Source organism: Paenibacillus sp. SJS-P3 (assembly GCF_056711585.1).
Map to the genome: position 1 here is coordinate 496,750 of NZ_CM160043.1, position 57,671 is coordinate 554,420.

The window sequence follows — 57,671 nt, forward strand, 5'->3', positions numbered from 1 at the left end:
GCGAATCGTTTTGCGGGCGAACTGTTTTGCTGGCGAATTGCTTTGCCGGCATATCGCTCCGCGTGCGGATCATGCCTCCAATCGCTGTTAAAGACCAGATTTCTTGAATCTATCCCCTGAGAGGAAAAATCCGGTCTTTAAAGGCGAGCGCTGATTTCCGGCATGATTCCGCCCGCTCCGCTTGCCGCGCATCCAGCGGTTCGACGGCTTCGCCTCCATGCTTGAAGGAGGGTGGCTTCGGCCGGCGCGGCCTGCGCTCAATCAAATACAAAGTAGGCCTCGAATCTCCGAGGCCAGACAAGCCCCGCCCGTGAATAGTTTTCGCGGACGGGGATTTGTCATGATAGGAGAAAGGAGCTGTGCCGGCATGAAAAAGGGGAGCAACTCGTTCCAAACCTGGTTGTTCATCGTTCTCCTGGGCTGCATGACCGGCATGGTGCTGATCGTCAGCCTGCTGTTCTACAACCGGACGACGGAGCAGCTGAGGACCAAGATCCAGGATCTATCGTCCCGAAATGTCTCCCAGACGATCGGCCTGTTCGACCTGCTGGACAAGGGCTATGACAGCCTCTCCCGAGCCATCGGCAACAACTTCGAGATGGCGCGCCTGCTGAAGGCCAATCCCGTCACATCCAAGCAGCAGTATGCGCTGGAGCAGGCGATCAACAACATCATCGGAACGAACTTCTTTTCCCGGGAAGATCTCATCGGCATCCATGTCATGACAAAGAAGGGGAAGGTGTACAACTACAGCAATTATGTCAATGACACCGTTCCCGGCTTCGCCGAGACCGACTGGCAGCGCCGCATCATGGACGCCTCGGGAAGGATCGTCTGGCTCGGCATCTACCCTTCATCGATCATCGACCGCAACGAGACCCGGCCGGTGCTGGCCTTCGGACGGGAGCTGTTCGACCTCGACGAGCGCAAGCACATCGGCATCGTGTTGTACGAGAGCAGTCCAGCTCCCATCCTCGAGGCGCTCCAGAATCTTAAGCTCAGTCCCAACAGCCAGGTCTACTTGCTGGATGAGCATGGCAGGCTGGTCAGCGCCACGGACGGCGCCGAGACGCTGCCGGCTATCGCTTCGGTGCCGCGTCCCGAGACAGTAGGCCAATCGCAGGTCTATACCCGCAGCAGCCGGCTGGTGACGTCCTCCCGACTTCCGTTTGCCGACTGGACCGCCGTCACCGTCACCCCGCAGAAGGATCTCAATGTCGAGCTGGTGCAGATGCGGCGTTATCTCATCGTCGTGGGGCTTATACTCATCCTGGTGTCCATCGTCGTCGCCTCTATCCTCTCCAACACCATCTCCTCCCCGCTCAAGCGGGTAATCAGGGAAATGAAGCGGGTCGAGCTCGGCAATTTCCAAGGACAGGTCCAAGTCCGGAGCTACCGGGAAATCAATTCGCTGGCCGGCTCCTTCAATGAAATGGTGCGGAAGATCGATCAGCTCGTCGAGCGGGTCAAGATCAGCTCGATGAGCGAGAAAAACGCGGAGCTGCTGGCGCTTCAGTCCCAGGTCAATCCCCATTTCCTGTACAATACGCTCGACATGATCTATTGGATGCTCGACGAGAAGGAAGAGGATCATCTCGGCGAGGTCGTGCTGTCCCTCTCCCGCATGTTCCGCTACAGCAGCCATTGGGAGCAGGGTGCGCTGGTGACGCTGGGCGAGGAGCTGGAGCAGATCCGCGATTATCTGACCATCATTACGATCCGGTTCGAAGGCAGGGTCTCGGTGAAAATGGAGGTTCTGCCCGAATATCTTTCGGTTCCGCTGCCGAAAATGACGCTGCAGCCGATTATCGAGAATGCCGTCAAGCACGGACTGGAGCCGCTTGGCGGCGAAGGATGCCTGGTCATCACCGCCGGCAGCCAGGAGGGGCGTCTGACGATTACGGTGAAGGATAACGGAGCCGGGATGGATGCTGCCGCGCTGGCCATGCTCAGAGCCTCTCTCGACAGCGAGATCAACGCTCCGGGAAGCGTCTTGGAGCCGGGGATCAAGCGCAAGGGCGGCATAGGCCTTCCGAACGTGCACCGCCGCCTGATCCACACATTCGGACCGGAATATGGACTGCGCCTTAGCAGCGAGAGAGACGGGGAAACGACAGCTTCCATCACGCTCCCGCTTCCGCCGCGCCAGGCGCCAGTTATCCCGTTACCCATGAAGGAGGAGTGACTCATGCATATTCTGGTCGCCGACGATGAGAGCATCATCCGGACAGGGGTGAGACGGACGCTGGAGCAGGCCCGGCCCGGATATACGATCCATTTGGCCGATTCCGCTGATCAAGCGGCGAAGCTGCTTACGGAGCATCCCATCGATATCGTGCTGACGGACATCCTGATGCCCGGCATGAACGGTCTGGAGTTCATGCAGCTGTCGAGAGCGAAGCATCCCGGAATCAAATGGGTCGTCATTTCGGCTCATTCGGAATTCTCCTATGCGCAGAAGGCGGTGCAGCTGGGGGCGAAGGACTATCTGTTGAAGCCGATCGGAAAAAAGCGGCTCGTCGAGCTCCTGGAAGAGCTGGAGGCGGAGCTGGGCCGGGAGCGGTCGGAGGTCAAGCAAAGCGAGCTGTTGCGGACGAATTTGAAATATTTGCGGGAAGGCATGTTCCAAAGGCTGGCTGCAGGCCATGATATCGGAAACCTGGACATCGGGCCGCTCATGGACCGGTATCCGGAATTCTATCTCGTCGTCGTCCGTTTGGAAGCGGGCAGCCGCGATGCGGGGCTGGAGCATTTCATCGTGGACAATGTGTTCTCCGAGCTGATCGGCCGTTACGGCGAAGGTTTCGTCGTCAGCTACGACCGGCTGACGCTGATCGGACTCGCTTCCGTAGAGACCGAAGACGCGTTTGCCCAGCTGATCGCTTCGCTGCGGGGATATTTGGGCCATTACCTGAAGCTTCCCTTCCGCATAGCAAGCAGCGGCCTCATGAAAGAGATCCGCTCCGTTCCGGATACGATCATGAAGCTGGCTCGCCAGACGTCCGATATCGCAGCCGGACAGGAGGAGGCGGTCCGGATCAAGGGAGGCAGCGACAACAAGGCGATTGAAGTCGCGCTCCAGTATATTGAGGCGCATTATAAGGAAGAAACTCTTTCGCTCGAGAGGATCGCTTCCGTCGTTTACCTCAATCCGGTCTACTTCAGCCAGTTGTTCAAGCAGAAGACCGGGCAGGGCTTCAAGGATTACATCATCGGGCTGAGGCTGGAAGAAGCCAAGCTGCTGCTCCGGGAATCGGATCTGAAGCTCGCGGATATCGCGGAGCGGATCGGGTACCAGGACATGAGGCATTTCACGCAAGTATTCCGCAAGAGATTCATGCAGACGCCTACGGAATATCGGACCCGCAAGAAGCTGGAACAACGGTAACTGTTCATAGCTGACATGGACGTGGCACCTAATTAGGCTTCCCGCCTCTCCAAGAGGTCCGGGGTGCCTATTTATGTCAAAGGCGAATCGGGATCTGGAAGGAAGTGTGGGAAACGGCAATCCTCCAGGGGAACCATGTATATAGAAGGAAGGGCAGGTGAGAATAGGACTGCGGCGGGATTGGAAACGGCCGAAGGGCTCTATCGGGACTACTTGCCGGCTGGTTAGGAAGAGGTCGTTTGCCGGCTGCACAAGCCTGGGACATACAAGAAGAATTCTAAATAAAGATGAGACAATATAAATAAAAATGCAAATTGATTTGCTTAGAGATTGTAAAGAATAGGGCAAGTTTTCCGATAAATCATTTAATCCTTTGCCGCTCCTGTGAATAATACTTTATCAACTAATTGCGTTAATTGAATGAAGCGTCAGTGCGGTGAAATTAACATTGAATAATTATAAGTGTAAAAAATTGAGAATTCTCAATGAGGCCGAATAAATTTATCAGCCGAAAGAAAATAATGCAAGTTGTTATTCTTACTATGTAATAGTATAATTCATTTATGCTATTCAACCATTAATGTGAGGGGCGTGTAAGGTTAGTGTACAAAAAGACAGGATTGACACTGGCAGCACTGATGATCGCAGGCAGCGTGCTTGCAGCATGCGGCGACGGCAACAATAACAGCAACTCCGGCAACACCGGCGGAGATGCGGCCGGCAACACGGCAACGAACAACGCCGCCAACACCGGCGGAGACGCAGCCGGCAACCTGGCCGCAGATCAAGTCTTCCGCATGAACCTCACTTCCGAGCCTCCTACTTTGGACCCGGCTCTGATGCAGGACAACGTGTCCGGCACGGTTGCGGGCGGCCTGTTCGAAGGCCTGACGAAAACCGACAAGAACGGCGAGATCGTTGGAGGCATGGCCGAGAAGTGGGACGTTTCCGAAGACGGCAAAACGTACACGTTCCACATTCGCCAAGGATCCAAATGGTCCACAGGCAACCCGGTTACAGCGCATGACTTCGAGTTCTCCTGGAAGCGCACCCTGGATCCGAAGGCCGCTACTCCGGCTCCTTACGCTTACCAGCTCTACTACCTGGCCGGCGCTGAAGAGTACAACACGGGCAAAGGCAGCGTAGATGCTGTTGGCGTCAAGGCGATCGACGACAACACGCTGGAAGTCAAGCTGAAAAACCCGACGACTTACTTCCTCAGCCTGCAGACGTTCTACACGTACTTCCCTGTAGATAAAGTCGCAGCCGAGAAGGATCCGAACTGGGCCAACGAAGCGGCAACCTTCTCCAGCAACGGACCGTTCAAACTCGCTGCCTGGAAGCACAACGATTCCGTTGAGCTCGCTCCAAACGACGGCTACTACGGCAAAGCCGACGTGAAGCTGCAAAAAATCCAGTTCTCCATGATCGCGGACTCCAACACCGAGTTCAACAGCTTCAATACGGGCAAGCTCGACTGGGCTGGAGCGCCGACCGGCACGATTCCGCTGCCGCAACTGGCCAAACTCCGTAAAGAGAACGACCCAAGCCTTCAAATCAAGGACACGGCGAACACGTACTTCTACATCTTCAACCAGTCGAAGAAGCCGTTCAACAACGCTAAAGTCCGCAAAGCCCTCTCGATGGCGATCGATCGCCAGCTGCTGATCGACCGCGTCGTATCCGGCGGCCAAAAACCGGCATTCGGCTTCGTACCGCCAAGCATCACCGGCGAATCGAAGAGCTTCCGCGAGGAAACGCAGGACGCTTACTTCAAGGAAGACGTCGCTCAAGCGAAAACGCTGCTTGCCGAAGGTCTGAAAGAAGAAGGCATGGCTTCCTTCCCTGCGACGACGCTGCTCTTCAACACATCCGATGCGCATAAGCAAATCGCTGAAGCTGTAGTCGACATGTGGAAAACGAACCTCGGCATCGAAGTGAAGCCGGAAGTTCAAGAGTGGAAAGTCTTCCTGAAAAACCGTACCGCTCTGAACTACGACATCGCCCGCGCAGGCTGGGGCGCCGACTACAACGATGCCATGACGTTCCTCGACCTGTACGTAACGGGCGGCGGCAACAACGACATCGGCCACAAAAATCCAGAGTTCGACAAGCTGATCAAGGACGCTTATGCTTCCCCGGTTCAAGCGGATCGCGTGAAGATGATGGCGCAAGCTGAAAAAATCCTCATCGAGGACGAAATGGCTGTAATGCCGATCTACTACTACACGAGCTCCGAGCTAGTTAATCCAAAAGTCAAAGACGTTATCATGGATTATGCCGGCAACATCAACTACAACAACGGTTACATCGAGAAATAAGCCATACCGCTGAACAGCTGACAGAGAGAAGAAGGGATCGCGGCTGGAGCCGCCGTCCGGTGCTGGACACCGGACCGTCTCCGGCCGTCCCTTCTTTCTTTGCGGTTGGGCTGGGTAACGAAAAGAGGTGCTGGAATGTTTCGATTCATCGTTCGGAGGCTCATCAATATCGTCATCTCGCTCGTCGTGCTAGCGTCAGCGACGTTTTTCCTGATGAAAGCCGTTCCGGGCAACCCTTTCCTTAACGAAAAAAACTCGCAGGCCACCATTGATGCGATGATGAAATATTACGGTCTGGACAAGCCGTTGTGGCAGCAATACCTGACCTATATGAAAAATCTGTTCCAGGGTGAATTGGGCGAATCGCTCAAAACTCCGGGCCGGATGGTAACCGACATCATCTCCCAATCCTTCGGCAATTCCCTCAAGCTAGGTCTCGTGGCCGTTGTTGTATCCGTCGTCGTCGGCGTGGCGCTCGGCATGATCGCCGCGATGTACAACCGCAAGCTCATCGACAAGGTTGCCGTTTTCATCGCGATTCTCGGAATTTCCATTCCGAACTTCGTCGTCGGTTCTGTCATGCAGTACCTGCTCGGCGTCAAGGTAACCTGGTTCAACGTCGCCGGCCTTGCCGGACCGATGGATTACGTCCTGCCTACGATCGCGCTCTCCGCGCTGCCGATCGCCTTCATCACCCGCTTGACACGCTCCTCCATGCTCGAAGTGCTGACCGCGGACTATATCCGCACAGCCAAGGCAAAGGGACTGTCCCCAGCTCGAATCGTCCTGCGCCACGGCTTGCGCAATGCGATCCTGCCGGTCGTCACCTATCTCGGCCCGATGAGCGCCAACGTCATCACCGGTTCCGTCGTCGTCGAGAAAATCTATGCCATCGCAGGCTTGGGCAAATTCTTCACGGATAGCATCGCGAACCGCGACTACCCGCTGATTATGGGCATCACGCTGTTTTATGCGGTCATTCTCATGGTGGCAAGGTTCCTGGCCGATATCGGCTACGCGCTGGTGGATCCGCGCATGAAGAAGAGCAAAGGAGGCTGATTCCAACATGGATAACACTACTGACCAACGCCGGCCTTTGCCGGATCCGAAAAAGTTCATTCCGCTGAAGAAGCGGGAGAACATCCAGCAGCAGATGGCGCCAAGTTATACGACCTGGAAGCTCGCGATGATGAAGCTGACTTCCAACAAATTCGCCATGGCTGGCGGCGTCGTTCTGGTTCTGCTCATTCTGATGGCCATCTTCGGCCCAAAGATGACCCAATACGACTTCCGCACGACGAGCCTGCTCAATTCTTTCCTGCCTCCTGGAGGCGACCATTACTTCGGCACCGACGACCTCGGACGCGATATATTCGCGCGCAGCTGGAAAGGCGCGCAAATCTCTCTGACCGTGGGCATCATCGCCGCGCTTGCCGACGTCATACTCGGCATCATCATCGGCGGCATCATGGGCTTCTTCGGCGGCAAAGTCGATGAAGTGCTCAACAAGATCACCGAAATCCTTTATTCGATTCCTTACCTGCTCGTCGTTATCCTGCTCGGCGTCGTGCTCGGACAAGGCATGCTCACCATCATCATCGCCCTTAGCGCGACGGGATGGATCAACATGGCCTGGATCGTGCGAGGCCAGATCAAGCAGCTCAAAAATCAGGAATACGTCCTGGCGGCTCAAGCTGTCGGCTCCGGCGGATTCCGCATCCTGTTCAAGCATCTGATTCCGAACACGATGGGTCCTATCATCGTCACGATGACGCTGACCGTTCCAAGCGCGATTTTCGCCGAAGCTTTCCTGAGCTTCCTCGGTCTAGGCGTGCAATCCCCGGCAGCATCATGGGGAACGATGATCAACGATTCGATCGTAAGTTATCAGCTGTATCCTTGGACGCTTCTATTCCCGGCCGGACTTCTCTGTATCGCCATGCTGGCTTTCAACATTTTCGGCGATGGCCTGCGCGATGCATTCGATCCGAAAACCAAGGTGGAATAGGAAGACCCGACTATCGAAAGCTCTGTCTCCGCTGCTGCTGAGACGGGCAGCCGGATGATTTCTATACCCAACAAGAATTTGAATGCCTACTGAGCTCAAGCGCAGAAAGCAGATGAATTCCGCAGAAGCGCAAGCGCTCGCCTTTGAAGACCGGATTTCTACCCTATCAGGGGTTGGAAATTAAAGAAATCCGGGGTTCAACAGCGATCGGAGGAACCATCTGTTTTTGTAGCCGGTTTTCAGCAGACATTCAAACTACTAGCTACCACCGACATGAGGAAGGTGAAACTCTTATGGAACCGATTCTTAAAGTCGACGACCTGCGTGTCTCTTTCCGCGTCCGCGGCGGCGAAGTGCAGGCCGTACGGGGCGTCTCCTTCTCGATGGACAAAGGAGAGGCGCTGGCAATCGTCGGCGAGTCCGGATCAGGCAAGAGCGTCACGGCCCAATCCATTATGCGTCTGATTCCTACGCCTCCGGGCGTTTTCAAGGACGGCTCGATCGTTTTCGAAGGCAGCGACCTGCTGAAGAAGACCGAGAAGCAAATGGAATCCGTACGCGGCCGCGATATCGGCATGATATTCCAGGATCCTATGACATCGCTCAATCCGACGATGACCATCGGCGGACAGATTATCGAAGTGCTGGTCCGCCATCAGAATTTGTCCCGCGGCGACGCCGAGAAGCGCGCCGTCGAAATGCTGCGGATCGTCGGCATTCCGAATCCGGAAGCCCGCGTCAAGCAATATCCGCATGAATTCTCCGGCGGCATGCGCCAGCGCGCGATGATCGCCATCGCGCTGAGCTGCGACCCTACGCTGCTCATCGCCGATGAGCCGACGACCGCTCTCGACGTTACGATTCAGGCTCAGATCCTTCAGGTCATGAAGGACATGCAGGAGAAGCTCGGCACGTCGATCATTCTTATCACTCATGACCTTGGCATCGTAGCCGATATGTGTGATAAAGTGATTGTCATGTATGCCGGACAGGTTGTGGAGCGAGGCGACAAGTTCGAGATCTTTAAAAACCCTCAGCATCCATACACCCAAGGACTCCTGAAATCCTTGCCGCGCATGGATCAGAGAAAAGACGAGCCGCTGATTCCGATCGAAGGCACGCCTCCGGATATGGCCAACCCGCCTCACGGCTGTCCGTTCGCAGCGCGCTGCCCGCACGCGATGGAAGTATGCGTCGAAGTCGATCCGTATATGTTCACGCACAGCCCGACCCATGAATCCAAGTGCTGGCTTCACGCCAAGCCGGAGTAAGGAGGACGAACAGTATGAGCAACAGCAATCATGCGATGCTGGATGTAAACGACCTCAGCAAGTTCTTCGATGTCGGCAAGAACAAGACGCTGAAAGCCGTGAACGGACTGAATCTGTCCATCCGCAAGGGCGAAACGCTCGGCATGGTCGGAGAATCCGGCTGCGGCAAGTCGACGGCCGGACGCACGATCATGCGTCTGTACGAGCCGACCTCCGGATCGGTTAATTTCAACGGCGAGAACATCTACTCGATGAAGGGCGCCAAGCTCAAGGCTCTGCGCCGCGAGATGCAGATGGTGTTCCAGGATCCTTACGCCTCCCTCAATCCACGCTGGACGGTCGAGAACATCATCGCCGAGCCGCTGGATGTGCACGGCCTCACGCCGAGCAAGAAGGAGCGCAAGCTGGCCGTCGAGAGGCTTCTCGACAAGGTCGGCCTGAACCCATCCCATCTGACGCGTTACCCGCATGAATTCTCCGGCGGCCAGCGCCAGCGGATCGGCATCGCCCGCTCGCTCGCGGTGGATCCGAAGTTCATCGTAGCGGACGAGCCGATCTCGGCGCTCGACGTGTCCATCCAGGCTCAGGTCGTCAACCTTCTGCAGAACCTGCAGAAGACGGAAGGCCTGACCTACCTGTTCATCGCGCATGACCTGGCGATGGTCAAGCATATCAGCGACCGGATCGCGGTCATGTATCTCGGCAAGCTGGTGGAAATCGCGGAGAGCGACGATCTGTACGCCGATCCGCGCCATCCGTATACCCAGGCGCTGCTGTCTTCCATTCCGGTGCCGGATCCGGACTTCGAGGCGACCAAGGAGCGCATCGTGCTTCGCGGCGATCTGCCGAGCCCGATCAGCCCTCCGAGCGGCTGCCCGTTCCGTACACGCTGCCCGGCAGCTACGGAGCGCTGCGCGGCCGAAGTTCCGGAGCTGCGCCAAGTCGGTTCTAACCCTGGCCATCTGGCTGCTTGCCATTATGCTTAATGCTTTTTAGATCGATCGAGAACCTCTGGTGTCCTATGCGGATGCCGGAGGTTTTTTATGCTTTGATTCGAAAAGCGAATAGGAGATGGAGGGGAATCCATGGCTTGCGGAATGGGGCTGCCATATATTCGGAATGGTTGAACTCGGCTCTGCCTCGCGTCATTAACGGGAGCAAGCCCCGGCTGGAGCGTTGGTGGAATTCCTTGATCTCCATTTCAAAAAGGTGGATTTGTTCGTAGGTCATGACTGCTCTCTCCTTTATTCGGGTTATATGGTGGTCGCTCTCCCGCTCTGTACTTCCTTATCTTAGGAGCTTCAAGTGACAACAGTCTGTCAGCAATGATAATTGACAGGAACAAATGTTCCGAGTCGAATGTGGCTTTAGTAAATTAGGAGCTGAGAACTCCTTCGGAGACAAGAGTTCATTGCGTGAAGCCATGCAAAAGAGCCCCTGGACATGCAAACAAGTCCATAGGCATGCAAAAGAGCCCCTCGGCAGATAAGCGGCTCGAAGGGCTCAAGGTTTTTACTCGTTACTCGCTTTTCATCTTGCGGCGGAGTTCGGCGAGCTGCTCGTCGATGACGGAGGCGCGGCCGGAATCCGGGGCTGGCGCAGACGGCTCATAGGAAGAAGCTGCTGTGCCGGAGCCGGGCTTGTAGTCTCTGGAGAGACCAAGCTGAGCTTCCCATTGCAGAATCTTCTCCTCGATCCGGTCAAATCCGCGTGAAGCGATTCCCGGCTCGAAGCCATGCGAGAAGCTTGGCGTCTTGCGCTCTGCGGCAGCTTCCGCTTTTTGCAGGCGCTCGCTCAGATCAGAGCGCTTCTGGACAAGGCGGGCCAGCTCTTCCTGGGCGCCTTCGAGGCGGATATCCAGCTCGGCAGAAGCATGCTTGGCTTGATCGTACAGGCGGCCGTATTCAGCTGCCTGCTCCGAATAACGGAGCTTGGTTTCGAGGGCAAGGCGCGCTTCCGACTCGCGGCCTTCGGCCAAAGCCTCCTCGGCTTTGAGCTGGTTGTGCTGCGACAGCTGCTCGCATTCATCGAGGCGCTGCTTATAGGCGCGGGAAGCGGATTGCTGGCGGCTGAGCTCGCTTTTCATGCCGTCGATTTCCTCTTCCATATTGCGGATATACTGATTCATCATCAAAACGGGATTTTCAAGCTTGCTGATGACTTCGTTGGCGGTAGCTTTGGTCAGGTTCATGATTCGGTCGAATACGCTCATGGGATGCACTCCTTTATATTGGGTATGGCAGGCTTTATCGGTGCGGAATGGAGGACGGTTTCGCCTTAACGATAGGTGTAGGAATCAGGGGGAGGCGGTGCCGCGAAGCCGGACTCCTTGGGCAGGATAACGGCGGCAGCGGCATAGATCAGGAGGGCCGTACCGCAGCTGAATACGGCTGCGGCGATGAAGCCGATCCGGAGCAATCCGGGATCAATGCCGTATGTGCGGCCGATTCCTCCGCATACCCCCGCAAGCTTGCGATCTGTGCGCGAACGATACAAGGTTCTCATACTCATGCATTCTCCTCTTGGCGCGGCGCCCTGCGGCGCTGCTTGATGTCCTTATTGTACCTCCTTGCCGAGAACGGCGACACGGACTCCCGAATGTAATTGCACCTGGACCCGAGACCGGGCTTTCCTCCGCCCCCGGCACGTGAGCGCCGCCGAGGGGACATGCGATGAATGAAATGGCCGGCGGCTTCACAAGCTAACATCGCTTCACATTTCGATATCCGGGAGGTCCACTCATGGACAAGAAAAAAGCTTCCAAAGCAGAGGTCCAATCCACGAAGCTGAACACGTTTTCTGAAAATGACACCGAGTTTTCCAATGAACTGACTTCGGACGCCAAAGCGGCTTTCGGCGTCAAAACGACTAAAGCAAACCGCAAAAAAAGCTAAGCAAAAATCCCCCGCTGGATGCGGGGGACTTTACATAGAACGAGTCGGCCGGTATTCGCGACGATGTGGATTTGAGTTTGAACGCTCAGTTGGGGAAGCCTGCTTGTAATGCTGCGGCAAGCCCGGAAGTCTGACTGAGTGGAATGGCTGCGCAAGCCCAGAAGGTCTGACCGAGTGGAATGGCTGCGCAAGCCCAGAAGGTCTGACCGAGTGGAATGGCTGTGCAAGCTCGAAAAGCCTGTTTGAAATGGGTGCAGCCCGGAAAGTTTGCTTGGACCTGAAGCGGCGCATCCTGGAAGCTTGTTCAAGAGTTGTATGCTTTGCGTCTGCAAAGCTTGTGAAGCTTACTTGCTTTTAAACGCTTTGGCAGCGGCAGCCCGGGAAGCAAGCACTCCGGCTGCGGCGGGTTTCTCCGCAGCCCGCGCTGCCGGCTTGGAAGCGGCTGAGGGAGCTTGCTTCTCTGCCACGCCGGAAGGCTGGCTGGAGGATATCGGAGGAGCCTGAAAAGCTGACAGCAGGAATCGGGATACGTCGATCTTGCGGCCGCGGTAGGTGGCGGGGGAGCTGATCAGCAGCTCTTCCTTGGCCCGCGTGATCGCCACGTAAGCAAGCCGGCGCTCTTCCTCCAGCGCGGCTTCCTTGCGGGCAGCCGGGTCGGAATCGCCGCCGCCGGCCAGCTTGTCCGCCTCCAGCGCAAGGCTGTGAGGCAGGATGCCTTCCGAAGCCCCGATAATGGCGACCGCGGGGAATTCAAGGCCCTTGGACTTATGGATCGTCATGAGCTTGACGGCGTCCTTGGCCGAATCCGGCGGCAAGGACTTCATCTGCGCATGGCGCTCCGCCATTTTCGATACAAAGGTCAGAAAGGCCGGGACGTCGGCGAAACGCGCAGCGGAGGATTCAAGCTCGTCCAGCGACTCCCGCAGCGTCTCCTTGTGGGCCGTCGCCCCCGCTGCGATGTAGCCTCCTGAAGCGGCTCCTGCCTGCTCCGCATCGAGGTAGGCGTCGTAGAACTCCTTGCGCATGCGCCGCACGGCATCGGCCGGCTTGAACGCCTTGAGCCCTTTGACGAATGTAATGCGGGATTGGATCTGTTCCTTCTGGAAATCCTTGAGCCCTTCCATCGTGAGCAGATGGATGAGCGGGCCTTTCTTCGGACGGGGATCGTCCTTGGCCCGGATATGGGCCATGCCCTTATGCCGGTTGACATACATGGAGGGCAGGACGCCTTCCATAGCGGTGAAATCTCGCCTCTTGACCGACAGCCTCATATAATCCACGAGCGGCTTGACGGCGGATTGGTCGTAGAACAGGTCGCCGGTATCCTGGATCTGGAACGGGATTTCCGAGAGGACGAGCTGCTCGAACATGGCGCGGCTGTTGCTCGCGGTACGGTACAGGATGGCGAAGTCGCCATAGGCCCGCGCGCCTTCCTCTACGCGTTCCCGGATATGGGCGGTGACGGCTAGCGCCTCCTGGTCGGTCGTGAAGGGGCGGATGTACAGCGGCACGTCCCGGCTTGTGGCCACGGCCTTCAGCGTCTTCGGAAAGCGGGCCTTGTTATGCCTGATCACCTCGTTGCCGAGGCCGACGATGCTGGCCGTAGAGCGGTAATTCGTATCCAGCGTAATCATCTTTGCTCGGGGAAATGCATCTTTGAAGCCAAGAATATATTCGCTTCGGGCTCCGTTGAATCCGTAGATCGTCTGGTCGTCGTCGCCGACTGCCATCAGGTTGCCGTGGCCGCCGGCCAGCATGCGGATGAGCTCGTACTGCAGCAGGCTCGTATCCTGGAACTCGTCGATCATAATGTAGCGGAAGCGCCGCTGAAGCGTCGCGAGCAGTCCGGGCTGCTCGCGCAGAAGGCGATGGGACCAGAGCAGAATGTCGTCGAAGTCCATCCGCTGTTCGCGTTCCTTCCATTCCTCGAAGCGAAGCAGCAGCCGCTTGAGCTCCCGGTCGGCCTGCGTCTTGTCCGGCAGCTCCTCGAGCGGAACGAGGCTCAGCTTGGCCTCGGACAGGGCTGCGAGCGCAGTCTCCGGCTCGATCCGGTCGCCGAGGCCGAGCTCGCGGATCATGCCCTTGAGCACGATCATCGGATACGGTCCGCTGCCGAGTATCTCCTGGCGGAAACCGCGGCTGCGGAGGAGCTGCAGGAAGAAGGAATGGAACGTGCGCGCCGTCACTTGGGCGGCCGCGCCGGGCGGCATGCCGGGCAGAGCGGCGATGCGCTCCTTCATCTCGGCTGCGGCCTTGACCGAGAAGGTGACGAGCAGGATCGAGCGCGGGTCGGCGCCGCGCACGGAGACCAGATAGCCGGTTCTGCCGGCGAGCACGCTCGTCTTGCCGGAGCCGGCGCCCGCCAGCGTCAGCAGCGGGCCGTCGCCGTGGCGGACGGCCTCGATCTGCGGGCCGTTCAGGCTCAGGCCGCGGCTCTCGAGCGCCCGGAAGAAGCCGCTGTCGGCGTCGCTGTCCGGCACGAGCCGGGGGCTTCCTCCCGCGGAGGCGAGGGTAGCGTAGGGGAGCGAGCGTCCGGTTGCCCCGAGCGGCTTTTTGTAGGGAATGGGTAGATTCGCGTTCATAGATGTTGTCGTCTCCAATGGATGTTCCTTCCCTCAGGGGGATAATGCTTGTTCGTCGTCCTATCAGGATAACGGATTTTCGGAGCCGGGACAAACGGGAATAAGCGGAATGGTTGCAATTCGCCTTCGCCCGTTGTATCATTGATCCCTCAAACATTGATCCGTCAAAAGAATCGAAAGGAGGTTCTTGCCATTCCGAACTGCCGAACCGAAGACCTGCTGTATCTGCTCCTCCATCTGAACAAGCATATTGCCACCCGCTTCGAGCGCTGCGCCGGAATCAGTCCGAACCGGCTTGAACTGCTCTGCCAGCTGTCAGGCGGCGAAATCAGCCAAGCGGAGCTGCAGAAGAAAGTCTCCATCGATCCGGCCGCGGTCACCCGGCATGTCCAGCAGCTGGAAGCGGAGGGCTTGCTCACCCGCAGCCGATGCGAGAGCGACAATCGCCTGACGATGGTGCTGCTGACCGATGAAGGCCGGAGCCGTCTTTTCTCCCATAAGGAGGAGAAGGACCGCTTCATGGAAGAGCTGCAGTCCGGCCTCCGCGAGGAGGAGCGGCTTGAGCTCGTCCGGATGCTGCAGCAGATCGGCGACAAGGTGCAGCAGGTGGAAAAGGCGCTGAGCCGTTCCGGAGATGCCGGCGCATCCTGATTTTTTTTGAATGACGCATGGCTTGGAAGAGAGACCCGGGCTTCCGGGAAAAAGACGGATGGATAGAGATAAAAAAACAGAAGATAAGACAAAGGAGAGATAATCATGACTGTATCTACAAAATCGAACGACTACAATAAAATCATATCTGAACGCCGTTCCGTGCGGGTATACGACCCGGCCGTCAAAATCAGCCGCGAGGAAATGACCGAGATTCTGGCGGAAGCGACCCTTGCTCCGTCTTCCGTAAACCTGCAGCCGTGGAGATTCCTCGTCGTTGAAAGCGAGGAGGCGAAAGCGGCTCTGGCCGAGATCGCGCCGAACAATGCTACGCAGGTCAACACTTCGTCTGCTGTCATTGCCGTCTTCGGCGACATGAAAGCTTTCGATTACGCGGATGAAATCATGGGTGGAGCGGTTGAGCGAGGCTTCCTGCCGCAGGAAGTGAAAGACCAGATGATGGCCAACTACACTCGCCTGTTCGCTTCGGTTCCGGCCCAGGCTTTCCGCGAGATGATTTTGGTGGACAGCGGCCTCGTATCGATGCAGCTCATGCTGGCTGCCCGCGCGCGCGGTTACGACACGAACCCGATCGGCGGCTACGACAAGAGCCGCATCGCCGACGTATTCGGCATGGAGAAGGACCGCTATGTTCCGGTCATGCTGATCTCGGTCGGCGTCGCAGCCAAGGAAGCCCGGCTGACGACCCGCTTGGCTGTGGACCGCATAGCGGAGTGGAAGTAAGCGCAGTAGGGCGAGGCTGCAGGCTCGCTGCGTAGTGGAACTACGCGTAGACGAGGTTGCAGGCTGAGGAAAGCCGCAGCGGAGTCGAAGTACGTAGTAGGACGAGCTTGCAGGCTGCGGGAAGCTTCAGCGTAGTGGAAGTACGCGTAGCATGACGAGGCTGTGACAGCCTGAGGGAAGCATGGTGGAGCAGAAGTGCGCATAGTGACAAGGCCCTAGGGAGCTGAAGGATGCTCAGCGAAGCGGCCTTGACAGCTGGAGTGAAGCCCAGAGCGAAGTTGCAGGCAGGCATAGAGAAAAGTTGTGACTGACAGCATAGGACAGCGCGGTCATGCCACGAAAGCGAGGAAAGCGACATGATTATCATCCATGCAGGCATCAAGGTGAAAAGCGAGGCGGAGAGCGAGTTCCTAAGCGCCGCCGAGGCGTTGGTGGAAGCTTCCCGAGCCGAAGCCGGCAACGTCTCGTACAGCCTGCTCAAGAACACGGAGCAGGAGCATTCGTACACGATGGTCGAGCTGTGGGAAGATGCGGAGGCTGTCGCCGCCCATAATGCCAGCGGGCATTTTCAGTCGTTCGTGAAGTCAGCTCAGGCTTATATGGCGGCTCCGCTGGACGTGCGCGCTTTTTCGGGAGAAGCTGTTCAGAAATAATGATGCCGGGGGAGGGCGCTCCCCTTTATGAAGGGCCAGCCAATCCGGCTGGTTCTTTTTTTGTTATTTACCGGGAAAAGGAGCTGGCAGGAGGATTTGATCATCATAGTCATTCTTTACCATTCGGAGCGCCTCCCGTGTGATACCATGCTCCTATAACCTTTAAACTCGGGAGGAGCAGGTGACCATGGAAGCATCCATCAGAATTCGTCCCATGACACGGGGCGACATCGGACTCATTTATGAAGGGCTGACCGGGCAAGACGTCGGCAAGCCCCTTGATTACATCGAACGCTGCTGGGAAGAGAACCGAAAGGGAGAAAGATTCACTTTGCTGGCTTTCCATGAACATGATTTCGCAGGTTGGGGGCATGTGGTGTACAAGTCGGACTATCCGTACTTTGCGGAGAACGAGATCCCTGAAATTCAGAATTTCGACGTCATCCCGCCGTTCAGGAGACGGGGAGTCGGAAGCCGGCTGATCGAAGCGCTGGAAGTGCAGGTTTTTGAAAAGTCGGACACGGTCGGAATCGGATTCGGCTTGTATGCGGATTATGGCAGCGCCCAGAGGCTGTACGTCAAAAGGGGTTACGTCCCCGACGGAAGAGGCGTCATGTACGGCAACCGTCCCGTCGAGCCCGGCGGCCAGGTGCGCGTGGATGACGATCTGGTGCTTTATTTGACGAAGGCTAAAGGAAAGATGGAGGGTAACGGAGGGAGGGGCTGAGGGACGGAAGGACGCAGGACAAAAATGCGAAAGGATGAAAGGACAGGAGGACGATTTTTGAATGGGGAGTAAGGGGACAAATGGACGAATGGGTGATGGGGTTTAGGGGGAGAAAGGAGCAGCTGGAATCGTAGGGAGCGCAACCGCGATTGAATGCAGGCCGTCAGCAGGGTGTCTACTCACTCTGTATTAACAGCACCATAATAAAGATTCAGCTAACGGGCAGGATACTTGAACAGGGATAAAATATGGAATGAACTTTGGGAGTAAACGGTCGATGAATACTAATCAAAAAGCTATTGAATAGCTTGAATTTGCTATGCGGTAAATGGCATCTTGATTGCTTAACAACGAACAGTCTTGTATAAGGCAACCTTTGCTCCTTGAATGGATAAACAAAATGCCGCCTCTTTTGAAGGCGGCCTTATTTCTTTAACGCTTCGTATTGTCAACGCGGGTTACATGTTCGTCACGGTCGCGTCGTTTTAAGCCGGCCAATCCTACCAGCCCCAGAAGGCCGAGAAGTCCCCATTTCCCGCTGTCGTCATCTTCATTATGGGTAGTTTGCGTAGCCCCTGTATCAGTCGTGCCCGTATTTGCCTGATCCGCAAACGCTGCTGTTGAACCTAGTGCCGAAACAATAAGCAGGGTCATAAAGATGAACTTAAACTTTTTAATCATTTTATCAGCTCCTCTTGGTGGTATTTCGTTCTGAAAATTTTATAACCCACGGGTACGTGCTTCAAACCGTCATCGTTCAGTTCAACGCTAACGTAAATTTGAGAATAATAAATGATGTTATTGGGCTTTTCGGGACACGATAGTTCAGCAGAACGCAAAGGCAGCCGGCTTTAAAGCGATCGGTTGCCTTTTGTTCAACTAAAGGGCAGTAATGTTTAACAAGAAACAATGGATTTTTATGGTGATATTTATTTAGGGAGGGGGAAAATGAGTGAAAATAATAGGATTAAGAAAAAACAACTGCTCTTCCATTTATGAGTATTGCAGGAGTCTATTACATCGTAGGATAGCTTGTTAATGTTGAATAAGCATAGGCTACCTTTTTAGCAAAATTAAGAGGAGGCTCTATGGATTGAAAATGAATATATAACAGGTTTGGTTGAATAAATATCCAATGATTATGTAATGCGCTTACGATGATCCCTTGTTGAACCAATGCTCTATTAAATGCATACACTTCTTCTTCTAAAATGGCTACTTCCCCTATATTGAGAGCATTTCCCGTCTCGTCTAAAGATTCAAATAAAACATTTGCGAGTAAAAAACCTTTACTTGGACGTCCCATTACCATTACTGGAAAGTTCCGTTTTAACGAAACAGAGCATACACCATTTTCAAACTTACCCTTCCCTTTTAAAATTTGACCAAATTGTTGACAAATCATTTGGTGTCCATTCAAATCTATCACCCTTTTTTAAGTATTGATGATTTAAATCTTATCTTTGGTAACGTAATATAAAGTAATATATGACACTTGGATCGATTTTATGAAGGTTAGATTATATTACTAATCATATGTTGTAACCGCAGACTTTCGGTTCACTAAACCACTAAGTTCATCCTTTCATAATTATATAATTAATAAAAGAATGTGAAAGATTGTACTTAAAGTAACGGGGAACGATAGTTCAATTACCGCCTTTATTAGGGGCGGTTTTCTTTTGCTCGAAAATCAACATTTAACAATAACAGAACCAACTGAAACAATCGTCCCCGTTGTTGGAAACCTTGCTGTATAAAGCTTTTCAAGGGCGATCATAAGGATACTCTATATACAATAGGACGACTTTGGCAAAAATAAGAACATTGATCGTATCGTAGCTGAAATGTGCCGAGTTTCTGCATGGCAGGAATAAGAAGCCAATCTTTAATTGTTCGGGGAAGAAGCGTAAAGGTGTTTTAATTTGCAATAATAAGAATATCTCACTTGTTCACCTTGAAACTGAATTACAGGGAATGGCGGGTCATGCACTTTCTCACTTGTTCTCTATCAATAAGGAAGATTTGGTTTTGCAACTTGAAGATAAGAGAGCAGAACTAACCACTGCCATTGACCAACAGGATATGAAGTTGATGTCTGATTTGAATGATGAGTTGGTTAAGATTAAAGAAAGGAAGAAGCGTCTATCACCTCTATATGCTGATGGTAACATGGAGAAGGAATCGCTAGACGAATTATTAGATCAAGCTAATTTTGAGATGCAAGAACGAGATACAATTCAGATATCTCAACTATTGCCGATGTTCTAAAGCATATCAGCAAGATCACAGTTATAGAGGGTAGCTTGTTTTATAAGTTTAAAGTGTTTGATCATCTCCCCGATGTAAAGCATTATGAGTATAAAGATTTGGGACAGCAATCTGATTATTATGTTGGACAATGATAACTATCATCTCAGTGTGTGAATGGGGGGCAAATCCAAGTTGATAATGAATGAACAAATCAAAGCGTCAGAGGTTTTGCTAACAGGTCTTGATGGTGAAGATTTAGGCATAGTATTAAAAGAAGAAGCTTTGCGCATGGCGAAGGCAGCAGGTGCGGATCTCGTCTGCACCACGCTTATGAGCAGTCCGCCCCCATGCCGCCTGACACCAAAGGGGAAAGGCAAGGACAAGGCTCGGCAGGACTCCAGGGCGGCAGGGAAGGGAGCGACTAGCCCTGGCGGCAAGAGCGGCAATATCGGCAAAAGCGGAGACAAGGTGAAGGAGCTTCGCTTCACCGCGCATATCGAGGAGCACGATTACGACACGAAGCTGCGGCAGGCGGACAAGCTGCTGCGGAGCGGCAGCGCCGTGCAGCTTGTCGTCAAGGCTTCCGGAGCCAAGGAAGGCGCCGCCGCCAAGGCCGTGCTGGAACGGCTGCTGGCTGATCTGAAGGAAGCCGGCCGCAAGGAAAGCGGAATCCAGACGAGCGGCAAAGGCTCGCAGGTGAAGGTGAACCCGCTCTAGATTTAAGAAGCTGAGCGTTCTTCGGCAGTTCCGTGGCTAAGTGTGGGAATACGGCTCGCATGCATGCCCACATGTGAGAGGGGCGGCGGATTCGACCAGCGGCAGGAAACCGGATCGGACATACGATCCGTTATTTTGCGGAATGAAGCCATTATTGAAGCGGATCGGACATACGATCCGCTATTTCTTCATTCTTATTGGGATGCCGATTCAGTTCGGTGGAATAACGGAACGTATGTCCGATAGAGGTGCAAAAATGAAGAAAAAGCTTAAATAACGGAACGTATGTCCGAAACGAGGGGCCAGGTAATCCAACATACTATCCCCCGTCGCTCATTGTCTTCAAACGTCCCCGAATGTTCGGCAAAAAATTCGCGCAACGGAATGTACTTCAGGCGTGCGAGAACCGCAGCCGGTAGCTGCGCGGAGAGATGCCCTCGTACTTGGCGAAGCAGGAGGCGAAGTACGCCGCCTGATTGAAGCCGACCTCTTCCGCGACGCGGGCGACAGGATAGTCGGTGCGCAGAAGCAGCAGCTTGGCTTGTCCGATCCGATAGCGGAGCAGGTACTCCTTCGGCGAGCAGCCGAACTCCTTTTGCATGCAGCGGGCGATATAGACGGAGTGGAAATTGAGGCTGTCGGCCATCTCGCGGGCGCTGATCTCCTCGGCGTAATGCTGGCGCAGATAGGCTGCCGCCTGTGTGGCGCAAGCGGCCGAAGGCGAGGTGGAGCGGGCGTCGATGGCCGCCGACAGCTGCTGCAGCAGCTCCTGGAACAGGATCTGCTGGCGCCAGAGAGCGCCGCCCATATGGCCGCTCTGTGTGATGGCCGTCAGCTGCTCCAGCAGCTCGAAGGCCTGCTCCGGCTGCAACAGCACCGAATGCTGCGGAACTTGGACGGAGAAGGGCGGTGCGGTCATCTTCCAGGCCGCGCTGGCGGAGGAATCGGCCGTATCCCGCTGGTTCTGGTAGAGCGGCAGCCGCTCGTCGGTCGCCGTCCAATGGCCCTGATGGCCGAAGTGCATCCAGTAATACTCGGTCGACTCCGTGCAAGGGGAGGTGCCGAAGTGATGGGCGTCAGGACGAAGAATGAGCGCTTCTCCTGCACCGAGGGCATAACGGCGGTCCTCTTCCGCGATGTGCAGCGTCCCTTGCCTGACTGCGAGCAGATCGAACACGCCGATGTTGCGGCGATCGACATGGACCAGCCCCGGCCCATGGGTTTCGTGGCCGCTGCTGATATAGAAGGGGAGCGGCGGAAGAGCGAACTGAAGCAAGTTCATAAGCTTGTCTATCCTTTGCCTTGGAATGAAAATGAAGTTGGAATTTTGAAAGTTAAGGTTGCATCCTTGATACCTCAGAGCGAGTATAGCACTTATAATTTGGTTTGACTAATGAGCTCCATACTCACTTGTAATCCGCATCATCCTTAATAAGTTAGGTTGTTAGGCGGCTTGGGCGAAGTAAGGGCTTTCATCAACCCGGTGCGGGACATCCGTGCCAGGTTATATAGGGTGGAGGTTGCATAAATGAAAAACCGTAATTATTCCCTGTGGGCGCTCTCGTGGCCGATCTTCATCGAGCTGTTCCTGCAGTTTCTTCTGGGGGCCGCGGATACGCTGATGGTCAGCAAAGTATCCGATGACGCCGTAGCGGTCGTCGGCTTCTCCAATCAGCTGTTCAATGCCATGACGGTCCTGTTCACGGTCATCGCCAGCGGCGCCGGCATCCTGATCGCTCAGAAGCTGGGCGCAAGGAAAGAGGAAGAGGCCCGGACGATCTCCATTATCGCCCTCAAGGCGACGGTTCTGATCGGTGCGTTGCTGAGCGCGGTGCTGATTCTGTTCCCGGCGCCGATCGCCCGGGTGCTGCAGATGCCCGAGGAGCTGGTGCCGATGGCGGTCCGCTATATCTCCATCGTCGGCGGCGGCATGATCCTGATCGCCGTCATGAGCACGCTGAGCACGGCGATCCGCAACACCGGCAACACGCGGGGACCGATGTACACGGCCGTAGGCATGAACGTCATCCACATTATCTTGAACTACGGCTTCATCTTCGGCGCCTTCGGCCTGCCGCAGTGGGGACTGACGGGAGTCGCCGTCAGCACGCTGGTCAGCCGCCTGCTCGCTTCGGCGCTGCTCTTCTACATGTTCCTGTTCGCCTTCGAGCGCCGCATCTGGTGGGGCGACATCAAGGTCTGGAGCCGCGGATTGTTCTCCGAGGTCATGAAGATCGGCTGGCCGCTGGGCGTATACTCGGCCAACTGGGTATTCTCCCAGCTCGTCATCTTCACGTTCATCGGATCGCTCGGAGCCAAGGAGCTGTCGGCGCGCACGTACATGAACACGCTGGAGTCGTTCTGCTTCCTGATCGGATTCTCGATCGCTCTTGCCACTCAGATCCGGGTCGCCCATTTGTTCGGCGGCGGACGCATGCGGGAGGCCTACAAGGGCGCTTATACCGGTCTCTGGATCGGCCAGCTGGTCGTCATCGGCAACGCGCTGCTCGTATTCCTGTTCGGCAGGCAGATGCTGGGCCTGTTCACCTCGGACAGCGAGATACTGGCCATCTGCGCTTCCCTGCTCGGTCTCAACCTGCTGCTGCAGCCGGGCAAAATGCTCAACATGACGATAGCCGACTCCCTCAACGCGGTCGGAGATACCCGCTTCACGATGGTCATCTCGACGGTCAGCATGTGGGGCGTATCGGTAGCTGTCGCCTATTACTTCAGCATCCATCTCGGCTGGGGGCTGGTCGCGATCTACGCCTGCATGATCGCGGACGAATACTTGCGCGGCTTCGTCTGCTGGCTGCGGTGGCGCAGCCGCAAGTGGGCTACGGGCGGCGGGGCCCAGGAAGCTCCTGCTGTCGCGAGCGGCGCCGCTGCAGAGATATGAGCACGCCGCAATCGACAGCATCAAAAAGGATGTCCGAAAGGCGCGAGCCTCAAGGACATCCATTTTTTTCGTTCAGCTTTTTTATGGTAAAATCATGAAAGCTTAATGATTGTCCATTTATCGTCATCATCAGGAGGTCTTGTTTTTGCAGGCTGCATGGGCTGTCGCTATTTTTCTGCTTACATACGGATTCATCGTTTCCGAGAAAATCCACCGTACCGTCGCCGCCATGCTGGGCGCTCTCATCGTCGTGGCCGCAGGCCTCGTCGAGCAGCACAAGGCGGTCGAGCATATCGACTTCAATACGCTCGGCCTGCTGATCGGCATGATGATCATCGTGCATGTCACCGCCGAGACCGGCATATTCGCCTACGCGGCGATAAAGGCCGCCAAGCTGGCCAAGGGCGAGCCGGTACGCATTCTCGTCGCGCTGGCGCTCGTCACGGCTCTCGGCTCCGCCTTCCTCGACAACGTGACGACGATCCTGCTTATCGTCCCGGTCACGTTCAGCATTACGCGCCGACTCAAGGTCAGCCCGATTCCATTTATAATCACTCAGGTCGTCGCTTCCAATGTAGGTGGAACCGCGACGCTGATCGGCGATCCGCCAAACATCATGATCGGAAGCGCGGTCAAGGAGCTGACCTTCCTCGCCTTCATCGAAAATCTGGCGCCGATCATCGTCATCATCATGGCGGTTTATGTGCCGATTTTCATGCTCATCTTCCGCAAGCAGCTGCGCACGACGCCGGAGCTGAAGGCGAGACTGATGGAGATGGAGGAGGACGGCTTGCTCCATGACCGGAAGCTGCTCATCAAGTCGCTGTCGGTGCTTGGACTTACGATCGCGGGCTTCTTCCTGCATCAAGCGCTGCATCTGGAATCTGCGACCGTGGCGCTCACAGGAGCGTTCATCCTGCTGCTGCTCACCGGAGAGCGCATGCTGGAGGCATCCCTCGCCGCGGTGGAATGGCCGACGCTGTTCTTCTTCATCGGCTTGTTCGTCCTTGTGGGCGGGCTGGTCGACACGGGCGTCATCGGCCGCTTGGCGGAAAACGCCGTGGATCTTACCGGAGGCGACATGAAATCCGCGTCCATGCTGATTTTATGGCTCAGCGCGATCGCCTCTGCCTTTCTGGACAATATCCCGTTCGTCGCCACGATGATTCCGCTCATCCAGGACATGGGGAGCATGGGCATCGACAACCTGGAGCCCCTCTGGTGGAGCCTGGCGCTCGGGGCATGCCTGGGTGGCAACGGCACTTTGATCGGGGCGAGCGCCAATCTCGTGGCGGCGGGAATCTCAGCCCGGGAGGGATATCCGATCCGGTTCCTGACGTTTTTGAAATACGGCTTCCCGCTCATGCTGCTCTCTGTCGCGTTGTCGAGCGTGTACGTCTACTTGCGGTATCTGCTCTAGCTGCGCTGCAGCTTGTCCTACAGGGAAGGAGAGCAGAATGCCAGCGGCTTCGTGCTTGTGAAGAAACCAATTGGAGGAATGGATATGGGGCTGAGGCCGAATTTGTTTGAAGGAGAGCTCATCCGGCTTGCCGCTCCAAGGCCGGAGGATGTTTCGACGATGGCGCTGTGGATGGAGGATTCCGATTATTTGAGAAACGTGGATACGGAGTATGCGGTGCCGGCTACGGAAAAGCAAATGGAATCGGAGGCGGAGCCCGGCTCCAAGGAAGTCTATTTCCGTCTGCGGGAGCTTGAAGGCGACGAGCTGATCGGGTTCGCGGCCATCCACAGCATCGAATGGAACAACCGCGCCGGGATGCTGGCGATCGGCATCGGGGAGGCCAGGAACCGGAGCCGCGGATACGGCTCGGACGCGCTGCGGGTCATTTTGCGCTATGCCTTCCACGAGCTCAACCTGCACCGGGTCGGCCTGGATGTGATCGAATACAATGCGGGAGGAATCCGAGCCTACGAAAAGGCGGGCTTCCGCCACGAAGGCAGAGCCCGAGAGGCTGTCCGGCGGGACGGACGCCTTTATGACCGGATCAGCATGGGCATTCTAAGCCGGGAATGGGAAGCAGCGTTGAAAAGCTAGAGGACAGTCTATCCATCTATCGATTTCCGCAGAAGTCGATTCATAGATTGCTAGAGGGACATACTCTGTTCCTGACTCCAAAAGAAAGAGTGCAGGCTAGCCTTCATCGCGGATGCGGGCGACATCGACCTTGCCGATCTCATCACGACCATACTCGGGCTTGCGGTCGTACAAGCCCAGGGCTCCACGATCAACGTGTTCAGAGCGGTTCCGCGCATAGGATAAGGACAAGCAGGCCAAAAAGACCCGGGACAAGCTCCCGGGTCTTTTTTGGCGTTGTTCGAGGATCAGGAATGAGTTCGATGCGAAAAACCAAGCGTTATGATCTCCGCAGGACCGGCCGGAAGCTCGGCGCGGCGTCCGGCGTCCAATTCGGACGCGGCTGCGGCCTGCTCGAGCACGCCGCTCTTGTACCAGCCGGTAGATCCGGCCGGAGCCTGGACGGCAAGCTTCGCGGGCTCGCGCTTCAAGTTGTACCAGCGGGCCATGACGTCGCCGACGGCGTTGATTTTGAAGGCGGAGAAAGCCAGAGCTTCGCCGTCCCATGCCAGGGCGGCATCGACAGGCCGAAGCGTGCCCGGATGGATGCCGGTCTGAGCCGTCGTCCAAGGGGTCTCGAACTGGTAGGCCTCGGCATACGCACCCTCGGCGGCTCCATCGCCGCCATGCGGAATCAACGCCAAGCGCGCTTCATGCGGACCGATGCACTGGGCTTCGGGAGTAGGGAACCATCCCCAATCGCCGAGCTCTCCGGTCGAGCGGAGCAGCGTGACCGCGATCGTATTGCGGCCGTCGCGGAGCACCTCATACTCGTTCAGCCCGCTGTTTGCCACCGCAAGTCCGGCGCGCGCGCCGTCCGCGGCCAGGCCGCTGACATCGGCGAAGGCCATCTGATGCTGCGTGTTGCTCGGGTTGGTCCATTCGGCGGAAGGCTCGTTGTCCCGCAAGGCGGCTTCGAAGATGGAGTCGGCCGTGTGCACGGACGTCTCGAGATCCGTCGGGAACAGCATGCGTACCCGGTGGTCCTTGGCTTGATTGTCGAAGGAGGAGACGATGTCCAGCCGTCTGCTTCCCTGCTCCAGCGACAAGGTCGTCGTCAGGCGGAGCTTGACCGTATGCTCGGAGCGGCCTGCCTGGCGTTCCGGATAATAGACGATTTCCCGCTGCTCGCGCTCCAGAAGCTCGTCTGCCGATGAGGGCACATCCCATTCGTGGACGATTTCCAATGCGGCCCGGTAAGGAGCGTCCTCGACGATGCGGACGGAAGCCTGCAGGCCCTTCGTGGTCAGCGGCTCAACGCCCTTCGGCGCCATGAACATGTACTCGTTGCCGATGTCGCCGCTGTCCTCATATACCCCGAGATCGGCATATACCCGTCCGGTGCCGAGATCCGTCAAGGCGAAGCTGCCGTCCTCGGCGACTTCGGCGCGAAGAAGGCCGTTGTCCAGCACGGCGCTTCCTTGGAGAAGGGAAGGCTGCCGCTCGGGAGCCTGCTCGCTTTTTACCCAGGCGTAGGCACGGTGGCCGAGCGCCGGAACGGCATCAGCGCGGAAGGTCAGGCGCACCCGGCGGGCCTGGTAAGGCTGGCGGAATGCATCGTCCGGCAGGTCATAGCCGAATTGCAGGCCAAGATCCTCCATCGTGCACGGAACAGGATTCCCTTGATCGTCTACGAGTATCCGGCCTTCCAGTCCGAGCTCGCGGATGCGGGCGTTCATCTCCGGAATCGGGATGCCGTCGCGGAAGTAAATCCGTGCCGCGTCGAGCTCTACGGATACGGTGCCGCCGCGCCTCCATCCCGTCGTATTGTTCACGACGAACGGCAGGGCATCGGAGCCATAGGTGCCGAAAACCCGGGTATCCACCGCGTCGGCCAGGAATCGAGCCGTCTCGTCGAGAATGGTTTCCGCCACATGGCGGCTCTTGTCGAAGCGGGAGACCATCTCCCGATGGACCTCGTCCACGCTGCAGCCGCAAATGCTGTCATGCGGATGGTTCTGCATGAGCTGCTTCCAGCCGTACGTGAACAGATGATGCGGGTAATCCTTGCCGTGCAGATGTCCGTAGGCCGCGAGCGGCTCGGCAGCGCGCTCCAGCAGAGCTTGGCCGCGGGTGTTCATCTGCTTGAGGTAGACGCGGGAGGAGGCGGTGTTGACGAGCGTCCCCCAGCCGTCCGTGCGCTGGCTCCGCAGCTCGCCCTGCACGACCGACAGAGGCCGCTCGCCCGCCGACTCGCGGACGGCTTGCAGATAGTCCGGGAAGTTGGAGTGGATGAAGGTCACATCGGGCTCTACCGCGCCTGCCATGCGGATCGCCTCGGCCAGGTCGGTCTGGATCGGCTGGTGGTCGCAGCCGTTCATGAAGAGCAGATGCGGCGTCGAAGCGTATTTGCCGGCGTCGGCGAGCTTGCGCTGCCAGTAGGCGCGGGCTTCTTCGGCTTGCACCGGAACCTCGTTGCCGTTGGAATACCAGTTGGCGAACAGGATGCCGAGCACGCGGGAGCCGTCCGGCCCTTCCCAGATGAGCTCGGAGAAGGAGCTTTCAAAGGCGGTCGACTCTCCGACCTCGTTGTTGAAGCCGGTCGGCTTGACGCCGCGTCCGAAGAGCGCGTTGTCGATGCCGGCCTGCGCCATCAGCTGCGGCGTCTGGCCGACGAGGCCGAATGTGTCGGGGAAGTAGCCGATCTTGGATACCGGACCCCAGCGGGCCGCATCCTCATGGCCGATCTGCAGGTTGCGGATATTGGCTTCGCCGCTCGTGAGGAAGGCATCCTGCAGAATGTACCAGGGACCGATCCCGATGCGGCCGGCGGTGATCAACGCTTGGACGCGTTCGCGGTTCTCCGGCCGGACCTGGAGATAGTCCTCCAGGATGATCGTCTGGCCGTCGAGGAAGAAGCTGCGGTAGCCGGGATCGTTCTCCAGCGTGTCCAGCAGGGTGTCGACGAGCTGGACGAGACGGACATGATGCTTCTCGTAGGGGAGGTACCATTCCCGGTCCCAGTGCGTATGCGAGATCAGATGCGCGGTGCGCTTGCTCAAGGGGAGCACGTCCTTTCGGTGCGAAGTGGAGTGACGGCACGAGGGCCGGAATAGCGGCAATCGGTTCAGGCGTCCAGCAAGCCGTCCTTCATCGCCCGGTACACGAGCTGAGAGAAAAGGCTGTTGGACCAGGCGAACCAGCTGCGTGTGTATACGGCAGGATCGTCGGAATGGAAGCCTTCATGCATGAACCCGGTGTCCGCGTCGGTGGACTCCAGCATGTCGATCATGGCGAGCTTTTCCTCGGCCGATACAGCTGTAATGCCTTGCATGGAAAGAGCCATATGCCAGATGTAGCCCGGAGGCGTATGGGGGCTGCCGATGCCTTTGGCCTTGGCGCCTTCGTAATAAAACGGATTTTCCTTGCTCAGCGCGAAGCGGCGCGTGTTGAGATAGATCGGATCGTCCTCGGACGTATAGCCGACGTAAGGGATCGACATCAGGCCCGGCGTGCCGGCATCGTCCATCAGGCAGTAGTTGCCGAAGCCGTCGGTCTCATACGCATAGATCGGACCGAATTCGGGATGGCGGTAGACTCCGTACAGCTGGATGCCGTGGTTCACGTCCGCTTCGAGGTCTGCCAGCTCCTGCACCATCGCCATGTCGCGGAATACCCATTCCGCGATCTCACGCATCTGCCTCAGCGTGACGACAGCGAACATGTTGGCCGGGATGTTGTAATGGAAGTCGCAGGCATCGTCGCTCGGGCGGAAGCCCGACCAGATCATGCCCGTATAGTTGACCGGCATGCCGAGGCCGCTGTTGCGCAGCGAATCGGTGGGAATGCCGTTGTTCCGGGTGAAGCGGTATGGAGACTGCTCGAAATGCCGCTGCTCCGTTTTCCACAGATCGATCGCCGTCCTCATTGCAAGCTTGAAGTCCGTATCGAAGATGGCGGTATGCTTCGTCTCGTTCCAGTAGGCGTAGGCGAGGCGGAACGAGAAGCAGATGGAATCGAGCTCGAACTTGCGCTCCCATACCCAAGGTCCCATGTCGGTCACGTCGGTCGTGTTCCAATGCCAATCGTTGCTGGTTTCGTTGAAGGCGTTGGCGTAAGGGTCGATCCGGATCATGTTCATGTGGCGCTTGATCAGGCCCTCGATGATCCGTTGAAGGTCGGGATCCTCCTTGGCCAGAGGAACGTACTGGATGACCTGTTCGACGGAGTCGCGCAGCCACATGGCCGGGATGTCGCCGGTGATGACGAAGGTGGTGCTGTCAGCCATCAGCTTGGTCGTCGTATCCAGCGTGTTAGGGAAGCAGTTGCGGAAAAGCTCGAGCAGCTTCGGCCGATGCGCGAGGCGCTGGCCGGCTTCCTCCAGGACAGCCTGCACGGCGGCAGGCGTCTCCAGCTTCGGCATCGGGATTTTGGGAAGGCGGAATTGTTCCATGGAATGATCAGGCTCCTTGTCGGGGTGGAATCGTAATGGCGATCGTGCAGGTTGTCCGGCTTCTTCGCAGCGAGCTTACTCCTTGACCGCTCCGATCGTCAATCCTTGCACGAAATAACGCTGGAAGAACGGGTAGGCGAGGATGATCGGGCCGGTGGCGAGCACGACCATCGCCATGCGGGAAGTATCCTGCGGCATGTTCTGGAGATTGGACGCCAGGGAGGAATTGCTCGACGCCTGCGTCAACAGGAACTGCATGTTGGTCTCGATCCGCATGAGCATCGACTGCAGCGGCACGAGGTTGGGATTCTCGATGTACAGCAGGGCGTTGAACCAGTCGTTCCAGTAGCCGAGCGTGCTGAACAAGGCGATCGTGGCAAGTCCGGGCAGAGCCAGCGGCAGGACGAGCTTCCAGAAGATCTGGAATTCGCCGGCGCCGTCGATCTTGCCGGATTCGATGATGGCGTCGGGAACCATCGTGCTGAAGAACGTCCTCATGATCAGGATATAGAAGGCGTTGACCATCAGAGGCAGAATCATCGCCCAGACGGAGTCCTTGAGGCCGAGCATCTGCGTCACGACGATGTAGGTCGGAACGAGGCCGCCGTTGAACAGCATCGTGAAGAAAGCGAAGAAGCCGAAGAAATTCCGGTATTTGAACGTCTTGCGCGAAATGCCGTATGCGTACAGCGTGACGACGAGCAGCGCGAGCACGGTGCCGACGACCGTCACGAGAATGGTGACGCCATAGGAGCGGAGCAGCGCGTCGCCGTTCTGGAAGACATAGCGGTAAGCTTCCAGGCTCCAATGCTCGGGAATGATCTGGTAGCCGTTCTCAGCGAGGCTGGATTCCTTGGTGAACGAGATGATGACGATGAAGACGAACGGGAACACGCAGGCCAGGGCGAAAACGGCGGCAATGATGTTGAAGACGACATTCCAGCCGGCGGACAGCTTCTGGAAGTCCCGGGGTTTCCGGACGGGCATTGCTTTGGCCATGATGGGGGAAACTCCTTTCGTGCCGCTTGGAGGGCGGCTTGTTGGTTGCTTGGTGGTGCGGGTAGATCGGGCAAAGGCAAAGGCAAAGGCAAAGGCAAAGGCAAAGGCAAAGGCAAAGGCAAAGGCAAAGGCAAAGGCAAAGGCAAAGGCAAAGGCAAAGGCAAAGGCAAAGGCAAAGGCAAAGGCAAAGCAAAACACCTTCAAACCCCATCCGCTCCGCCGGCAGATCATTCCTCCGATCCCTGTTGAACCCCGGATGCTCTTCATCTCCCTACCCCTTGTCAGGGTCAGCATCCGGTCTTCAAAGGGGAACGCTTCGCCATCTCCCACCCGCACCCTATCTCCGATGGGCGCCAAGGTCGCCGGCAAAGCTTCTGCAGAACGATTCTGCCCGCTCCGCTCCCCGGTTTGAAAACCCCAACCGCCGCCCTCCCCCTTATTAATAGGAGGGCCGCCTTCCGAGTACATGGAAGGCGGGGGCAGGCAGGGTAGAAAGGGCCGAAGCCTAGTCGACGAAGACTGGACAGCCAAGCTCGACGCCACAACCTGGTGGAGCCGGATCTGGAATGCAATGCCCGCGCAGCGAAGCGGGTGAATCCGAAGGGCAGACAGGCGAAGCCTGCACAACCTGCGGCTTAAGCCCGAACCGGCTGCTTCAGACAGTCAAGCCTGTCCTGCAAAGCGGCTGTCTGAGGGGCGGAGTCGCAATGCCGGCGAAGCTGGGATGGAGAGGCAATGCCGGCAAAGCTGGGACGGAGAGGCAATGCCGGCGAAGCCGCATCCGTAAGCTGGAGAGCCGTCTGCGACGCTCCGTTGCAAAGGCAAGGCCTGGTCTCAAGTCCGCATGAGGACGGAGAAGGCGGCGGGATTCTGGAGAAGCGGAGCGCTCGCATTTGCCCCCGGGTTAGTACCGCCAACTCCACGATCACTAACCTGGGGGCAAGAGCGATCGGAAGAACCCGCGGCCTTCGAAGTCATCCTTCATGCATGACAACCGGCGAAAGCCGCATCCGTAAGCTGGAGAGCCGTCTGCGACGCTCCGTTGCAAAGGCAAGGCCTGGTCTCAAGTCCGCATGAGGACGGAGAAGGCGGCGGGATTCTGGAGAAGCGGAGCGCTCGCATTTGCCCCCGGGTTAGCACCGCCAACTCCTCGATCAACTAACCTGGGGGCAAGAGCGATCGGAAGAACCCGCAGCTTTCGCAGTGACCCTTCTTGCGTGACAACCGGCGAAGCGGCATTTTAGAACAGAGAGTTGTCCTTGTCGAAGCGGCGGACGACCCAGTTGGACAGCAGCACGAGAGTGAAGCCGACGAAGCTCTGGTAGAGGCCGGCAGCCGTGACCATGCCGAACTCGCCGGTCGTTTTCAAGCCGCGGTAGACATAGGTGTCGATGACGTTGGTGACAGAGTACAGCGTGCCGGAATCCCGAGGCACCTGGTAGAACAGGCCGAAGTCGGCGTAGAAGATCTTGCCTATGGCCAGCAGAGTCAGAATCGTCATGAGCGGCTTCAGCATCGGAATCGTGACGTTGCGGATCTGCTGCCACTTGTTCGCGCCGTCGATCATCGCAGCCTCGTAGAGGGAGCGGTCGATGCCCATGATGGACGCCAGATACACGACGCTGTTGTAGCCGATTCCCTTCCACAGGCTGATGAAGACAAGAATGAACGGCCAATAGGCCGGGTTGTTGTACCAGTTGACCGGGTCGATTCCGATGGAGGACAGAATCTGGTTGAGCAGGCCTTTGTCCAGGCTGAGGAAGCTGAAGGCGAAGTAGCCGACGATGACCCAGGAGAGGAAGTAGGGCAGGAACATGCCGGTCTGGTACAGCTTGGACAGGCGTTTGTTGACGATCTCGGAGAGAACGATCGCCATGGCGACCGAGGCGATGAGGCCGAGGACGATGAAGACGATATTGTAGAGCAGCGTGTTGCGGGTGATGACCCAGGCGTCGCTGGTGCTGAACAGGAACTTGAAGTTCGACAGTCCTACCCAGTCGCTGTCGAGGACGCTCCGGAGGAAGCCGTGGCGGCTGATCCGGTACTCCTTGAAGGCCAGGATGGTTCCGGCCATCGGAATGTAGGAGAAGATGAGGAACCATAGCGCTCCCGGCAGCACCATCAGCAGAATCGCTTTGTTGCGGCCCAGGTCGCGGAAGAAGCCGGCCAATCCTTTCATGGGGTTGCCTCCTTTTCATGCGTGCGTTTTCAGGCAAAAGAAAACGGGCGAAGAAACTGCCTTCGCCCGGAGTGGTTGCGTTCTTACTTGTTCGAAGCTTTCCAGGCGTCCAGCTGGGCTTGGGCTTCGGCGATGATCTTGTCGAGGCCGGCCGCTTTCAGCTTTTCGTTGGCGCGCGGCAGGTAGCCGGCAGGGTCGACGGTGCCGGTCATGAGCGGAGCCCATACCTCGGCTTTGACATTCTGCAGAGCGGCGATTTCGTTCGCGACCTTGGAGGTGTCGAAGTTGAAGCCGAGCGTAGGAGCGTTTTTGCCTTCGTCGTTGAATTTCTTGAACTCGTCCCATTTGTTGTCCGGGTCGCCCGGGTTCAGGTACGTGAGCATGACGTTGCCGAGGGAGAAGGTCGGCATGTCGTAGTTTTTGGCTTCTGGAAGGTTCTCCATCCGGTTGTCGCCGGTCATCTTGTAGTGCGTGCCCTCGATGCCGGAGTCGACCATGTTGCGCAGCTTGGCGTCGGTGTTGAGCAGGTTCAGGAACTGCATCGCTTTCTCCGGATATTCGGAGTTGGCCGAGATCGCCTGCATGGAGCCCATGACGGACCAGTTGTAGATGATGGACGGGCCGGCCGGCGTCGATTCGATCGGGTAGCCGAGGCTGGCGCTCCAGGTGTTGTCGGCGAGCGGCTGGGTCGTCGCGAGGTCGATCAGCCATTTGCCGGTTTTCTCGACATCGTTGGTCGAGGTGGTCGTGGCCGCTTCAGGCGAGATGTAGCCTGCTTTGTAGTAGCTGTGCATCGTCGTCAGAGCCTGCTTCATCTCCGGCGTGTCGAGCACGTTGACGATCTTGCTGTTGTCGCCGTCGAGCGCGACAGCCATCGGCAGGCCTTGGATGATGTAGTCGTAAGGAACGAACGGAGTGAAGTTGTTGTCCATCTTCAGACCGAGCACGCCTTGATTTTTTTCCTTGTTCGCCTTCAGGATCGGCTCGAGGTCCTCGAGCGTTTTCACGTTCTTGAAGTCCATGCCGAGCTTGTCCAGGTTCTGCTTGTTGAAGCGGTAGACCGTCTGGGCCGGCAGCTCTTTGTTGGCCGGAATGCCGTAGTTGTGGCCGTCGACTTTGGAGCCTTCGAGGAAGGCCGGGTCCAGCGTGTCCACGATGCCTTTTCCATCCGATTTCAGCAGGTCGTCGATTTTGTAGAAGGCGCCTTTGCGGGCATTCTGCACGTAGTCGAAAGCCCAGGAAGAGGTGAACAGAATGTCCATCGGCTCGCCGGAAGCGGTCATGACGCCCATCTTCTGGCTGTAGTCGCCGAAGTCGATCTGCTTCAGGGTAACGGTCGCGCCGATTTTCTCGGCCGTGTATTTGTTGACTTCAGCCATGACCTTGTCGGTATCCTTCTGCGGAACGCCGATCGAGTACCAGATCAGGTTGACCGGTTTTTCTGCGGTTCCTTCCGCGGCGCCGCCGCTTTTGCCGCAGGCCGTTACGGTCAAGGCTGCGGTAAGGATGAGGGCGATCGCGCCCATGGCTTTCGGGGATCTCTTTTTCATGCCGGTGAATCCTCCCTTTGCTTCTGTCTGTGTTGAACTGCCTATCCTCACCTTACCGGATGAAAGCCGTTACAAATAGGCGACAAATTATGAATCCGGTGTCGAAACTAAAGAAAGAGAGCTGCTAATGCCGCAGCTCCCGATATTCGTTGGGCGAGATGCCCACATATTTTTTGAATTGCTTGTAAAAATATCCCGTTTCCACGTAACCGACCTCGCGGGAAATATCCGCCACCTTGTCGTCGGTATCCTTCAGCAGCTCCTTCGCCTTCTCGATCCGGTACTTGTTCAAATACTCGGAGAAGCCGGAGCCGGTTTCTTTGCTGAACAGCTGCCCCAGATAAGCCGGATGGATGCGGTGCGCGGCTCCGAGAGTTTTCAGCGACAGCGCCTCGCGGTAATGCCCGGTAATGTACTGGATGACCTGGTTCACGACCGGCACGCGGTCGCTGCGCTGCAGCTGCTCCATCGTGAAATGCGCGTAAGCCTTGACCGCATCCGTCAGCTCCTCCAGGGAGGAGGCTTTGCCGATCCGGTCCAGCGTTTTCTTGAACCGGAACAGCACCTCCTGCGCCTGCTCGCCCCCGCGCATATCCCGCAGCTCCAGGCGGAACGCGACGACCAGCTCGATCGCCGCGCTCTGGAGCAGCTCCGGCGTCGCGCCTTCAAGCCGCTGGAAACGGCGGAAATCCTCGTCGACGCGGCCATAGAGCGCGTCCGTATCGCGGGCGAGCAGCATGCGGGAGTAGTCGCCATTGCCGATCTCCAGCGCTTCGCCGCTTCCCGGCTGCTCGCGCAGGTCGGCGGCGTCCAGAATCGGACTGCCTTCATGCAGCAGATGATAATCCTGGGCTTTCTTCGCGAGCGCGTAGCTGCGCTGCTCCAGCGCGCCGATCCGCTCCGCCGTCCCGAGCGAGAGGCGCAGTCCTCCGGCTGCGGACAACAATTCCAGCGCGCTCCGGGCGGCTGCTCTTCCCGCATCTGCCGTATCCGACGGAAACAGCAGGACGAGGTCGCCGTCGAGGTCGGCGAAGCTGAGCGAGCGGGAATCGGCCGGCAGCAGGGTGCGGACCCGCTTCCTCAACGCGGAGACGCTCTCGCCGGTTCCGCGGACGACGGCCGACGTCAGCCACGGCCTGTCCAGCGGCAGGCCGAGCAGCTCCGCCCGCTGGGCGAGCTCGGCGGGATCGATCTCGCCGCGCATCCAGCGGTAGAGGATGCGGTCCTTGAGAATGCCGATCTCTTCCTCGGACAGTGAGAGCTCGGAAGGCTCCTCCTCCGCGTCCAGCTTGGCTGCCGTCGCAGCCAGCGTCGCCCGCAGCTCCTTGAAGTTGACGGGCTTCAGCAGGTAGTTCTCGATGCCGAGCGTCATGCCTTCCTTGAGATAATCGAACTCGTTGTAGCCGCTCAGGATGATGGCTTTCATTCCGGGCACAATCGCCCGCGCTTCCCGAATCAGCTCGAGCCCGGACATGCCGGGCATCGTGATATCCGTGACGAGCAGATCGACGGGCTGCTTCTTCAGCAGCTCCAGCGCCGCCTTGCCGCTGCCCGCGACCGCGGCGATCTCCAGATCGAAGGCCGACCAGTCGATCGCATCCTGCAGGCCTTCCACAATAAAAGGCTCGTCATCGACGAGCATGACCCGATACATCAGCTTCTCTCCTCCTCGAGTTCGTCCGGGAACCGGATGATGACCGTCGTTCCTTGGCCAGGCTCGCCGGCGATGGACAGGCCGGCTTCGGGCCCATAGACAAGCCTCAGCCTCTCCGACACGCTGTGCAGGCCGAAGGAGCCTTCGGCCTCGTCCGGAAGCGGAATCCGCAGGCTCCGCTGCACTTCTTCCAGCCGCTGCGGTTCCATGCCTCGGCCGTTGTCGACGAGCGTAATGACGATCATTCCGCGGACAGCTTCGGCCTTGATGGAAAACCGGTTGTCGCCGCGCTCCGGGTCGAGACCGTGCACAATGTAATTTTCGATGATCGGCTGCAGCGACAGCTTGATGACTCCGCGGCCCCCGATATGGCCCGCCATCTCGATTCCATAGGAGAACCGGTCCTTGTAGCGGATCCGGAACAGCTCCAGGTACTGCCTCCCGAGCTCCAGCTCCTCCCGCAGCGGCACGATGCTCTGGCTGCTGACCATGCTGCGGAACAGCACGGACAGGCTGTAGATCATTTCCCCGGCATCGTCCGCGCCTTGCGAGACGGCCCTCATCCGGATGACCTCCAGCGTATTGGAGAGGAAATGAGGATTGATGCGCGCCTGCAGGGCGGACAGCTCTGTATTCCGCTGCCTGATTTCCGCTTTGTATTCCTGTTCGATATGGCGGTCCAGCTGGTCGAGCATCCGGTTGAAGCCGCTGGCGATCTGGCCGAGCTCGTCTCCGCGGGGATCGTGGATGCGGCCGGCCATGTCGCCGGTCTCGACCCGTCTCATGAGGCGGACCAGGCTTCCCGTCCGGCGTGCGACGCTGAATACCGCGATCGAGGGAAGGGCGACCGCGAACAGGATGCACACCGCGCTTACGCCGAGCACGGTCCGCCGCATGCCTTCCGTCGCTACGCTTATTTCAGACTTGGGAACGACGCTGACGACGTTGAAGCCTGCCGCGTTTTCGGGAAGCACCGACACGAGCGACGTTTCTTCCAGCTCCGCAGAGGGGGATAGGGCGCTGATCCGGGAAGCGTACGGATAGACCTTGCCGTAGTAGGCGCCCGAGGAGTCGAACACAACCTGTCCCTGCGGCGTCAGCACGAGAAGGTAGCCCTTGAGGACGTCCGCGTACGATGACAGCGCCCGCTGGATGCCGTCGGAGCTGTAATAGACGAGCAGCTGTCCGATGTTCTGCAGCGTGGAGGAATCGTTGATCGCGGATCGGACCGCGTACAGCCGCTTGTCCTCCAGCCCGAGGCCGGAACGGACCCAGGGGCTTGGAAGGCTTACCGGCGGCGTTTCGAGCGCCATCGCGTCGGGAATGTAGGACAGCGCCGAGTTCAGCTGCAGCAGCTGCGGATTGCCCTCCCTCCGGTAGGCGTATAGATACTGGACGCCGGAGCTGTACAGCAGCAGGTCCCGGATGTCGGCGTCGCCTTCCGCTTTGCGCTGGAAGTAAGTCAGCGCGTTGCCGAAGCCGGCGCGCGGCTCGTCCGCATAACGGTCGATGCGGAAGCGGAAGTAATCCGCGAACGGATGCTCCAGCAGATACGACACGTTTTGCGAGAGGGCCGTGTCCTGGTAAATGTCGGAGACCATGCGTTGGACCGAGTCGTTTTTGGCGGTCAGATAACCGCTGACGCTCTCCATGGCGCGCCGCTGGTTGCCGAGAATGTCGCGCTCGATGGAGCCCGCCATCACCGCGTAGAGCAGATAGGAGAGGGTTACGATCGCCAGCACCGCAATGGCCGAGAAGGTGGCGAGCAGCTTGGTGAACAGGTTGTTGCGGATATAGGTGCGGTAGAAGCTGCCGGCCTTCATGGCGGATGGCCCTCTCCTTTCTCCGGCCCTGTACGGGCGGCATGGTTTGAATGGGGCTAATTATAGCATAAGTCCGCCCGTTTCCCAGCCCCCGCGATGCCCGCCTTCCATGGAGGAAGCCTTCTCTGCTGCAAGCCGTGGCGCCCCGGAATACTCTGTGGTATGCTAGCTGGGCAAGAAACACAACCGAAGACGAAGTCCGGGAAGGCGGCGCTGGCCGGCCACGCCCGGGAGAGGTTCGCGAACTCCCTCTATAAAAAACTACAAGGCGCACGATTCCCGCGGGGATCCGTGTGTTTTGCGTTCGGCGGAAAGCAGCCTCTGTTATCAGGGGCATGCTTTCCGCCGTTTTCTTTGGTGTGACGCCGCCGACGCTTGTTCGAAGCGGCAGAGCCGTACGGCTCGGGATCCAGAGATATGGAGTTGATCGCTGCTCTCTCTTCGGCCATCATGGAGAGGGGAAGTTGAAGCAAATGAACGGATTGGAAAAAAGAAAAGGCAAAGCGGTCGTCGTTTTCAGCGGAGGCCAGGACAGCACGACCTGCCTGTTCTGGGCGCTGGAACGATACGAGGAAGTGGAGGCCGTCACCTTCAGGTACGGACAGCGCCATGCGCTGGAGCTCCAATGCGCCGCATCCATAGCGGCGGAACTCGGCATCCGCCATCATATGCTGGACATGAGCCTGCTCGGGCAGCTCGCTCCGAGCTCGCTGACTAGGGAGGATCTCGCGGTAGCGGATGCTCCCGAAGCGGGAGGACTCCCCAATACGTTCGTGCCGGGACGCAACCTGATGTTCCTGTCGTTCGCGGCCGTTCTGGCCAAAGGAGTCGGAGCGGGCACGCTCGTCACCGGAGTATGCGAGACGGACTTCAGCGGATATCCGGATTGCCGGAACATTTTCATCCAGTCGCTGAACGTGACGCTCAACCTGGCGATGGAGGAGAATTTCGTCATCGAGACGCCGCTCATGTGGCTGGACAAGGAACAGGTATGGGAGCTGTCGGACCGGCTGGGAGCTTTTGATTACGTCAGGGAAAAAACGCTGACCTGCTACAATGGCGTGCCTGCCGACGGCTGCGGGGAATGCCCGGCCTGCAAGCTGCGCCGCAACGGGCTGGAGCGTTATCTGGCTCGGCGCGGAGCGGAGAGAGAAGGCATGGGCGCGACAGCCGGAGCACCTGCAATCGCTGCAGGCAAGCGGGACGAAGCAAGAGCGGATGCCGGCGGTGAGCTCCAGTGATGCACACCATTTATCCTTCTCCACCCCATTCGTTCCGTTATGAGCTGCATAAGGAGTTCCATTTTGCAGCGGCCCATTATATTCCCGCCGAGGAGGCGGGCAGCTGCAGCCGCGTGCACGGACATACCTATTACGCCGATGTGACGGTTGCAGGGAACAAGCTGGACGACTGCGGTTTTCTCGTCAATTTCTCGGAGGTCAAACGGCTTGTCCGCAACCGGTTCGACCACCGTCTGCTCAACGACGACGAGTGTTTCGGCTCGGAGCCTGCCGACGACCCGGAGTCGTTCCCGACGACCGAAGTCGTGGCGCGCACGGTGTGGCAGCTCGTGCAGGAAGAGCTGGACCGCCGCGGCAACGGCGCCCGATGCCTGCAGGTGTTCCTGCGGGAAACGCCGTCCAGCTACGTCATCTACCGTCCGGAGGCCGTCCGATGAGCGGGGCGCGGATCGGAGTCGGCCGAGAGGGAGCGGCGGAGCAGGGTGCATCCGCGCCTGCCGCGGGGTCGGGCATATCGGAGCAGGGTGCATCCGCAGCTGCCGCTGGTTCGGGAATTGCAGAGCAGGGTGCATCCGCTGTGGACGCCGGTTCGGGCATCTCGGAGCAGGCTGCAGACATCGAGGATAGGCAAGCGGCCCAGGTGCCCGCCTTGGCAGGTCCAAGCGCTGCGGCAAAGCCTTCCGTTCGCGGACGAATCCCGGTGCTGGAGATTTTCGGGCCTACCGTGCAGGGCGAGGGCATGGTCATCGGGGTCAAGACGATGTTCGTCCGGACGGCGGGCTGCGACTACAGTTGCTCCTGGTGCGATTCCTCCTTTACGTGGGACGGATCGGCGAAGGACGAGATCCGCTGGATGGAGCCCGCGGAAATCGCCGGGGAGCTCGAACGGCTGGCAGGCGGCAGAACGCCCGGCCATGTCACGCTCTCGGGCGGCAATCCGGCGCTGCTCCGTCCTCTCGGCGGGTTGGTCGACCTCTTGCATTCGCGCGGAGCGCTTGTCGCTCTCGAGACGCAAGGAAGCCGCTGGCAGGACTGGTTCGTGGATATTGACGAGCTCACCTTGTCGCCGAAGCCGCCTAGCTCCGGGATGGAGACGGATTGGGCGGTGCTGGAGGATATCGCGGATAAATTGGCTGAGGCCGGCCGCCTTCCGTCGCTGAAGGTGGTCGTCATGGACGGGGCGGATCTCGCTTACGCGAAGGAGGTTCATCGGCGCTTGCCGGGGATTCCGATGTTCCTGCAAGCCGGCAACGATCGGCTCGAAGAGCCGGATGCGGCTGCGCTCCGCAATTATTTGGCGACCCGCTACGAGCGGCTGGTGGATATGGTCATGGAAGATCCGGAGTGGAGCCGCGTACGAGTGCTGCCTCAGCTCCATGCTTGGCTGTGGGGCAACAAGCGCGGCGTGTAGCGATTGGGTCGAGCCGGCAGATGTATCCTCGGCAGAGCAAAAAAAGCCCTCCCCAAGCATAGGGAGGGCATGAATCATTCAGCCCGTTGAGGTGATGCTTCGAGGGCTTGAATAGGATCGAGGGCAATCCGGCTCTAGTTTATTGCGCCAGCAGGCATTCCGGCAGGCCAGGCTCATGGCGGAAGAGATGTGGAAGATCCAGGTTTTGGAATCAACTGCACTCGGCCAGCCGGGCATCAGGACAGCTTCTTTTGCCCGTTCACCTGGAACACGGAGCCGTAGTCGCCGGAATAGATCGGCGATCCGTACTTGCTCAGCCAGGTCGTGTAGAAGCGGCTGGAGGCGTTTTTGCGGGTGACGATGACGAAGTCGGGATGGTTGGCATCCACGAGATCGGTGACATACACCGGGAAGCCGTACATGGACTGCTCGAAGGCGGTCCAGCCGAAGACCGTTTTGGTCGCGTCCGTAATGAACGGATCCTGCCGCCCGTCTGCCAGCACGTCGCCGCCGCGGAACATGACATAGCCGGAGGAGCCGTACAGCGTCATGACCTTCGGCCTCGCAGGGCCTTGGAAATGCTCCAGGATGTAGTCCATTTCCTTCACCGGGTACTTGTAGGAGTTCGGCTGAGGCGTATGCTGGAAGTTGTAAATGACGTTCACGCCGAGCCCCAGAACGAGGCCGATGATCAGCGGCTTCACGCTCAGACTGAGCCGGAAACGGCGCAGGCCGGGAACCGACTCGATGACGGCCGCAGCAAAGTACAGGACGAACAGCCACATGAAGAAATGATACTTGTAGTTGGACACGCCTAGGAAAAAGATGCCCATCATGAAGATGAAGCGGAAAAACCGCTTGTGGATCGAGAACGGCAGCAGCGCGACGAATGCCAGCAGCATGCAGGTCGCGGCCAGATTGCCCATGCTGTTGAACTGGATGGCTTTCCATTCGTTGATGAGCAGGTTGAAGTTGCCGTGCGTCACGGTGAGGATGAAGAAGATGCTTTTCGGTCCTGCTGCATTCAGGAAGCCGGCTCCGATGACCGTGACCGCAACGACCAGCCACCGCCAGCCGATGCGCCGGTTCAGCAGCTTGCGGGTGACGAGACTCTCCAGCAGCGCCATGCCCATGAACACGATGATGACCGGCCAGACGCCGGAGTGGAAGTTGGCGATGAGCAGCGAGATGAGCGGGAGCAGAACCATGCAGCGGGCCGCCGGCTTGATCTGGAATTCGCGCAGGAAGACGAAGAACCAGACGATGAGGAACGCCGAGATCATTTGCGGACGGGTCGTGAAGTAGATGTCGTAGATCCCCCACATGACGGGCAGCAACAGCAGCATCAGGATCGGCTCGCGGCCGCGGGACGGCAGTCCGAGCTCCTTGCGCGAGACGAGCATCATGCGGTAGAGGCCGAGCACGAGCATAATCATGCAGGCCGCGGTAAGCAGGTAAGTGCCGGCCCAGCCGAAGGCATCGTACAGCAGCGCGATGACGGCCTGGAACCCGACCTCATGCGGAACATAAGGGAGCTTGTCGTCGCCGTAAAAGGTATGGATGGCGGTATGCGGAACCTTGCCGGCCTCCAGCATGGATTTGCCGACCTCGATATGCCAGAACGTATCCGGGTCGTTGTACGATTCGGACGGCGGCATCAAAAACACGATGACCGAAAGAACGAGCGCGGCGATGACCGCCGCGGCGGCGAAACGGATTTTCATGGGGATGCTCCTTGCCGGTATGATCTTGGAATGGACAATCAGTTCTCTTCATTATAGGGGCGCAGGAATGCTCCGGCAATGGAGCGCTCTGGATACTCTTTGAACGTAGAGCAAGAGAGACAGGCTGCAGGTACGCCTAACCATAATAGATCAATTGAAATCCAGAAAGGACGATACTGAATGAACGAACAACAAGGACGCTCGCAAGCCGAATTGGACGGCGTCACGCTGCTGGGCAATCAAGGGACGAAGTACCCTTCCACGTATGCCCCGGAGGTGCTGGAGAGCTTCGTCAACAAGCATCCGGACCGGGACTACCGGGTCAAATTCAACTGCCCCGAGTTCACGAGCCTGTGCCCGATGACAGGCCAGCCGGACTTTGCTACGATCTATATCGCCTACATTCCCGACAAGCTGATGGTCGAGAGCAAATCGCTCAAGCTATACCTGTTCAGCTTCCGCAATCACGGCGACTTCCACGAGGATTGCATGAACATCATCATGAACGATCTCATCAAGCTGATGGAGCCCCGCTACATCGAGGTGTGGGGCAAGTTCACTCCGCGCGGCGGCATTTCCATCGATCCTTACTGCAACTGGGGCAAGCCGGGCACGAAGTACGAGCAGATGGCGGAATACAGGATGATGAACCTCGATCTGTATCCGGAGAAGGTAGACAACCGGTAGGAGATCGACAGGCAGGATTTGCTGATGCAGGATGAAATGGATGGATGTGGAATTCATGGATTGGAGTTCACCGGGAGGCAAACCATGAAAAGGAACCGATTTTTTACCTGGACTTCGTTCAGCTTGTGGGTAACGCCTGTTCTGCTCTACGGGTTCTATCTCTGCCTTTATTACAGGTCGGCCTTCTTTGTGCAGGACCCTGATTTTCATCCTTTTGCCGGCAACAGCTTCATCCATATATCCTGGTTTGGATTCGGATTGACGTTTAATCTGATTTCTTATTTTCGGACAAAAAAGAAAGAGAGCGCTCCTTGACGGGGCGCTCTCTTCGTTTATTCCTGCCTCGATGTCAGATCGCATTCCTCCAGCTTGAGGAACTTGGTCTTATGCTTCCATTTATGACCGAGCCATATAGCTAGGAATAGCGGCAAGCCGAAGTAGGAGGCGACGATGAAGCCCCAATCAAGCTTGCCGTCCCCGATGCCGCCGACGAATTGCCCGCCGATGACGACGATGCATAGGATCATGGCGAGAACAGGTCCGAATGGATACCATTTGGCCCGGTAAGGCAGCTCGTCGAGCGAGCGGCCCTGGGCTTTCCAGGCACGCCTGAAGCGGTAATGGCTCACCGCGATGCCAAGCCAGACGATGAAGCCGGACATGCCGGATGCGTTGAGCAGCCAGACATACACGACGCCGTCGCCGAACAGGGAGGCGAGGAAGGCGAGCAGGCCGAAGGCGCTCGTCACGAGCAGCGCGGCGAACGGCACTCCGCGGCGGTTGATCTTCGCCAGCCAGCGAGGAGCTTTGCCCTCCTTGGCCAGCACCCACAGCATGCGGGTCGAGGCATATAGGCCGGAGTTGCCGGCCGAGAGCACCGAGGTCAGGATGACAGCGTTCATGACAGATGCCGCGATGCTGAGGCCCGCCTTCTCGAACACGATCGTGAACGGACTCATGCGAACTTCGTCGCTGGCCAGCTCGGGAGCGGTGTAAGGAAGGAGTAGGCCGATGATGAAAATGGCCACCATGTAGAACAGCAGGATACGCCAGAAGATCGTACGGATCGCGCGAGGCACGTTGCGGCGCGGGTCCTCGCTCTCGCCGGCAGCGACTCCGACCAGCTCCGTTCCTTGGAACGAGAAGCCGGCGGCCATGAAGACGCCCATGACGGCGAGCAGTCCGTTCGGGAACGGCGTCTCGGTCAGCCTGCCGACATCGCCGCTCTCGCCGCGCCAGATGCCGAGCACCATGAGCAGGCCGAGCACGATGAACACGAGGATCGTGACAATTTTGATCATGGCGAACCAGAACTCCGATTCCCCGTATGCCCGGACCGACAGCAGATTCAAGCCGACGAGCAGGATGAGGAAGACAGCCGACCAGAGGATGGAGGGACTGTCCGGGAACCAGAATTTCAGGATGAGGGTTGCGGCAGCAAGCTCGGCCGCCAGCGTGATCGCCCAGTTGTACCAATAATTCCAGCCCATCGCGAACCCGAGGGATGGATCGACGAACCGGCTGGCATAGGTGCTGAACGTGCCGGACTCCGGCATGTAGGTCGCCATTTCGCCGAGGCTTGTCATGAGGAAATAAACCATGATGCCGATCAGCGCATAGGCAAGCAAGGCGCCGCCGGCTCCTGCCGAGTGGATCGCCCCGCCGCTGGCCAGGAACAGTCCAGTGCCGATAGAGCCGCCGAGGGAAATCATGGCCATATGTCGGGCTTTCAAGCCTCTTCGGAGCCCTCCTCCTTCAGTTGTTGGCGTGGATGAAGATTCTTTAGCCAATCTTGCACGCTCCGTTCATGATTATCCGCATAGCGGTAGTGGTTGTTTTACTGAATGACTATAGTATCGGACAAAAGCGTCGGGCTCAAGCTTTTTGGAATCATTCTTATTTTAAACGGAGAGGAATGTAATTCCAGACATAAAAAAACACCTGATCCCCGTCGGGGATCAGGTGTCGGGACGAGCAAGCTTAGATCAGCTTGCCGCCTTGAAGCAGCTTGTAGATGACGGTTGCGGCCGCTTCACGGGTCGTAGGAGCTGCCGGCTGGAACACGGTGGAACCGTTCGCCGAGGAGCCTTCCATGAGACCTGCAGCCGTTACGAAGGCAATGCTGTCCTTCGCGAAGGCGCCGAAGCTTGCAGCGTCGCCGTATGTGCTGATTTTGCCGCCCGTTGCTTTGATATCAAGCAGAGCGGAGGCTTTGGCCAGCATGACAGACAGTTCCTGGCGGCTGATGATGCCATCCGGACGGAACGTGCTGTCGTTGTAGCCGTTGATCAGGCCGGCTGCATAAGCAGCATTGACAGCATCACTGTACCATGCGCCGGCTTTGAGGTCGGTGAATGGAGCAGCTGTCGTCGTGCTGAGGCCGAGGCCGCGCGTCAGCATCGCGGCGAATTCGGCGCGGGTGACGGAAGTCTTCGGCGAGAACTTCGTAGCGGACGTGCCGTTGATCAGCAGCTTCTCAGCCAGAGCCTGGATGCGGCTCTGAGCCCACGAAGAGGAGATGTCGTTGAACGCGACGGCTTTCTTGGCCACGGCATAGGTGGAGAAGCCAGGGCGGTTCACGACAACGGTCGTCGATCCGTCTTCATTGGCAGTGAATACGGCTGGAGCCGGTGCTTCCTTGCCGTTCTCGAGGAACAGGACGCCGGCTTTTTCAGCCGATACGCCTTTGTCCAGCGTGAACGAGCGCTTGATGAAGGTCGATGCAGGCACGGCGATTTCCTTGGAGCTGGAGCCGGTCACGACGTTCACTTGGAACGTTACCGGAGTGCCGACGACTGTTGCCGATGCGAATTTGGAACCGGCAGCCTTTTGGATGACGAGCTCCAAACCGCTTCCTGCAGGTACGGATTTCAGGAGCGAGAGCGGAAGCTCAAGCGTTTCCGTACCGGTCGTCAGGTAGAGCGAGCTTCCTGCAGGTGCAGTCGACAGGAGCTGTACTTGATCCGCAGGCAGGCTCAGCTTGGAAGCTTTGCCGGCTTCGGCAGCCGCGCTGACGACAAGAGCCAGCTTGGTCGTGCCGGTACCGATTGCGGCTTGCAGATCCGCATAGGTAACCGTAGTAACCGTTGCGGAAGCTTCGGACGCGGTCGCGGATTTGACGGCGACCTGCTGTTGGCCTTGACCAACGACAGCCTTCAGGGAAAGGCTAGGTGCTGCCGGAGTCGGCGCCGGAGTCGGAGCGACTGCGCCCACGCCAGGGAAGAAGATCGGGCCGGTCGTCGTACGGGCTACGGAGAACGGAAGGTAGCCGATCGTTTGGGCTGCGATTTTGCCTTTGACGATCTTATAAGCTTCAACGCTGAGGCCGTACTGGCCATCCTTCAGCTGCGCTGTCGTTGTGTTTCCTTTCTCGTCATCGATCTTATAGGTACCGTCGAAGCGGCTTGTATAGACCTTGGATTCGAGGACGGAACCGGATGAGTAAGCGTCGTTGTACGTAATATAGCCGACTGTATCATCGTTGATGTCGCTGATGGTGATTTGGTAGTAGTTCATGCCTTCCGCTGCAAGGCGGAACGAGATGTCCATGAAGTCGTTGATGCCGTCTCCGTTAGGGGAGAGCTGGCGAGTCGAGAGCGTCAGATCCTGAATGCCGTAGCCGGTATCCGGCTTCTGATCGCCGACATGCACGACAAACGGGATGTGAAGCGTCGGCAGGCCTGCAGCAGTCAGGACAACTTGTCCCTCGTAGACGCCTTCGGGCGCATCCTTTTGAGGAGCTACGCTCAGAGAGAAAGCAGATTTGCTTCCTGCGCTGGCGGAAATCGTGCCATTGACGAGACCATCCAACAACACTTTGATTTTGCTGTTGTCCGGAGTATTGACCGGGCTGTCCGAATAAGGATCGCCAGTCACTTCGTTATTAAGCGAGTAGGTGGCGTTATAAGTAACCGCTGCATCTGAGGTGTTGTTGACCTGCAGATCGATCGTCTTGAAATCGCTGCCTGCCTTCATCACTCCAAAGCTGGCGTTGTCACCGTAGTTCGTCGTCGGAACCGGGTTCATCTCTTTGTCGTAGAGAACAAGCTGTTCGACCGTTTGCAGAACGGCAGGAGTTTTGATCGCTTCCGCGATGTTGACGCGGCCTGCTCCTTGGGAATACACGTCGTACAACGTACCTTCCGCATCGGAGATCGGATCTGCCGTATTAGCGAGTGCCGCGCGAATTTCGAAAGGAGTCCAATCCGGATGCTCCTGCTGGAGCAGGGCGGCGAGTCCGGCAACATGCGGCGTTGCCATGCTGGTGCCGCTGATGCGGTTGTAGGCTTCCGCATAGCTGGCGTCAGGATTCGTCTTGCCGTATGCCGGCCAAGTGGACAGGATGTTCACGCCCGGTGCGGAGAAGTCCGGCTTGATGCCGAGAATGCCGTCCGAATTCGGGCCGCGCGAGCTGAAGTCGGCCATGTGGTCGCCCTGATCCACCGTTTTTGGATAGATGGAATCAAAAGCGAGCTTGAGGCTGGAGCCTTGGTTGGCTTTCAGGAAGCGAGCCAGCGCACGTCCTTTGGATCCTTCGAGATCAAAGGCAGGAATGAACTGCAGGCTGTCGCCCAGATAGGCCGTCGGGCCGATCCAGGAATTGCGTCCCGCGATGCTTTCGCTCAGATTGGCCGTATTCGCATCGGTTGTCAGCGCATTGCCGTTGAAAATGACGATAGCCTTGGCATGATGCTCCTTGGCGATGGCGATTTTGTCGACAAACGCCAGCGTGCCGCGGGAAACGAAGACAATTTTATCTTTTACGTCGAGGCCTTTGTAATCCGCCTCGGCTCCGAGATTGGCGTAAACGGCGGATTGCTCCTCGCTTCCGATCAAGGAGGCGAAGTCCTCTCTGCCGGTATACCAGCCCATGACGTTCAGGGCATTGTTGGCGTACACGCTGCCCGCAACCGTGGTGCCGGTGGAGTTGTAGACCGAAGCGCTGACCGATGCTCCGTAATGATTGCTCGGGCTAGTGGCGGCTCCGACGGAAATCGCCAGCTGGCTGGAAGCCGGGGAGCCCATGGAATAGTAGTACTGCTCCGAACCCTGGGCATTATTGCCGTTGGCTACAACGGCTACGACGCCGGCTAGAACCGCATTGTTGATCGCGATGGAGTCGGGAGTGAATGCGTCCTTGGCATCATCGGAACCTAGGGACAGGTTGATGACATCCATCCCATCCTGTACGGCATGCTCGATTCCGTCGATGACCTGCGCCGAGGAGCCGGAAGAGCGGCCGGTTTCTTTATTGAAGCCCAGTACCTTGTAGACATAGAGATCGGACTCGTAGGCAACGCCTTTATGTACGATCTCGGAGTTGTTCTCTGCGCGGGCAGCGATCGTGCCGGATACATGCGTGCCATGGGAGGTGCCTGCATTGCCGGTTTCTTCGTCCGGGGACTCCTCGTAAGGATCATCCGTGTTGAAGTAGGAATCATGGCCGCCTTTGTAGGCATTTTTCAGATCCGGATGAAGGTAGTCTACGCCGGTGTCGATGACGCCGACTTTGATGCCTTTGCCCGTCAGGCCTGCATCCCAAGCCTCGGGAACGCCGATCTGCTTGAGCGGATTGATGTCATACTTGTATGTCGTTTCGGTCGCAGTAGGGGAGCTTGTAGTCGGAATGGAATAATAAGTACGGTTCTCATAAATCGACTTGACTCCTGCAATCTGTGCGAGAGCCGGAATCTGGTTGGCCGGAAGCTCGACCTCCATCCCGTTCAGTACCGTATCGAACTGGTAGGTGACCTTAAGATCGATCCCGCTTTTCTTGGCAGAGGCGATGACACCGGATTGCTGGCGGCTGATCGCGCTCTCGGTCGCTTCGGTGCTGAGGGATTTAACGCCCATTTTCGCGGCGTATTTGCCCTCGGCGATCGTCGCTCCGTCCAGCTGGACAATAACTTTGACAGGTTTGCTGGACGAAGTGTCCAGGCGGGAAGAAATCATGGCGTCGATTCCTTTGGTCAGGCTTTGGGCCAAAATACCAGAGGAGACAGGCGATGCAGCGGCTTGGGCCACGAGCGGCTGAAGCAGCAGCGCGGCAGACAGCGTGGTGGACAAAGCGGTCAGAATGATTTTACGGCGGGACTTCTGCAAGCAGGTACCTTCTTTCTATAAGTGTGTTGACCTTCCCCTTGGAAGGCGTACGAAAAATGAAAGATAACGTGACATTATTCGACATGGAATCTCTCATCTCTCGTGTGTGATAAAAGAATACTTCTCCTAATCTTCTTTGTCTAGTAATAATTAACAAGAATTTAAGTTTATTTTAACGTTGGCCGAATAAATCGGCGATTAGTTATTGTATTAATGCGTTAAAGCATTTAATTGACGCAGGCACTTCTATTATGCGTTCTCCGTTTCCTATCTTACAGTTATCTCATAATAATAGAGGATAATAGAGTAGGCCTCGCTCCATATATACATGGGTCTGAAATCCCATCTCTAACTTCTATTTCTCCATTATCTGCTAGAATTCGACCAGGGGGTTATCACATCATGCGTATGACCTGGACATACCTGGCCGCCGCGTGCGTTCCGATCGCGCTTATCCTGCTGATCATGCCGTACAGGCGGGTGCCCGGCACTTCCATATATATCGCCATGATGGTTCTCTCCGCCGTGTTCAGCTTCGCCTCGCTGATGCAATACGTCATGCCGGAGCTGCAGACCAAGGTGTTATGGCGCAACATCTCGCAGATTGCGATGTTCATCTATCCCGTGCTCAGCTTGTTTCTGGCTTTGGCCCATTCGCGGTACGAGCGGTTCGCGCGAATCCGTCCCATCATCTATGCCTCCCTGGTTCCGTTAGCGGCGATTCTGCTCCTCTTCACCAATGACTATCATCATCTCATGCGCACAGCCGTGAGGATCGGCGCCAACGGCATGCTGGAGATCGAGAGGACGGCGCTGAGCTCCATGTTCATCTCCTACAGCTCGGCCAGCCAAGTTCTCGGCATCGCCGTGCTCTTCCGCACCTGGCTGACGGCTGCAGGCACAGACCGGCGCCGGCTCCTGGGCTTGATCGGAGCGGTGCTCATTCCTCTTGTATCCATTAATGTGAGGCTGGCTAATCCTGCCTTGTCCCAAGGCATTCTTGGCGCGCTGGTTTTCTCCACGTTTCCGGCCGGCCTGCTTATTTTCTGGAGCCTCTATCGCTTTCAAGTGCTCCATGTCGTCCCGATTGCCCGGAACAAGCTGTTCGAGATCATGAAGGACGGCATCGTGGTGCTCGATACCCGGCAGAGAGTGATGGATCATAACGCATCCGCTTCGCGGCTCATTGCCAGAGCGGGCGGGACACCAGGAGGGGACTGGCGGGGGCTGCTGCTGGAGCAGCTGATACCGGATGCCGAAGCATGGTCGGAAGCTCATGAACGACGGGTCGAATCCGAGGCGAGGCTTCGCTTCAGGCGGCCGGGATCCGAGGATATCTGGCTGGAGGTGAATGTCACTCCGCTCGTGTCGGGGCGGGGGGACTTCTATGGAACGCTGAGCGTCATCAGCGATATATCGGAATCCAAAAAGGTCGAGAAGGACCTGCGCCGGAGAGCGGCGATAGACGGTCTTACGGGATTGTACAACCGGACCGGCTTCATCGAAAGGGCGCAGCGCCATCTCGCGCTCTGCGCCGAGAACGAGCGGCCGTACAGCCTGCTCATCATGGATCTGGATCTATTCAAAGAAATCAACGACCGCTACGGCCATCAGAACGGAGATCTGGCGCTGCAGACATTTGCGGAAGCGGCTCAGAGCGCCGTGGACGGCACCGCGATGTTCGGGAGAATCGGCGGCGAGGAGTTCGCGGTCGCGGTGCCGGGCGCCGGGGCCAAGAAAGCGGAGGAGATTGCCGAGCGCATCCGAGCGGCTGTCATGGCAGCCGAGGTGCATGCTGATGACGGCAGGGAAATCCGACTGACGGTCAGCATCGGCGGCGCATCGACAGACTTGAAGCCGATGGATGGGGACAAGCTTTTCCTGCTTTTGTACGGGGAAGCAGACCGATGCCTGTATCAAGCGAAGAAAGATGGCCGCAACCGGGTTGTTTTCCACCAAGACGATTGAATAGAAGCTCGGGGCAACCCGGGCTTTTCGGGCTATCCTCCATTAGAAGAGGCTGGTCTTGACCCCGTGCGGCTGCGGGAGGAAAATAAGGGTAATCTTAAGTGGTCATCATATTCCAGGGAGGGGACGTCATGCTTCAATTCAGAGCGCTGATCGTGGACAAGCAGGATGAAGACGTGGAGGCGGCCGTGCAGACGATGGAAGAGGCGAAGCTGCCGGAAGGGGACTTGTTGATCCGGGTAGCTTACTCCAGCATCAACTATAAGGATGCGCTCGCCCTTGAGCCGGACGGGCGGATCGTCAGCCGGTATCCTCTGATCCCCGGAATCGATGCGGCAGGCGTCGTGGAGAAAAGCTCCGAACGCAAGCTGCCGCCAGGAACAAAGGTGATTGTCACAGGCCATGGTTTCGGCGTGAGCCAGCATGGAGGGTATTCGGAATACGCCCGCATACCGGCGGAGTGGGCAGTGCCGCTCCCAAAAGGGCTGACACCGCGCGAAGCGATGGCTCTCGGAACAGCGGGATTGACGGCTGCGATGTCCATTCAGAAGCTGGAGGACGGAGGCGTGAAGCCGGGCAGCGGCCCGGTCGTCGTGACCGGAGCCAGCGGCGGCGTGGGCACGCTCGCCGTCTCCATGCTGGCAGGACTCGGCTATGAAGTCGAGGCTGTATCCGGCAAGCCGGAAGCCGCCGGCTTGCTGAGGGAGCTCGGAGCAGCCCGGATACTGGACCGCGAGGAGCTGCTGCCGGCAGAGCAGCGGCCGCTGGACAAGCAGCGGTGGGCGGGAGCGGTCGACTGCGTAGGCGGGGCGATGCTGACGAATGTGCTGAGCCGGATCCAATACGGCGGAACAGCTGCCTGCTGCGGCTTGACGGGAGGCTCGGAGCTGACCGGAAGCGTCTTCCCGTTCATCCTGCGGGGAGTGCAGCTCTGCGGCATCGATTCGGTGTGGGCGCCGCAGGAGCTGCGGACCAAGCTATGGAATCGGATGGCAGGAGATCTGAAGCCCCGCGGCCTGGAGCGGCTCATCCGCGAGGTGGAGCTGAACGATGTTCCTGAAGCGGCTCAGGCTTTGATTGCCGGACGCTCCGAAGGTCGCAAGGTGGTCCGGATCGGTTGAGTCGATCTCGGGGAGAAAGCATCAGCCCGTAGAACCTGAAACTGGCCGTCTGGAAATGAAGGGCCTTTAATGGTCCCTTCATTTCCAGACGGCTTTTTGGCTGGACAAATGAATGCCGAAAAAGAAGGTCGGCGAGATCGTCGAGCAAGCAGCCGCTTGCCGAGGTTCCGCTCGTTAAACCTTGCGGCCCACGTACACAAGGTCGCGGCTGATTCCGTCCAGGATGGCGACATCCGGGAGGCGTCCCCACTGTCCGAAGCCATGCTTCTCGAACAGGCGAAGGCTCGGTTCGTTATGCCCGAACACGAGGCCGACCAGCGTATGGACGCCGATCGCCGGGCACGCTTCCATAGCCTTCCGCAGGAGCGACCCCCCGATTCCTTGGCCGCGCAGAGCCTCCGACAGATAGATGCTGATTTCGGCGGTGCCGTCATAGGCTGCGCGCGGATGGAAGGACTGGAAGCTCAGCCAAGCCACGATATGTTCGCCGTCCTTCAGCACCCACAGCGGACGGCGCTCCGCCGAGTGCTCGTGAAACCACTGGATTCGGGCGTCGGTCGAGATCGGCTCCAGATCCGCCGTCACCATCCTTCCGGGTATGGTCGTGTTGTAAATGGCCACGATGGCGGGGAGATCGTCAAGCGAAGCATCGGTGAGAGTATAGGACAGCAGCGTGTCGTTCATGGGTCGTCTTCCTTTCAATTCCTGCGCTCCGGCAGCTTTAAGACCTATTTTAGCATGAAAAACCCGCGCTGCCATAGAGGGCGGCGCGGGCTGGACAAGGGGACCTTACGGGGTCGGCGGCTGAGACGAAGACACGCCTTCAGCCTGGGAAACGCCGAGCTCGTCGGCATATTCCTCGAGCGATTTGATTTTGCCGTGCGGCTGCTGGTTTTGCTTGCGCTGCTTCCAATTGCTTTCACGGCGGTTTTTAGCTGTGCTCATATGGCCCCCTCCTTCCACTCGGTAGAATGGGCGAAGAGGCGATGATCTATTCAAGGCGCTTCAGCTGAGCTCATGGGATAGATAGGCCTGCGGCTCGCGGCGGATCGATTCCGCAGCCAGCTTGTAGGCTTCGGGAACAAGGGAGCGGTACAGTTCATAGAGACCGGCGATTTCCGCCGCCAGCTCGGAATCGTTGTCGAGATCCGATGCTTTGGCCGCGGGGAGGGGCTTGGGCGGCCCGTCGGCTTCACGGAGCTCGGATGCTTCGGCGCCGATGGCATTTTCGCCGATCCGCTTGCGATGCACAGCTGCCGTATCCGCGACCGCTTCAAGCAGCTCAAGCGATCCGATCCGCCTCAGCGCCGCCAGAATGGCAGCCCACTGCTCCGGCGACTGAAGCAGCAGCCCGGTCCAGGCATAATACTCCCAGGCCGAGCCGCGGGCATGGCCGTCCAGCACCCGCAGCATGAAAATATTCTGCCTTTCCGGTGAAAGGCTGCGATAGGCGGCTGCTTTATCCCCTTCCGAAGCTCCGCGCAGCTGGGCGAGCAATGGCCCGATGCAAGCCGTAACCAGCTGTTCATCGCCCATCTCCTGCCATCGTTCCCGTTCGATGATCGGCTTGGCCGTCATCGCCGATTCCATCCCATTTGTCATTGAATTCCTCCTCTTTCAAGTCAGGCCATGCCAGTCCGACGCAGCTGGTTCCTTCCAACTGCTCCGAATGCTTTCATGCTTGCCGGCAGCCAGCGTTACCGAATTCGCCGGCAGTTTAGCGGTTTCCTCCCATCGGTCGGGAATGGCTGCGCCAGATGTTTGATAAAATAAACCTGCAAGCGAATCAGCATAGATGTACGAATGAATGCCCTGTGCATCACGCAAGAATAAGGAGGGACGATTGCTTGTTTTCAGGTTTCCGCCTCTATTTTTTCCAGGCTGGATTCCTCGATCGGAAAAGCGGATAAATCCAGCTCCGGCTTCGGATATTCCAGACCGAGCTTCTCCAGCTCCTCCACAAGAATGCGAAGCACAAGATAATTCCGGAACCAGCGGTTGTTGGACGGGACGATATGCCATGGGCAGCCGTCGGTCGCCGTCCGGCGGATCGCATCCTCATAGGCGGAGGTGTATTCCTTCCAGTACTGCCGCTCCTGAAGATCAGTCGGATCGAACTTCCACAGCTTCTCCGGATTCTCCATCCGGTCCCGGATCTTCTCCAGCTGGAATTCGGGAGAGATATGCAGGAAGATCTTCACGACGAGCACGTTCTGCGTCGTCAGCATCTCCTCGAAGTGCCGGATCTGCTTCAGGCGGCGGCGCGCTTCCTTGTCGCTCACGTGGCCATGCACGCGCGTGATGAGCACCTCTTCATAGTAGGAACGGTTGAAGGCGGCCATGTAGCCTTTGGCTGGGACATCCTTGTGGGTGCGCCAGAGAAAATCGTGGGCGCTCTCCTCCTCGGTCGGCTTCTTGAAGCTGTAGGCGCGGAAGCCGCCGGGATTGATGCCTCCGAACACCTTCTTGATGACGCCGTCCTTGCCGCTGCAGTCCATGCCCTGGAGAACGACGAGAACGCCGTCGCTGCGGGAGGCGAAGAGGCGGTCCTGCTGCTCGGCCAGCCTCTCCAGCAGGTCTCTGAATTTCTCCTCAACTTCTTCCTTGTCCTCGAATCCGGCGGTATCTTCGGGATCGTAGCTTTTCAGCCTGAGCTTGTTGTCGCTTCCGACCCGATAACGGTCCATGTTCATTTCGACAGTCACCTCCTGGGATGATTCAGTGTGGAAATAGATCTATGAAGTAGATTACCCCAAAAAGCGGAAACTCCTGCCGGAATTGCCGGATGGACGGAAAATAGATTGTTTATTTGCTAACCTCTGCTTCTGTGTCCGGGCCTGGCGATGACAGGAGAAGATTAAATCCCTTTCATGGAAAGTTTGGCGCCAAGACGCTGCAAAGCGCTCGGCTTCCGCGGACGGGGGCGGAGCGCTGCTCCCGTTGAAGGATCTTCCGGCCTTTCCGGCAGGCCGCTTCCCCGTGCGCGCTGGGGCTGCCATATCCAGACGGGACGGCTTCAGGCGCGCCCGGACCGTTTTTTTGAAATCAGGGGGCGTATTGTGAGATGATAAGGGGGATCAAAGCGGCCCAAGCGGCCGGGCAAGGAGCCATCCATGAACTCTTCGCAGCTGCAGCCATTCAAGAAGCTGAAGAACGACATTACCCGCTTCATGATGATGTACAAGTTCGCCCTGGACGAGATGGAGACGAAGATCGAAATCCTCAAGGAGGAATTCCAGCTTCTCCACGACTACAATCCGATCGAGCATACGAAGTCGCGCGTGAAATCGCCTGAAAGCATCATGAACAAGATCTACCGCAAAAATTGCGAGTTCTCGCTGCCCGCGATCAAGGAGAAGATCCAGGATATCGCCGGCCTTCGGATCACCTGCTCGTTCGTATCCGATATTTACCTGATCCACGACATGCTCAAGGTGCAGAAGGATCTCGCCATCGTGCAGGTCAAGGATTATATCGCTCATCCCAAGCCAAACGGCTATCAGAGCTTCCATCTTCTGATCGAGGTGCCGGTCTACATGTCGGATCGTCAGGAGAAGGTGCTCGTCGAGGTGCAGATCCGCACGATTGCGATGGATTTCTGGGCAAGCCTCGAGCACAAGCTGTATTACAAATACAACAAAGCCGTTCCCGAGCATCTGCTTCGCGAGCTCAAGGAGGCGGCGGACTCGGCCGCTGCGCTGGACCTCAAGATGGAGCGGCTGCATCGGGAAGTCCAGTCCCTGCAGGAGGAAGAAGAGGAAGAAGGCGACTTCCTGCCGGCGCTGTTCGGCGAGGGAGAGCGCCGCGGCCTCCAGATTCCGCCGCAGCTGCTCGGACTGCTCGGCGGCCCCGACTCCAAGTAATCCGCAGCTCTTCGTTGCCAGGAGAAGCTAAACAGCAAGGTCCCGGCCATGTCCGTCATGGCCGAGGGCCTTTTTGGCTCGCCCGGGCAGAGCCTTGCGGAGCGCCCGGCCGTCCATGCTCGGCCTCCGGAGCTTCCAGCTGCTCGTCGGCATCGAACGGGAACCTCTCTCCGGCAAGGCTGCTCGTCAGCAGCACCGTCGCGGGGTCGGAGGCATGAGGCTCGGAAAGCCTGCGCGCGGCGCTGCATTCCCGGGCGGCCTCGTACCGGTCCCGAAGCGAGGAGGTGAGACTCTCCGCAACGGCGGCACGGCTTTCGCGTGAAGTTTCAACAAATCCGAGCGCGCTGCATTGCGGCAGCTCCCGGTCATGCAGCTCATCGAGAAGCTGCGGGCTCAGCTTGTGGCGATGGAAAGGGCCGAGCAGCAGCTCGTTCTCAGCCTCGACAGGGAACAGAAGCATGTACAGAAGCTCGAAGCAGGCTCTCTCCGCGCTGTCGGACGAGGGAGACGGAGAGGGGACGGCTACGGCTGTCTGCACTTGAATATAATAACCGGCGTAACTCTCGCAGAAATGCTGGTACTCTTGCTCGAATAAGGCCAGCTCCCGCCAGATCAGACCTGCTTCAGCACTGTACAAGGAGATGCGGCGGAGCAGGCCGATGAGCAAAAAATGACGTTTGAGCTCCCGTTCCATCCAGCTGTATTTCTCATCCGTCAGCTCGGGGTTGGCGCGCAGCACCGTTTCGCGCACCTGCAGCAGCCATTCCTCAGGCAAGGCCTCCTCGAGCCTGCGCTCCTCCTCGGCGAGTTCTGCCGGCATCCCCGGAAGCAGCCCGGCCTCGGTAGATGCAAGCTCCCTATAGAACGGTTCCCCTTCGTATTTCTTTTCTCCGTCGCCGATCTTCGCCGGCTCTCCCAGCAGATTCATCAGCTTGCCCAGCATCCGCCATCACCCCTTCTGTGGATTCCTACTTACAATTAACCCTGCCGGAGGCGCGGGCAACCGCGACGGCTGGAAAAAACGCAAGAAGGCCGCCCCCAGAGGAGCGGCCGATTGCGGTCATGCTTTTTTTTTCATCCATGGCTGGAGCGTGGATCAGCGACTTGATGTTCTCTTCCTGATTAGGTTCCAGGCCGAGGAAGACGGCGGTGGAATAGATTCCGTCCTGTTCCCACAAGTAAAAGATATGACGCCAGGTATCCTTCTTCGGATCGACTTCGAATATATCGTAGAGCTTCTTGTCATCCTCCGCTACGGCGACGCTGACGCCGTCCAGATCGAGCGTCCGCAGGACGGTCATCTTGGCGGCATCGATAAGGAGTGTGGAAGTCAGCGCTGAACGCCTCCATGCTCCGGCAAGGCTTCCATATAGCTGTCCGACAGGCGGAGCAGCTCCAGCGCCCGATTGTAGGCGTCCTCGTCGGAGCCTGCGGCAGGGACGCCCGACTTCAGCGGATAGCGGCTGCCGTCGTCGTACCCGATGCCGGGAATGTACATCGAGCTGCCGCTGAGCAGCGTGCCGGAAGGCAGATAATAGCGCTGCGGCAGGATGTTTTGCGTTTGGCTGAGCAGATCTTGGCCGAAATGAAGCTGTCCGTCCAGCGATGCTCCCGCAAGGCCCGCGATGGTCGGAAGCAGGTCGACCTGGCCGCCGAGCGTATCCAGCTCGGTCCCTTGAAGGGCGCCAGGAAGCGAGAGAAGGAGCGGAACGTTGATCATGTCCGGGTAGCCGTATTCATGGTTCAGAATTTC

Annotated in this window: 48 protein-coding genes and 1 riboswitch (1 of these 49 running past the window's edge); of the genes, 25 read left to right on the forward strand and 23 right to left on the reverse strand. The window is 57.9% G+C overall.

Annotation, left to right across the window (positions count from 1 at the left end):
* Nucleotides 1–367 precede the first annotated feature (367 nt).
* From AC06G8_RS02280 to AC06G8_RS02310, 7 genes are all read left to right on the forward strand, one after another.
* Complete coding sequence (locus AC06G8_RS02280; protein ID WP_480284295.1) at nucleotides 368–2,185, forward strand: cache domain-containing sensor histidine kinase; 1,818 nt, start codon at nucleotides 368–370, stop codon at nucleotides 2,183–2,185.
* Nucleotides 2,186–2,188: 3 nt separating this feature from the next.
* Entirely contained in the window at nucleotides 2,189–3,388 is a 1,200-nt protein-coding gene (locus AC06G8_RS02285) for a response regulator (protein WP_480284296.1), read from the forward strand.
* 602 nt (nucleotides 3,389–3,990) lie between these two features.
* Nucleotides 3,991–5,709 carry a peptide ABC transporter substrate-binding protein gene (locus AC06G8_RS02290; RefSeq protein ID WP_447663599.1) on the forward strand — a complete coding sequence of 573 codons (1,719 nt, stop codon included), beginning with the start codon at nucleotides 3,991–3,993 and terminating at the stop codon, nucleotides 5,707–5,709.
* Between the two features lie 135 nt (nucleotides 5,710–5,844).
* Nucleotides 5,845–6,768 carry an ABC transporter permease gene (locus tag AC06G8_RS02295; protein WP_447663600.1) on the forward strand — a complete coding sequence of 308 codons (924 nt, stop codon included), beginning with the start codon at nucleotides 5,845–5,847 and terminating at the stop codon, nucleotides 6,766–6,768.
* Between the two features lie 7 nt (nucleotides 6,769–6,775).
* Nucleotides 6,776–7,717, forward strand: a complete 942-nt coding sequence (locus tag AC06G8_RS02300; protein ID WP_447663601.1) for an ABC transporter permease — start codon at nucleotides 6,776–6,778, stop codon at nucleotides 7,715–7,717.
* A 293-nt stretch (nucleotides 7,718–8,010) separates the two neighbouring features.
* Entirely contained in the window at nucleotides 8,011–8,988 is a 978-nt protein-coding gene (locus tag AC06G8_RS02305; RefSeq protein WP_447663602.1) for an ABC transporter ATP-binding protein, read from the forward strand.
* A gap of 14 nt (nucleotides 8,989–9,002) precedes the next feature.
* Entirely contained in the window at nucleotides 9,003–9,974 is a 972-nt protein-coding gene (locus AC06G8_RS02310; protein ID WP_447663603.1) for an ABC transporter ATP-binding protein, read from the forward strand.
* A gap of 533 nt (nucleotides 9,975–10,507) precedes the next feature.
* On the opposite strand, the gene AC06G8_RS02315 is transcribed toward AC06G8_RS02310, so the two are convergent.
* Nucleotides 10,508–11,200 (reverse strand): PspA/IM30 family protein, encoded by a 693-nt coding sequence (locus tag AC06G8_RS02315; protein WP_447663604.1) that lies wholly within the window; start codon nucleotides 11,198–11,200, stop codon nucleotides 10,508–10,510.
* A 65-nt stretch (nucleotides 11,201–11,265) separates the two neighbouring features.
* A complete protein-coding gene (locus AC06G8_RS02320) occupies nucleotides 11,266–11,499 on the reverse strand; it encodes a PspC domain-containing protein (protein ID WP_232313100.1) in 234 nt (77 codons plus the stop codon).
* A 230-nt stretch (nucleotides 11,500–11,729) separates the two neighbouring features.
* Here AC06G8_RS02320 and AC06G8_RS02325 point away from each other — a divergent pair, with 230 nt between their 5' ends.
* Nucleotides 11,730–11,882, forward strand: a complete 153-nt coding sequence (locus AC06G8_RS02325) for a hypothetical protein (RefSeq protein ID WP_480284297.1) — start codon at nucleotides 11,730–11,732, stop codon at nucleotides 11,880–11,882.
* A 344-nt stretch (nucleotides 11,883–12,226) separates the two neighbouring features.
* Here AC06G8_RS02325 and AC06G8_RS02330 read toward each other — a convergent pair whose 3' ends face one another.
* On the reverse strand, nucleotides 12,227–14,464 hold the full coding sequence (locus AC06G8_RS02330; RefSeq protein WP_480284298.1) for an ATP-dependent helicase: 2,238 nt from the start codon (nucleotides 14,462–14,464) through the stop codon (nucleotides 12,227–12,229).
* 156 nt (nucleotides 14,465–14,620) lie between these two features.
* Between AC06G8_RS02330 and AC06G8_RS02335 the strand changes: the two genes are divergently transcribed.
* From AC06G8_RS02335 to AC06G8_RS02350, 4 genes are all read left to right on the forward strand, one after another.
* Nucleotides 14,621–15,115: a MarR family winged helix-turn-helix transcriptional regulator gene (locus AC06G8_RS02335; protein WP_480284299.1), complete on the forward strand. Its 495-nt coding sequence runs from the start codon at nucleotides 14,621–14,623 to the stop codon at nucleotides 15,113–15,115.
* Between the two features lie 105 nt (nucleotides 15,116–15,220).
* Entirely contained in the window at nucleotides 15,221–15,859 is a 639-nt protein-coding gene (locus tag AC06G8_RS02340; protein ID WP_480284300.1) for a nitroreductase family protein, read from the forward strand.
* Nucleotides 15,860–16,215: 356 nt separating this feature from the next.
* Nucleotides 16,216–16,512 carry a putative quinol monooxygenase gene (locus AC06G8_RS02345; protein WP_447663609.1) on the forward strand — a complete coding sequence of 99 codons (297 nt, stop codon included), beginning with the start codon at nucleotides 16,216–16,218 and terminating at the stop codon, nucleotides 16,510–16,512.
* 187 nt (nucleotides 16,513–16,699) lie between these two features.
* A complete protein-coding gene (locus AC06G8_RS02350; RefSeq protein WP_480284301.1) occupies nucleotides 16,700–17,239 on the forward strand; it encodes a GNAT family N-acetyltransferase in 540 nt (179 codons plus the stop codon).
* 432 nt (nucleotides 17,240–17,671) lie between these two features.
* On the opposite strand, the gene AC06G8_RS02355 is transcribed toward AC06G8_RS02350, so the two are convergent.
* Together AC06G8_RS02355 and AC06G8_RS02360 are read right to left on the reverse strand one after the other, a co-directional pair.
* Nucleotides 17,672–17,920 carry a WGxxGxxG family protein gene (locus AC06G8_RS02355; RefSeq protein WP_447663611.1) on the reverse strand — a complete coding sequence of 83 codons (249 nt, stop codon included), beginning with the start codon at nucleotides 17,918–17,920 and terminating at the stop codon, nucleotides 17,672–17,674.
* A 334-nt stretch (nucleotides 17,921–18,254) separates the two neighbouring features.
* Nucleotides 18,255–18,659: a DUF1259 domain-containing protein gene (locus tag AC06G8_RS02360; RefSeq protein ID WP_447663612.1), complete on the reverse strand. Its 405-nt coding sequence runs from the start codon at nucleotides 18,657–18,659 to the stop codon at nucleotides 18,255–18,257.
* 611 nt (nucleotides 18,660–19,270) lie between these two features.
* Here AC06G8_RS02360 and AC06G8_RS02365 point away from each other — a divergent pair.
* Both AC06G8_RS02365 and infC read left to right on the forward strand, forming a co-directional pair.
* Nucleotides 19,271–19,510, forward strand: coding sequence for a hypothetical protein (locus AC06G8_RS02365; protein ID WP_480284302.1), 240 nt, complete (start codon nucleotides 19,271–19,273; stop codon nucleotides 19,508–19,510).
* Between the two features lie 156 nt (nucleotides 19,511–19,666).
* Entirely contained in the window at nucleotides 19,667–20,209 is a 543-nt protein-coding gene (gene infC, locus AC06G8_RS02370) for a translation initiation factor IF-3 (protein ID WP_480284303.1), read from the forward strand.
* 391 nt (nucleotides 20,210–20,600) lie between these two features.
* On the opposite strand, the gene AC06G8_RS02375 is transcribed toward infC, so the two are convergent.
* A complete protein-coding gene (locus AC06G8_RS02375) occupies nucleotides 20,601–21,491 on the reverse strand; it encodes a helix-turn-helix transcriptional regulator (RefSeq protein WP_480284304.1) in 891 nt (296 codons plus the stop codon).
* A 246-nt stretch (nucleotides 21,492–21,737) separates the two neighbouring features.
* Here AC06G8_RS02375 and AC06G8_RS02380 point away from each other — a divergent pair, with 246 nt between their 5' ends.
* The 3 genes from AC06G8_RS02380 (at nucleotide 21,738) to AC06G8_RS02390 (ending at nucleotide 25,164) form a co-directional block, all read left to right on the forward strand.
* Complete coding sequence (locus AC06G8_RS02380; protein ID WP_480284305.1) at nucleotides 21,738–23,108, forward strand: MATE family efflux transporter; 1,371 nt, start codon at nucleotides 21,738–21,740, stop codon at nucleotides 23,106–23,108.
* Between the two features lie 139 nt (nucleotides 23,109–23,247).
* Nucleotides 23,248–24,528 carry an ArsB/NhaD family transporter gene (locus AC06G8_RS02385; RefSeq protein ID WP_480285369.1) on the forward strand — a complete coding sequence of 427 codons (1,281 nt, stop codon included), beginning with the start codon at nucleotides 23,248–23,250 and terminating at the stop codon, nucleotides 24,526–24,528.
* A gap of 84 nt (nucleotides 24,529–24,612) precedes the next feature.
* Complete coding sequence (locus AC06G8_RS02390; RefSeq protein WP_480284306.1) at nucleotides 24,613–25,164, forward strand: GNAT family N-acetyltransferase; 552 nt, start codon at nucleotides 24,613–24,615, stop codon at nucleotides 25,162–25,164.
* Between the two features lie 287 nt (nucleotides 25,165–25,451).
* Here the strand turns inward: AC06G8_RS02390 and AC06G8_RS02395 are convergent, their stop codons facing one another.
* From AC06G8_RS02395 to AC06G8_RS02405, 3 genes are all read right to left on the reverse strand, one after another.
* Nucleotides 25,452–28,205: an alpha-mannosidase gene (locus AC06G8_RS02395; RefSeq protein ID WP_480284307.1), complete on the reverse strand. Its 2,754-nt coding sequence runs from the start codon at nucleotides 28,203–28,205 to the stop codon at nucleotides 25,452–25,454.
* A 65-nt stretch (nucleotides 28,206–28,270) separates the two neighbouring features.
* Entirely contained in the window at nucleotides 28,271–29,596 is a 1,326-nt protein-coding gene (locus tag AC06G8_RS02400; RefSeq protein ID WP_480284308.1) for a glycoside hydrolase family 125 protein, read from the reverse strand.
* A gap of 75 nt (nucleotides 29,597–29,671) precedes the next feature.
* Nucleotides 29,672–30,595 (reverse strand): carbohydrate ABC transporter permease, encoded by a 924-nt coding sequence (locus tag AC06G8_RS02405; protein ID WP_076358914.1) that lies wholly within the window; start codon nucleotides 30,593–30,595, stop codon nucleotides 29,672–29,674.
* On the opposite strand from AC06G8_RS02405, the gene AC06G8_RS02410 reads away from it, so the two are divergent.
* Nucleotides 30,588–31,007, forward strand: a complete 420-nt coding sequence (locus AC06G8_RS02410; protein ID WP_480284309.1) for a hypothetical protein — start codon at nucleotides 30,588–30,590, stop codon at nucleotides 31,005–31,007. The genes AC06G8_RS02405 and AC06G8_RS02410 overlap by 8 nt on opposite strands.
* Nucleotides 31,008–31,835: 828 nt before the next feature.
* Here the strand turns inward: AC06G8_RS02410 and AC06G8_RS02415 are convergent.
* The 4 genes from AC06G8_RS02415 to AC06G8_RS02430 form a co-directional block, all read right to left on the reverse strand.
* The gene (locus tag AC06G8_RS02415) at nucleotides 31,836–32,774 is read right to left on the reverse strand and encodes an ABC transporter permease (RefSeq protein WP_021880223.1); all 939 of its coding nucleotides are present in this window, start codon (nucleotides 32,772–32,774) and stop codon (nucleotides 31,836–31,838) included.
* Nucleotides 32,775–32,857: 83 nt separating this feature from the next.
* Nucleotides 32,858–34,324 (reverse strand): ABC transporter substrate-binding protein, encoded by a 1,467-nt coding sequence (locus AC06G8_RS02420; RefSeq protein WP_480284310.1) that lies wholly within the window; start codon nucleotides 34,322–34,324, stop codon nucleotides 32,858–32,860.
* Nucleotides 34,325–34,448: 124 nt separating this feature from the next.
* A complete protein-coding gene (locus AC06G8_RS02425) occupies nucleotides 34,449–35,978 on the reverse strand; it encodes a response regulator (RefSeq protein WP_480284311.1) in 1,530 nt (509 codons plus the stop codon).
* Complete coding sequence (locus AC06G8_RS02430; RefSeq protein ID WP_480284312.1) at nucleotides 35,978–37,801, reverse strand: sensor histidine kinase; 1,824 nt, start codon at nucleotides 37,799–37,801, stop codon at nucleotides 35,978–35,980. The genes AC06G8_RS02425 and AC06G8_RS02430 overlap by 1 nt, the downstream gene beginning before the upstream one ends.
* A gap of 227 nt (nucleotides 37,802–38,028) precedes the next feature.
* A riboswitch (PreQ1 riboswitch) is annotated at nucleotides 38,029–38,072 on the forward strand.
* A 202-nt stretch (nucleotides 38,073–38,274) separates the two neighbouring features.
* Here AC06G8_RS02430 and queC point away from each other — a divergent pair.
* From queC to queE, 3 genes are all read left to right on the forward strand, one after another.
* Nucleotides 38,275–39,042 (forward strand): 7-cyano-7-deazaguanine synthase QueC, encoded by a 768-nt coding sequence (gene queC / locus AC06G8_RS02435; RefSeq protein WP_480284313.1) that lies wholly within the window; start codon nucleotides 38,275–38,277, stop codon nucleotides 39,040–39,042.
* The gene (locus AC06G8_RS02440) at nucleotides 39,039–39,479 is read left to right on the forward strand and encodes a 6-pyruvoyl trahydropterin synthase family protein (protein ID WP_480284314.1); all 441 of its coding nucleotides are present in this window, start codon (nucleotides 39,039–39,041) and stop codon (nucleotides 39,477–39,479) included. Before queC ends, AC06G8_RS02440 begins: the two co-directional genes overlap by 4 nt.
* A 212-nt stretch (nucleotides 39,480–39,691) precedes the next feature.
* On the forward strand, nucleotides 39,692–40,453 hold the full coding sequence (gene queE, locus AC06G8_RS02445) for a 7-carboxy-7-deazaguanine synthase QueE (RefSeq protein WP_480285370.1): 762 nt from the start codon (nucleotides 39,692–39,694) through the stop codon (nucleotides 40,451–40,453).
* Between the two features lie 236 nt (nucleotides 40,454–40,689).
* Here queE and AC06G8_RS02450 read toward each other — a convergent pair whose 3' ends face one another.
* Entirely contained in the window at nucleotides 40,690–42,177 is a 1,488-nt protein-coding gene (locus AC06G8_RS02450) for a hypothetical protein (RefSeq protein WP_447663630.1), read from the reverse strand.
* A 180-nt stretch (nucleotides 42,178–42,357) separates the two neighbouring features.
* Here AC06G8_RS02450 and queF point away from each other — a divergent pair, with 180 nt between their 5' ends.
* Entirely contained in the window at nucleotides 42,358–42,864 is a 507-nt protein-coding gene (gene queF / locus AC06G8_RS02455) for a preQ(1) synthase (RefSeq protein ID WP_021880380.1), read from the forward strand.
* A gap of 332 nt (nucleotides 42,865–43,196) precedes the next feature.
* On the opposite strand, the gene AC06G8_RS02460 is transcribed toward queF, so the two are convergent.
* Nucleotides 43,197–44,582, reverse strand: a complete 1,386-nt coding sequence (locus AC06G8_RS02460; RefSeq protein ID WP_480285371.1) for an amino acid permease — start codon at nucleotides 44,580–44,582, stop codon at nucleotides 43,197–43,199.
* A gap of 262 nt (nucleotides 44,583–44,844) precedes the next feature.
* On the reverse strand, nucleotides 44,845–48,966 hold the full coding sequence (locus tag AC06G8_RS02465; RefSeq protein ID WP_480284315.1) for a S8 family serine peptidase: 4,122 nt from the start codon (nucleotides 48,964–48,966) through the stop codon (nucleotides 44,845–44,847).
* Between the two features lie 402 nt (nucleotides 48,967–49,368).
* On the opposite strand from AC06G8_RS02465, the gene AC06G8_RS02470 reads away from it, so the two are divergent.
* Together AC06G8_RS02470 and AC06G8_RS02475 are read left to right on the forward strand one after the other, a co-directional pair.
* Nucleotides 49,369–50,934, forward strand: coding sequence for a histidine kinase N-terminal 7TM domain-containing diguanylate cyclase (locus tag AC06G8_RS02470; protein WP_480284316.1), 1,566 nt, complete (start codon nucleotides 49,369–49,371; stop codon nucleotides 50,932–50,934).
* Nucleotides 50,935–51,065: 131 nt separating this feature from the next.
* Nucleotides 51,066–52,055 (forward strand): oxidoreductase, encoded by a 990-nt coding sequence (locus AC06G8_RS02475; protein ID WP_480284317.1) that lies wholly within the window; start codon nucleotides 51,066–51,068, stop codon nucleotides 52,053–52,055.
* 174 nt (nucleotides 52,056–52,229) lie between these two features.
* Here AC06G8_RS02475 and AC06G8_RS02480 read toward each other — a convergent pair whose 3' ends face one another.
* The 4 genes from AC06G8_RS02480 to AC06G8_RS02495 form a co-directional block, all read right to left on the reverse strand.
* On the reverse strand, nucleotides 52,230–52,739 hold the full coding sequence (locus AC06G8_RS02480) for a GNAT family N-acetyltransferase (RefSeq protein ID WP_447663635.1): 510 nt from the start codon (nucleotides 52,737–52,739) through the stop codon (nucleotides 52,230–52,232).
* A gap of 105 nt (nucleotides 52,740–52,844) precedes the next feature.
* On the reverse strand, nucleotides 52,845–53,000 hold the full coding sequence (locus tag AC06G8_RS02485; protein WP_447663636.1) for a DUF6254 family protein: 156 nt from the start codon (nucleotides 52,998–53,000) through the stop codon (nucleotides 52,845–52,847).
* Nucleotides 53,001–53,060: 60 nt separating this feature from the next.
* Complete coding sequence (locus AC06G8_RS02490; RefSeq protein ID WP_480284318.1) at nucleotides 53,061–53,657, reverse strand: hypothetical protein; 597 nt, start codon at nucleotides 53,655–53,657, stop codon at nucleotides 53,061–53,063.
* A gap of 251 nt (nucleotides 53,658–53,908) precedes the next feature.
* The gene (locus AC06G8_RS02495) at nucleotides 53,909–54,748 is read right to left on the reverse strand and encodes a PPK2 family polyphosphate kinase (protein ID WP_447663639.1); all 840 of its coding nucleotides are present in this window, start codon (nucleotides 54,746–54,748) and stop codon (nucleotides 53,909–53,911) included.
* Between the two features lie 420 nt (nucleotides 54,749–55,168).
* Between AC06G8_RS02495 and AC06G8_RS02500 the strand changes: the two genes are divergently transcribed.
* Complete coding sequence (locus AC06G8_RS02500; RefSeq protein ID WP_447663641.1) at nucleotides 55,169–55,918, forward strand: GTP pyrophosphokinase; 750 nt, start codon at nucleotides 55,169–55,171, stop codon at nucleotides 55,916–55,918.
* 55 nt (nucleotides 55,919–55,973) lie between these two features.
* Here the strand turns inward: AC06G8_RS02500 and AC06G8_RS02505 are convergent, their stop codons facing one another.
* The 3 genes in view from AC06G8_RS02505 to AC06G8_RS02515 are tightly spaced (at most 29 nt apart) and all read right to left on the reverse strand, a layout consistent with a single transcriptional unit that may run on beyond the window.
* Nucleotides 55,974–56,861, reverse strand: coding sequence for a hypothetical protein (locus AC06G8_RS02505; protein WP_480284319.1), 888 nt, complete (start codon nucleotides 56,859–56,861; stop codon nucleotides 55,974–55,976).
* A 25-nt stretch (nucleotides 56,862–56,886) separates the two neighbouring features.
* Nucleotides 56,887–57,219: a hypothetical protein gene (locus AC06G8_RS02510; RefSeq protein ID WP_480284320.1), complete on the reverse strand. Its 333-nt coding sequence runs from the start codon at nucleotides 57,217–57,219 to the stop codon at nucleotides 56,887–56,889.
* 29 nt (nucleotides 57,220–57,248) lie between these two features.
* Nucleotides 57,249–57,671, reverse strand: the 3' portion of a protein-coding gene (locus AC06G8_RS02515) for an LTA synthase family protein (RefSeq protein ID WP_480284321.1). The gene runs 1,443 nt beyond the window's last position; 423 of the gene's 1,866 nt are visible here — the last part of the coding sequence; its start codon lies beyond the right edge, outside the window; the stop codon is at nucleotides 57,249–57,251.

Bases quoted from the DNA above. Each gene is read 5' to 3' on its own strand.
- AC06G8_RS02280 (WP_480284295.1), top strand. From the start codon at position 368: ATGAAAAAGGGGAGCAACTCGTTCCAAACCTGGTTGTTCATCGTTCTC.
- AC06G8_RS02285 (WP_480284296.1), top strand. From the start codon at position 2,189: ATGCATATTCTGGTCGCCGACGATGAGAGCATCATCCGGACAGGGGTG.
- AC06G8_RS02295 (WP_447663600.1), top strand. From the start codon at position 5,845: ATGTTTCGATTCATCGTTCGGAGGCTCATCAATATCGTCATCTCGCTC.
- AC06G8_RS02300 (WP_447663601.1), top strand. From the start codon at position 6,776: ATGGATAACACTACTGACCAACGCCGGCCTTTGCCGGATCCGAAAAAG.
- AC06G8_RS02305 (WP_447663602.1), top strand. From the start codon at position 8,011: ATGGAACCGATTCTTAAAGTCGACGACCTGCGTGTCTCTTTCCGCGTC.
- AC06G8_RS02310 (WP_447663603.1), top strand. From the start codon at position 9,003: ATGAGCAACAGCAATCATGCGATGCTGGATGTAAACGACCTCAGCAAG.
- AC06G8_RS02315 (WP_447663604.1), bottom strand. From the start codon at position 11,200: ATGAGCGTATTCGACCGAATCATGAACCTGACCAAAGCTACCGCCAAC.
- AC06G8_RS02320 (WP_232313100.1), bottom strand. From the start codon at position 11,499: ATGAGTATGAGAACCTTGTATCGTTCGCGCACAGATCGCAAGCTTGCG.
- AC06G8_RS02325 (WP_480284297.1), top strand. From the start codon at position 11,730: ATGGACAAGAAAAAAGCTTCCAAAGCAGAGGTCCAATCCACGAAGCTG.
- AC06G8_RS02330 (WP_480284298.1), bottom strand. From the start codon at position 14,464: ATGAACGCGAATCTACCCATTCCCTACAAAAAGCCGCTCGGGGCAACC.
- AC06G8_RS02340 (WP_480284300.1), top strand. From the start codon at position 15,221: ATGACTGTATCTACAAAATCGAACGACTACAATAAAATCATATCTGAA.
- AC06G8_RS02345 (WP_447663609.1), top strand. From the start codon at position 16,216: ATGATTATCATCCATGCAGGCATCAAGGTGAAAAGCGAGGCGGAGAGC.
- AC06G8_RS02350 (WP_480284301.1), top strand. From the start codon at position 16,700: ATGGAAGCATCCATCAGAATTCGTCCCATGACACGGGGCGACATCGGA.
- AC06G8_RS02355 (WP_447663611.1), bottom strand. From the start codon at position 17,920: ATGATTAAAAAGTTTAAGTTCATCTTTATGACCCTGCTTATTGTTTCG.
- infC (WP_480284303.1), top strand. From the start codon at position 19,667: ATGGGGGGCAAATCCAAGTTGATAATGAATGAACAAATCAAAGCGTCA.
- AC06G8_RS02375 (WP_480284304.1), bottom strand. From the start codon at position 21,491: ATGAACTTGCTTCAGTTCGCTCTTCCGCCGCTCCCCTTCTATATCAGC.
- AC06G8_RS02380 (WP_480284305.1), top strand. From the start codon at position 21,738: ATGAAAAACCGTAATTATTCCCTGTGGGCGCTCTCGTGGCCGATCTTC.
- AC06G8_RS02390 (WP_480284306.1), top strand. From the start codon at position 24,613: ATGGGGCTGAGGCCGAATTTGTTTGAAGGAGAGCTCATCCGGCTTGCC.
- AC06G8_RS02400 (WP_480284308.1), bottom strand. From the start codon at position 29,596: ATGGAACAATTCCGCCTTCCCAAAATCCCGATGCCGAAGCTGGAGACG.
- AC06G8_RS02405 (WP_076358914.1), bottom strand. From the start codon at position 30,595: ATGGCCAAAGCAATGCCCGTCCGGAAACCCCGGGACTTCCAGAAGCTG.
- AC06G8_RS02415 (WP_021880223.1), bottom strand. From the start codon at position 32,774: ATGAAAGGATTGGCCGGCTTCTTCCGCGACCTGGGCCGCAACAAAGCG.
- AC06G8_RS02420 (WP_480284310.1), bottom strand. From the start codon at position 34,324: ATGAAAAAGAGATCCCCGAAAGCCATGGGCGCGATCGCCCTCATCCTT.
- AC06G8_RS02425 (WP_480284311.1), bottom strand. From the start codon at position 35,978: ATGTATCGGGTCATGCTCGTCGATGACGAGCCTTTTATTGTGGAAGGC.
- AC06G8_RS02430 (WP_480284312.1), bottom strand. From the start codon at position 37,801: ATGAAGGCCGGCAGCTTCTACCGCACCTATATCCGCAACAACCTGTTC.
- queC (WP_480284313.1), top strand. From the start codon at position 38,275: ATGAACGGATTGGAAAAAAGAAAAGGCAAAGCGGTCGTCGTTTTCAGC.
- AC06G8_RS02450 (WP_447663630.1), bottom strand. From the start codon at position 42,177: ATGAAAATCCGTTTCGCCGCCGCGGCGGTCATCGCCGCGCTCGTTCTT.
- queF (WP_021880380.1), top strand. From the start codon at position 42,358: ATGAACGAACAACAAGGACGCTCGCAAGCCGAATTGGACGGCGTCACG.
- AC06G8_RS02460 (WP_480285371.1), bottom strand. From the start codon at position 44,582: ATGGCCATGATTTCCCTCGGCGGCTCTATCGGCACTGGACTGTTCCTG.
- AC06G8_RS02470 (WP_480284316.1), top strand. From the start codon at position 49,369: ATGCGTATGACCTGGACATACCTGGCCGCCGCGTGCGTTCCGATCGCG.
- AC06G8_RS02475 (WP_480284317.1), top strand. From the start codon at position 51,066: ATGCTTCAATTCAGAGCGCTGATCGTGGACAAGCAGGATGAAGACGTG.
- AC06G8_RS02480 (WP_447663635.1), bottom strand. From the start codon at position 52,739: ATGAACGACACGCTGCTGTCCTATACTCTCACCGATGCTTCGCTTGAC.
- AC06G8_RS02485 (WP_447663636.1), bottom strand. From the start codon at position 53,000: ATGAGCACAGCTAAAAACCGCCGTGAAAGCAATTGGAAGCAGCGCAAG.
- AC06G8_RS02490 (WP_480284318.1), bottom strand. From the start codon at position 53,657: ATGACAAATGGGATGGAATCGGCGATGACGGCCAAGCCGATCATCGAA.
- AC06G8_RS02495 (WP_447663639.1), bottom strand. From the start codon at position 54,748: ATGAACATGGACCGTTATCGGGTCGGAAGCGACAACAAGCTCAGGCTG.
- AC06G8_RS02500 (WP_447663641.1), top strand. From the start codon at position 55,169: ATGAACTCTTCGCAGCTGCAGCCATTCAAGAAGCTGAAGAACGACATT.
- AC06G8_RS02505 (WP_480284319.1), bottom strand. From the start codon at position 56,861: ATGCTGGGCAAGCTGATGAATCTGCTGGGAGAGCCGGCGAAGATCGGC.
- AC06G8_RS02510 (WP_480284320.1), bottom strand. From the start codon at position 57,219: ATGACCGTCCTGCGGACGCTCGATCTGGACGGCGTCAGCGTCGCCGTA.